The sequence below is a fragment of the Thioclava sp. NS-SX20 genome, from assembly GCF_057380695.1.
Genome location: NZ_JBXXRY010000002.1, coordinates 162,501 through 217,833, shown reverse-complemented (window position 1 = coordinate 217,833; position 55,333 = coordinate 162,501). Strand labels below are relative to the sequence as shown.

General features: G+C 62.3%; 55 protein-coding genes (2 of these 55 only partly in view). 30 read left to right on the top strand and 25 right to left on the bottom strand.

What is annotated here, in order from left to right; all coding sequences use genetic code 11:
• The 5 genes from AC2ISB_RS14680 to AC2ISB_RS14660 form a co-directional block, all read left to right on the top strand.
• Window positions 1–60: the end of a hypothetical protein gene (locus AC2ISB_RS14680; RefSeq protein WP_339109953.1), read on the top strand. It extends 288 nt beyond the left edge of the window; only the last 60 of its 348 coding nucleotides appear in the window; its start codon lies off the left edge, out of view; it ends in the stop codon at window positions 58–60.
• Between the two features lie 142 nt (window positions 61–202).
• Window positions 203–2,320, top strand: coding sequence for a TonB-dependent siderophore receptor (locus AC2ISB_RS14675; RefSeq protein ID WP_486577035.1), 2,118 nt, complete (start codon window positions 203–205; stop codon window positions 2,318–2,320).
• Window positions 2,321–2,335: 15 nt separating this feature from the next.
• Window positions 2,336–3,724 carry a PepSY-associated TM helix domain-containing protein gene (locus tag AC2ISB_RS14670; protein WP_339109951.1) on the top strand — a complete coding sequence of 463 codons (1,389 nt, stop codon included), beginning with the start codon at window positions 2,336–2,338 and terminating at the stop codon, window positions 3,722–3,724.
• 63 nt (window positions 3,725–3,787) lie between these two features.
• On the top strand, window positions 3,788–4,333 hold the full coding sequence (locus tag AC2ISB_RS14665; RefSeq protein ID WP_486577034.1) for a copper chaperone PCu(A)C: 546 nt from the start codon (window positions 3,788–3,790) through the stop codon (window positions 4,331–4,333).
• 1 nt (window position 4,334) lies between these two features.
• On the top strand, window positions 4,335–5,012 hold the full coding sequence (locus AC2ISB_RS14660; RefSeq protein ID WP_486577033.1) for an SCO family protein: 678 nt from the start codon (window positions 4,335–4,337) through the stop codon (window positions 5,010–5,012).
• Between the two features lie 164 nt (window positions 5,013–5,176).
• On the opposite strand, the gene AC2ISB_RS14655 is transcribed toward AC2ISB_RS14660, so the two are convergent.
• Window positions 5,177–6,031: an oxidoreductase gene (locus tag AC2ISB_RS14655; protein WP_330629443.1), complete on the bottom strand. Its 855-nt coding sequence runs from the start codon at window positions 6,029–6,031 to the stop codon at window positions 5,177–5,179.
• Window positions 6,032–6,115: 84 nt separating this feature from the next.
• Between AC2ISB_RS14655 and AC2ISB_RS14650 the strand changes: the two genes are divergently transcribed.
• Window positions 6,116–7,024 (top strand): LysR family transcriptional regulator, encoded by a 909-nt coding sequence (locus AC2ISB_RS14650; protein ID WP_486577031.1) that lies wholly within the window; start codon window positions 6,116–6,118, stop codon window positions 7,022–7,024.
• Here AC2ISB_RS14650 and AC2ISB_RS14645 read toward each other — a convergent pair whose 3' ends face one another.
• A complete protein-coding gene (locus tag AC2ISB_RS14645; RefSeq protein WP_330629441.1) occupies window positions 7,025–7,780 on the bottom strand; it encodes an IclR family transcriptional regulator in 756 nt (251 codons plus the stop codon). It lies immediately after the preceding gene.
• 131 nt (window positions 7,781–7,911) lie between these two features.
• Between AC2ISB_RS14645 and AC2ISB_RS14640 the strand changes: the two genes are divergently transcribed.
• The 5 genes from AC2ISB_RS14640 (at window position 7,912) to AC2ISB_RS14620 (ending at window position 13,226) form a co-directional block, all read left to right on the top strand.
• Window positions 7,912–8,049, top strand: a complete 138-nt coding sequence (locus AC2ISB_RS14640; RefSeq protein ID WP_330629440.1) for a hypothetical protein — start codon at window positions 7,912–7,914, stop codon at window positions 8,047–8,049.
• Between the two features lie 119 nt (window positions 8,050–8,168).
• The gene (locus AC2ISB_RS14635) at window positions 8,169–9,329 is read left to right on the top strand and encodes an iron-containing alcohol dehydrogenase (protein ID WP_330629439.1); all 1,161 of its coding nucleotides are present in this window, start codon (window positions 8,169–8,171) and stop codon (window positions 9,327–9,329) included.
• Window positions 9,330–9,423: 94 nt separating this feature from the next.
• Window positions 9,424–10,218 carry an AttM family quorum-quenching N-acyl homoserine lactonase gene (attM, locus tag AC2ISB_RS14630; protein ID WP_330629438.1) on the top strand — a complete coding sequence of 265 codons (795 nt, stop codon included), beginning with the start codon at window positions 9,424–9,426 and terminating at the stop codon, window positions 10,216–10,218.
• Between the two features lie 108 nt (window positions 10,219–10,326).
• Window positions 10,327–12,375, top strand: coding sequence for a 4Fe-4S binding protein (locus tag AC2ISB_RS14625; RefSeq protein ID WP_486577028.1), 2,049 nt, complete (start codon window positions 10,327–10,329; stop codon window positions 12,373–12,375).
• Window positions 12,372–13,226, top strand: coding sequence for an FAD:protein FMN transferase (locus AC2ISB_RS14620; protein ID WP_486577027.1), 855 nt, complete (start codon window positions 12,372–12,374; stop codon window positions 13,224–13,226). The genes AC2ISB_RS14625 and AC2ISB_RS14620 overlap by 4 nt, the downstream gene beginning before the upstream one ends.
• Here the strand turns inward: AC2ISB_RS14620 and AC2ISB_RS14615 are convergent.
• From AC2ISB_RS14615 to AC2ISB_RS14585, 7 genes are all read right to left on the bottom strand, one after another.
• Entirely contained in the window at window positions 13,223–14,095 is an 873-nt protein-coding gene (locus AC2ISB_RS14615) for a substrate-binding periplasmic protein (RefSeq protein WP_339109943.1), read from the bottom strand. The two genes, AC2ISB_RS14620 and AC2ISB_RS14615, sit on opposite strands and share 4 nt — an antisense overlap.
• 20 nt (window positions 14,096–14,115) lie before the next feature.
• Window positions 14,116–14,805, bottom strand: a complete 690-nt coding sequence (gene pedF, locus AC2ISB_RS14610) for a cytochrome c-550 PedF (protein WP_330629435.1) — start codon at window positions 14,803–14,805, stop codon at window positions 14,116–14,118.
• Window positions 14,806–14,998: 193 nt separating this feature from the next.
• The gene (locus AC2ISB_RS14605; protein ID WP_339109942.1) at window positions 14,999–15,787 is read right to left on the bottom strand and encodes an ABC transporter permease; all 789 of its coding nucleotides are present in this window, start codon (window positions 15,785–15,787) and stop codon (window positions 14,999–15,001) included.
• Entirely contained in the window at window positions 15,784–16,518 is a 735-nt protein-coding gene (locus AC2ISB_RS14600) for an ABC transporter ATP-binding protein (RefSeq protein ID WP_486577026.1), read from the bottom strand. Before AC2ISB_RS14600 ends, AC2ISB_RS14605 begins: the two co-directional genes overlap by 4 nt.
• A complete protein-coding gene (locus AC2ISB_RS14595; RefSeq protein ID WP_341486120.1) occupies window positions 16,499–16,945 on the bottom strand; it encodes a cupredoxin domain-containing protein in 447 nt (148 codons plus the stop codon). Before AC2ISB_RS14595 ends, AC2ISB_RS14600 begins: the two co-directional genes overlap by 20 nt.
• Before the next feature lie 24 nt (window positions 16,946–16,969).
• Window positions 16,970–17,950, bottom strand: coding sequence for a YVTN family beta-propeller repeat protein (locus tag AC2ISB_RS14590; RefSeq protein WP_486577025.1), 981 nt, complete (start codon window positions 17,948–17,950; stop codon window positions 16,970–16,972).
• On the bottom strand, window positions 17,951–19,114 hold the full coding sequence (locus AC2ISB_RS14585; protein ID WP_486577024.1) for an ABC transporter substrate-binding protein: 1,164 nt from the start codon (window positions 19,112–19,114) through the stop codon (window positions 17,951–17,953).
• A gap of 115 nt (window positions 19,115–19,229) precedes the next feature.
• Here AC2ISB_RS14585 and AC2ISB_RS14580 point away from each other — a divergent pair, with 115 nt between their 5' ends.
• The 5 genes from AC2ISB_RS14580 (at window position 19,230) to katG (ending at window position 25,405) form a co-directional block, all read left to right on the top strand.
• Entirely contained in the window at window positions 19,230–19,793 is a 564-nt protein-coding gene (locus AC2ISB_RS14580) for a tetratricopeptide repeat protein (protein WP_330629429.1), read from the top strand.
• 105 nt (window positions 19,794–19,898) lie between these two features.
• Window positions 19,899–20,279 (top strand): c-type cytochrome, encoded by a 381-nt coding sequence (locus AC2ISB_RS14575; protein ID WP_339109939.1) that lies wholly within the window; start codon window positions 19,899–19,901, stop codon window positions 20,277–20,279.
• A 139-nt stretch (window positions 20,280–20,418) separates the two neighbouring features.
• On the top strand, window positions 20,419–22,194 hold the full coding sequence (locus AC2ISB_RS14570) for a PQQ-dependent methanol/ethanol family dehydrogenase (RefSeq protein WP_486577022.1): 1,776 nt from the start codon (window positions 20,419–20,421) through the stop codon (window positions 22,192–22,194).
• 235 nt (window positions 22,195–22,429) lie between these two features.
• Complete coding sequence (locus tag AC2ISB_RS14565; protein WP_330629424.1) at window positions 22,430–22,855, top strand: hypothetical protein; 426 nt, start codon at window positions 22,430–22,432, stop codon at window positions 22,853–22,855.
• A 243-nt stretch (window positions 22,856–23,098) separates the two neighbouring features.
• The gene (katG, locus tag AC2ISB_RS14560) at window positions 23,099–25,405 is read left to right on the top strand and encodes a catalase/peroxidase HPI (protein ID WP_486577021.1); all 2,307 of its coding nucleotides are present in this window, start codon (window positions 23,099–23,101) and stop codon (window positions 25,403–25,405) included.
• 79 nt (window positions 25,406–25,484) lie between these two features.
• On the opposite strand, the gene AC2ISB_RS14555 is transcribed toward katG, so the two are convergent.
• The 5 genes from AC2ISB_RS14555 to AC2ISB_RS14535 all read right to left on the bottom strand — a co-directional run bounded on the left by AC2ISB_RS14555 (window position 25,485) and on the right by AC2ISB_RS14535 (window position 33,100).
• A complete protein-coding gene (locus tag AC2ISB_RS14555; RefSeq protein ID WP_486577020.1) occupies window positions 25,485–26,417 on the bottom strand; it encodes a 2-hydroxyacid dehydrogenase in 933 nt (310 codons plus the stop codon).
• A 75-nt stretch (window positions 26,418–26,492) separates the two neighbouring features.
• Complete coding sequence (locus tag AC2ISB_RS14550; protein WP_486577019.1) at window positions 26,493–27,512, bottom strand: LLM class flavin-dependent oxidoreductase; 1,020 nt, start codon at window positions 27,510–27,512, stop codon at window positions 26,493–26,495.
• Between the two features lie 117 nt (window positions 27,513–27,629).
• Window positions 27,630–30,011, bottom strand: coding sequence for a methyl-accepting chemotaxis protein (locus AC2ISB_RS14545; RefSeq protein WP_486577018.1), 2,382 nt, complete (start codon window positions 30,009–30,011; stop codon window positions 27,630–27,632).
• Between the two features lie 328 nt (window positions 30,012–30,339).
• Window positions 30,340–31,815: an NAD-dependent succinate-semialdehyde dehydrogenase gene (locus tag AC2ISB_RS14540; RefSeq protein WP_330629417.1), complete on the bottom strand. Its 1,476-nt coding sequence runs from the start codon at window positions 31,813–31,815 to the stop codon at window positions 30,340–30,342.
• Entirely contained in the window at window positions 31,808–33,100 is a 1,293-nt protein-coding gene (locus tag AC2ISB_RS14535; protein ID WP_330629416.1) for a 4-aminobutyrate--2-oxoglutarate transaminase, read from the bottom strand. The genes AC2ISB_RS14540 and AC2ISB_RS14535 overlap by 8 nt, the downstream gene beginning before the upstream one ends.
• A gap of 125 nt (window positions 33,101–33,225) precedes the next feature.
• Here AC2ISB_RS14535 and AC2ISB_RS14530 point away from each other — a divergent pair, with 125 nt between their 5' ends.
• On the top strand, window positions 33,226–33,801 hold the full coding sequence (locus AC2ISB_RS14530; RefSeq protein WP_330629415.1) for a cupin domain-containing protein: 576 nt from the start codon (window positions 33,226–33,228) through the stop codon (window positions 33,799–33,801).
• Window positions 33,802–34,075: 274 nt separating this feature from the next.
• Here AC2ISB_RS14530 and AC2ISB_RS14525 read toward each other — a convergent pair whose 3' ends face one another.
• The 5 genes from AC2ISB_RS14525 to AC2ISB_RS14505 are packed head-to-tail and all read right to left on the bottom strand — an operon-like array spanning window position 34,076 to window position 39,096.
• The gene (locus tag AC2ISB_RS14525) at window positions 34,076–34,933 is read right to left on the bottom strand and encodes a phosphodiesterase (protein WP_486577016.1); all 858 of its coding nucleotides are present in this window, start codon (window positions 34,931–34,933) and stop codon (window positions 34,076–34,078) included.
• Complete coding sequence (locus AC2ISB_RS14520) at window positions 34,930–36,219, bottom strand: ABC transporter substrate-binding protein (protein ID WP_486577015.1); 1,290 nt, start codon at window positions 36,217–36,219, stop codon at window positions 34,930–34,932. Before AC2ISB_RS14520 ends, AC2ISB_RS14525 begins: the two co-directional genes overlap by 4 nt.
• A 38-nt stretch (window positions 36,220–36,257) precedes the next feature.
• Window positions 36,258–37,076 (bottom strand): carbohydrate ABC transporter permease, encoded by an 819-nt coding sequence (locus tag AC2ISB_RS14515; protein WP_486577014.1) that lies wholly within the window; start codon window positions 37,074–37,076, stop codon window positions 36,258–36,260.
• Window positions 37,076–37,969 (bottom strand): carbohydrate ABC transporter permease, encoded by an 894-nt coding sequence (locus AC2ISB_RS14510; protein WP_486577013.1) that lies wholly within the window; start codon window positions 37,967–37,969, stop codon window positions 37,076–37,078. The genes AC2ISB_RS14515 and AC2ISB_RS14510 overlap by 1 nt, the downstream gene beginning before the upstream one ends.
• Window positions 37,966–39,096 (bottom strand): ABC transporter ATP-binding protein, encoded by a 1,131-nt coding sequence (locus AC2ISB_RS14505; protein WP_486577012.1) that lies wholly within the window; start codon window positions 39,094–39,096, stop codon window positions 37,966–37,968. Before AC2ISB_RS14505 ends, AC2ISB_RS14510 begins: the two co-directional genes overlap by 4 nt.
• Window positions 39,097–39,369: 273 nt before the next feature.
• Here AC2ISB_RS14505 and AC2ISB_RS14500 point away from each other — a divergent pair, with 273 nt between their 5' ends.
• The 5 genes from AC2ISB_RS14500 to trpB all read left to right on the top strand — a co-directional run bounded on the left by AC2ISB_RS14500 (window position 39,370) and on the right by trpB (window position 45,531).
• Entirely contained in the window at window positions 39,370–40,761 is a 1,392-nt protein-coding gene (locus AC2ISB_RS14500) for an ethanolamine ammonia-lyase subunit EutB (protein ID WP_486577011.1), read from the top strand.
• 9 nt (window positions 40,762–40,770) lie between these two features.
• Window positions 40,771–41,541 (top strand): ethanolamine ammonia-lyase subunit EutC, encoded by a 771-nt coding sequence (gene eutC, locus AC2ISB_RS14495; protein WP_486577010.1) that lies wholly within the window; start codon window positions 40,771–40,773, stop codon window positions 41,539–41,541.
• A gap of 40 nt (window positions 41,542–41,581) precedes the next feature.
• Window positions 41,582–42,946, top strand: a complete 1,365-nt coding sequence (gene eat, locus AC2ISB_RS14490; RefSeq protein WP_330629405.1) for an ethanolamine permease — start codon at window positions 41,582–41,584, stop codon at window positions 42,944–42,946.
• A gap of 175 nt (window positions 42,947–43,121) precedes the next feature.
• Complete coding sequence (qhpR, locus tag AC2ISB_RS14485) at window positions 43,122–44,144, top strand: AraC-like transcriptional regulator QhpR (RefSeq protein ID WP_486577009.1); 1,023 nt, start codon at window positions 43,122–43,124, stop codon at window positions 44,142–44,144.
• Window positions 44,145–44,292: 148 nt separating this feature from the next.
• Window positions 44,293–45,531, top strand: coding sequence for a tryptophan synthase subunit beta (gene trpB, locus AC2ISB_RS14480; RefSeq protein WP_330629403.1), 1,239 nt, complete (start codon window positions 44,293–44,295; stop codon window positions 45,529–45,531).
• 116 nt (window positions 45,532–45,647) lie between these two features.
• Here the strand turns inward: trpB and AC2ISB_RS14475 are convergent, their stop codons facing one another.
• Genes AC2ISB_RS14475 through AC2ISB_RS14465 form a run of 3 tightly spaced genes read right to left on the bottom strand, consistent with a single transcriptional unit; the run spans window position 45,648 to window position 47,952 of the window.
• Window positions 45,648–46,139, bottom strand: coding sequence for a GbsR/MarR family transcriptional regulator (locus AC2ISB_RS14475; RefSeq protein ID WP_341486134.1), 492 nt, complete (start codon window positions 46,137–46,139; stop codon window positions 45,648–45,650).
• Window positions 46,140–46,151: 12 nt separating this feature from the next.
• Window positions 46,152–46,892, bottom strand: a complete 741-nt coding sequence (locus AC2ISB_RS14470) for a 2-dehydro-3-deoxygalactonokinase (RefSeq protein ID WP_406721710.1) — start codon at window positions 46,890–46,892, stop codon at window positions 46,152–46,154.
• 55 nt (window positions 46,893–46,947) lie between these two features.
• Window positions 46,948–47,952 carry a zinc ABC transporter substrate-binding protein gene (locus AC2ISB_RS14465; RefSeq protein ID WP_339109924.1) on the bottom strand — a complete coding sequence of 335 codons (1,005 nt, stop codon included), beginning with the start codon at window positions 47,950–47,952 and terminating at the stop codon, window positions 46,948–46,950.
• 89 nt (window positions 47,953–48,041) lie between these two features.
• On the opposite strand from AC2ISB_RS14465, the gene AC2ISB_RS14460 reads away from it, so the two are divergent.
• From AC2ISB_RS14460 to parA, 5 genes are all read left to right on the top strand, one after another.
• Window positions 48,042–48,560 (top strand): Fur family transcriptional regulator, encoded by a 519-nt coding sequence (locus AC2ISB_RS14460; protein ID WP_330629398.1) that lies wholly within the window; start codon window positions 48,042–48,044, stop codon window positions 48,558–48,560.
• Entirely contained in the window at window positions 48,553–49,335 is a 783-nt protein-coding gene (locus tag AC2ISB_RS14455; RefSeq protein WP_341486136.1) for an ATP-binding cassette domain-containing protein, read from the top strand. The genes AC2ISB_RS14460 and AC2ISB_RS14455 overlap by 8 nt, the downstream gene beginning before the upstream one ends.
• Complete coding sequence (locus tag AC2ISB_RS14450; RefSeq protein WP_330629394.1) at window positions 49,332–50,126, top strand: metal ABC transporter permease; 795 nt, start codon at window positions 49,332–49,334, stop codon at window positions 50,124–50,126. The genes AC2ISB_RS14455 and AC2ISB_RS14450 overlap by 4 nt, the downstream gene beginning before the upstream one ends.
• A gap of 369 nt (window positions 50,127–50,495) precedes the next feature.
• Entirely contained in the window at window positions 50,496–50,681 is a 186-nt protein-coding gene (locus AC2ISB_RS14445) for a hypothetical protein (protein ID WP_330629393.1), read from the top strand.
• A 191-nt stretch (window positions 50,682–50,872) separates the two neighbouring features.
• Entirely contained in the window at window positions 50,873–51,496 is a 624-nt protein-coding gene (gene parA, locus AC2ISB_RS14440; protein ID WP_339109923.1) for a ParA family partition ATPase, read from the top strand.
• On the opposite strand, the gene AC2ISB_RS14435 is transcribed toward parA, so the two are convergent.
• The 3 genes from AC2ISB_RS14435 to AC2ISB_RS14425 all read right to left on the bottom strand — a co-directional run bounded on the left by AC2ISB_RS14435 (window position 51,480) and on the right by AC2ISB_RS14425 (window position 53,578).
• Window positions 51,480–51,980, bottom strand: a complete 501-nt coding sequence (locus AC2ISB_RS14435; protein ID WP_486577007.1) for a YdcF family protein — start codon at window positions 51,978–51,980, stop codon at window positions 51,480–51,482. The two genes, parA and AC2ISB_RS14435, sit on opposite strands and share 17 nt — an antisense overlap.
• Window positions 51,981–52,018: 38 nt before the next feature.
• A complete protein-coding gene (locus tag AC2ISB_RS14430; RefSeq protein ID WP_330629390.1) occupies window positions 52,019–52,738 on the bottom strand; it encodes a hypothetical protein in 720 nt (239 codons plus the stop codon).
• A gap of 81 nt (window positions 52,739–52,819) precedes the next feature.
• Entirely contained in the window at window positions 52,820–53,578 is a 759-nt protein-coding gene (locus tag AC2ISB_RS14425) for an IclR family transcriptional regulator domain-containing protein (protein ID WP_330629389.1), read from the bottom strand.
• A 105-nt stretch (window positions 53,579–53,683) separates the two neighbouring features.
• On the opposite strand from AC2ISB_RS14425, the gene AC2ISB_RS14420 reads away from it, so the two are divergent.
• The 3 genes in view from AC2ISB_RS14420 to pcaF are tightly spaced (each overlapping or abutting the next) and all read left to right on the top strand, a layout consistent with a single transcriptional unit that may run on beyond the window.
• Complete coding sequence (locus AC2ISB_RS14420; RefSeq protein ID WP_330629388.1) at window positions 53,684–54,403, top strand: 3-oxoacid CoA-transferase subunit A; 720 nt, start codon at window positions 53,684–53,686, stop codon at window positions 54,401–54,403.
• Entirely contained in the window at window positions 54,403–55,080 is a 678-nt protein-coding gene (locus AC2ISB_RS14415) for a 3-oxoacid CoA-transferase subunit B (RefSeq protein ID WP_339109920.1), read from the top strand. Before AC2ISB_RS14420 ends, AC2ISB_RS14415 begins: the two co-directional genes overlap by 1 nt.
• On the top strand, window positions 55,080–55,333 hold the start of the coding sequence (pcaF, locus tag AC2ISB_RS14410; protein WP_486577006.1) for a 3-oxoadipyl-CoA thiolase. It continues 946 nt past the right edge of the window; only the first 254 of its 1,200 coding nucleotides appear in the window; the start codon lies at window positions 55,080–55,082; its stop codon lies off the right edge, out of view. Before AC2ISB_RS14415 ends, pcaF begins: the two co-directional genes overlap by 1 nt.

The window sequence follows — 55,333 nt, the reverse complement described above, 5'->3', positions numbered from 1 at the left end:
ACGGCCCCGCATAGCCGCGACCATGCCCGCATCCCCCGTGCCCCACCCGTGGCGCTGTAATCAGGGCCGCGGCCAGACCTCCGTCTGATCTTCCACCGGAACGCGGCTTTTTCATGCGCCATGCGTAGCCTTTCGCTGCGCGGTTTTTGGGATGTCCCGCATCTGTCGGGCGCGGGTGCGCCGCATGCGGATCTGAGACCGGATGACCATGTTCCATCATTCGACTGCCAAAGCGCTGCTGGCAGGCACGGCCTTATGGGCCTGTCCGCTATGGGCGCAGGAAGACCCGCCGATCCCGTTGGACGGGATATCCGTCTATGCCGCCGACGAGGGGGCAGAGATCGACGGATATCATAGTCTTGCGATCTCCAGCGCGACGCGCACATCCACGCCGTTACGGGCCACGCCACAATCGGTTCAGGTGATCCCGTCCCAGATGCTGGCCGACCAGTTGCCCGCGCGTCTGGCCGAGGTGCTTTATAATGCCAGCGGCGCACAGGGCAGCGTGGCGCTGCAGACGCCCGCTTTCGAATCCACTCTGCTGCGGGGCTTTCCCGCCGAGATCTATAGCGACGGGATCACCAATTATATCAATGCAGGCGATGCCAATGCGCTTGCAGGGATCGAGAGGGTCGATGTGCTCAAAGGGCCCAATGCCATCCTCTACGGTGGAGGGACAGGCACGCCTCTGGGCGGTATCGTCAATCTGGTCATGAAGAAACCCCAGCCGGACAGGTTCGCCACGGCGGCCCTGACGCTGGGCAGCGAGGCCCTCATCGCACCGTCTTTCGATGTGAATGCCCGTCTGGGCCAGACGGCGCTTTTCCGGATGACCGGTAGTGCCGCACGTTCGGGGGCGCAGACCGATGTGCTCGAGACCCGACGCTATGCGTTCAGCCCCGCGCTGACGCTGGGATATGGCGGCGCGACGCAGCTGACGGTTCAGGGCTATCTTTCGCGCTGGCAGCAGCAGGAATATCAGGGGCTACCGGCCACGGGCACAGTGACCGGCGGGTTTGCGCTGGATCGGGACCTGTTCATTGGCGATCCCGATATTCCCGAAAGCACGACCAGCACCCGCAAGCTGACCTTCACGCTGGACCATAGTTTCAACGAGACATGGAGCGCGCGGGGCCAGTTCCGGATCGGCAGGACCAAGGTGGAACAGATCACCCAGATCATCCTGTCGAATGTGCCGGATGCAGGGGATAGCCGCTGGTCGCTATATAATTCCTATGTGCCGGGCGAGCAGACCGAATATAATTTCAACGCATCGGTCGAGGGGCATCTGAGCACTGGCGCCGTCGATCATACGCTGCTGCTGGGCGTCGATTATGCGCGGATCAAAGACTATTCGCTGATGTATATGGATTATGCGGGCAGCGTGGATCTGACCGATCCTGTTGCCTGGCCCGCATGGACCATGCCTGCCAGTCTTGCGATGGGGGAAGGTCATGGCCGTTACAGCACCGCCGGAGCCTATGCGCAGCTGCAATCGGATGTCGGAGCATGGCATCTGCTGGGCGGTGTCCGCTTTGGCTATCTCCAGACCGTCTACGAGTCCGAAGGCTATGGCCGCCGCGATAGCCTGCAGCAAGCCCGCTTGCTGCCACGGGTCGGCGCGGTGTGGGATCTGGCGCCGCAGGTGTCGGCCTTTGCCAGCTATAGCGAGGGCATGAAAGCCAATGCCTTCTATTTCTATTCCGACATGCCCGAACCCGAATATTCGCGTCAGGCAGAGCTGGGGGTGAAGTTTGACCAAGGGGCATGGTCGGGCAGCGTGGCGGCATTCCAGATCCAGCGCCGCAATGTTCCGGTGACCGATCCCGACGACCCCCTGATGCTGAGTTCGATCACCGAGGGGCAGCAACGCTCGCGTGGGGTCGAGGCCGATCTGGTGTGGCAGTCAGAGGGGCCTTGGCGTCTGGTGGCCAATTATGCCTATACCGCCGCTGTCCTGACAGCCGACATCCCCAATGGTGCCCGCGCAGGGTCTTCGCTGGCAGGGGTGCCACGACATTCGGGCGGGCTTTGGCTGACCTATGATCCGCGTGATCCGGCGGGCGAGGGCTGGCAGGCGGGGGTTGGCCTCCATGCGGCGTCTTCCGCCTATATCGACCTTGAAAACCTATATAAAACAGGCGGCTACGCTACGGTCAATGCCTCGGGAAGCTATACCCGAAACGGCATGACCTATGCCTTGGCCATCAAAAACCTGCTGAACCGCGATTACGACCTTCCGTTCTGGAAATATCTCGACGGGCGCGTCGCGCCGGGGCCGGAACGGCAGGTTCTTCTGACGATCAGCAAGACCTTTTAACGAAGCGAGATCCCTATGACGAAACATTCCTCCAAGGCCGGAGCGCGCGCCGCGATCAGCCCGTTCTATTTCGCCGCATGGCGCTGGCATTTCTATGCCGGTCTGTTTGTGGTGCCCTTCCTGTTGATCCTTGCGGTCACGGGGATGGTGATGATGCTGGCCACCGCCTCGTCCAACCAGTTGGGCGATGTGCGCGATGTGGTGATTGCGGGTCCGGCTATGCCGGTCAGCCAGCAGGCGCAGGCGGCGCTGGACGCAATTCCGGGCGGGGTGCTGGACCAGTATGTGGCGCCCGAGGCCGCAGACCGCCCCGCGTTCTTTGCGATCCGCGACGGGGCGGCCATGATGTCGGTGGCGATCGACCCCTATACCGGCGATGTGCTGAACGCACAGGACAAGACCACCACCCTCTATGCCATCGCCAACCGCATTCACGGCACGCTTTTGCTGGGCGATACCGGAGACCGGATCGTGGAAATGGCCGTGTCGCTGATGATCTTGCTGATCGTGACCGGATTGTGGATGTGGCTGCCCAAAGCGGGGTGGCGCGCGATGGTGCCGAACATGCGCGCGCGCGGGCGCAATTTCTACAAGTCGCTTCATGCCAGCCTTGGCACTCTGGTCGCGGTGTTTCTGGTGCTCTTCGCGCTGTCGGGCCTGTCTTGGGCAGGGATCTGGGGCGGCAAGTTCATCCAGCCGTGGTCGTCGTTTCCGGCAGAGAAAACATGGAAGGGCACGCCGCTTTCGGGGCATAACCATGCCTCGATGAACCATTCGGGCTATCAGGACGTGCCTTGGGGGGTGGAGCTGGTGCCGATGCCCGCATCGGGCAGCGCGGCCGGAACCGAGGCGGTGCAGGGGCCGGTGACGCTTGATAGCGTCAGCGCATGGGCGCAGGCCAATGGCTTCCACGGCCAGTACAAGATCACCCTGCCCAAAGGGGAGACCGGTGTCTATACGCTGATGGCCGAGGTCCGTAACGAGGATGGCGTGATGCCGTGGCAGGACCGGACCACCCATATCGACCAGTTCACCGGACATATTCTGGGCGATATCCGCTATGCCGATTACACGCCGATGGCGAAGGCGATGGCTTGGGGGATCGGGCTGCATAAAGGGCTTGTCGGTCCGTGGAATTTCGCCCTGAATTTCGTCGTTCTTCTGCTGGTCATCGCGATCTGTGCCAGTGGCATCGTGATGTGGTGGATGCGCCGTCCGGCAGGGGCTGGCCGTCTGGCCGCCCCGCCCGTGCCGCGCGACATGCCGCTTTGGAAAAGCGGCATTCTGGTGGCTGTGCTGATTGCGATCGCCTTCCCGATGGCGGGGGTCGCGCTGGCCTCGGTGATCGTGCTGGACGTCGTGCTGATTGCGCGCGTGTCCTTTCTCAAGCGCGCGTTCTCCTGAAATCTGTGGCGTCGCATCCTGCGGGGCCAAAGACTGTTTTCCCAACTGATAAAGGATCTTCCTATGAAACTTGTTCTTGCAACTCTTGCTCTGATGGCTTCGGTCGGTCTGGCTTCGGCCCATGAGACCGCGATGGCGAAAGACGCGCAGGGCGCGGCATCGGGGGTAAGCGCCCAGATCGGGGCCATCACGCTGAGCGGCGGCTTTGCCCGTGCAACCCTGCCCAACCAGCCGGTGGGCGGCGGCTATGTGGCGCTGACCAATACCGGCACCAGCGATGACCGTCTGATCGCGGCCCAAAGCCCCGTCGCAGGGGAAGTGCAGTTGCATGAGATGGCCATGAAAGACGGGGTCATGGTGATGCGCCAGCTGGAAAACGGGATTGCGCTGCCTGCAGGCAAGACCGTCACCTTGCAGCCGGGCGGCTATCACCTGATGTTCATGCAGCTCAAAGAGGCGCTGGTGCAGGACAGCACCGTGCAGGTGACGCTCACCTTCGAACAGGCCGGAACCGTGACAGTGGATCTGCCGGTGATGGCGCCCAATGCGACAGGCGGGGCGGCACCGATGCATGGCATGACCCACGCGATGCCGAAAGAGGTGCAGTAGGATGTTCCGCAGCGGCGAACGTTTTGCACTGTTCATGACGGGCCTCGCGCTCGTCATGACCTTGGGGATGGTGGTCTATGACAAGGTGGTTCTGCCCAAATATCGCGCCGCGCAGGCGGCAGTGATGGGGCAGGGGGAATATGTCCTGCAAGCCACCGACGGGCAGGATTTCACCTATGACAGCCTCAAGGGCAGCCCCTCTGCGGTGTTCTTCGGCTTTACCCATTGTCCTGAGGTCTGCCCGACCACGATGGGCGATCTGGCGACATGGAAAGAGGATATTCCGGGGGCGACGGATCTGCGGGTCTATTTCGTGACGGTCGATCCCGCGCGGGACCGGCTGGACCAGCTGCGCGACTATGTCTCTTGGATCCCTGGTGTGATCGGTGTCACCGGCACGCAGGCCGAGATCGACAAGGCGATCAAGGCCTATAACGTCTATGCCAAGAAGGTCGTGTTTGACGATGGCAGCTACACGATGGACCATTCGGCCTTCGTGATGCTGTTCGACGAAGACGGGCGTTATGTCGATTCCGTGGTATATGGCGAGCCGCTGGAGGTAGCCGAGGCCCGTATCAAGAACCTCGTCGATGGCAATCCGCTGGGGCGGGGGTCGGTGCTGCCCAATGATCTTCTGGGTATCCTGTGCCTTGAGGCGGTCAAGATCTTCGGGGCCTGAACCGTTGGCGATGCCTGAACCGCTGGCGATGCCTGTGCCTGCTGCGTGGCGCAGGCCTTGGGATGTGGCGCGCCCGCTCCGCGCCCCCTATGTCGCGAAAGCGGATCTTTAGGGGCGCGGCACAGCCGGACGGGTCAGGGTGTGGCGGGCAAAGGCGCCACCACTCAGAGCGCGTCGAGGGCGGCTTTCTGTTCGGGGCTGAACCGCAATCCGGCGGCGGCGATATTGTCGCGCAGATGCGCCCTGCGCGATGTGCCGGGGATCACCAGAATATTCGGGCTGCGCGCCAGCAGCCAAGCCAGTGCCGCCTGTTGCGGGCTGACCCCCATGTCGGCGGCGATGCTGTCAAGCTTGGCCGATTGCAGCGGGGTAAAGCCGCCCAAGGGGAAATAGGGCACATAGGCAATGCCCTCTTCGGCCAGCGCATCGATCATGGCGTCATCCTCGCGATGGGCCAGATTATACTGGTTCTGCACACAGATAACGGGGGCGATGTCGCGGGCGATGCGCAACTGCTCTGCGCTGACGGTGCTGACCCCGATATGGCCGATCAGCCCCTCGTCTTGCAGCGCGCGCATGGTTTTCATCGGGGTGGCGATGTCGTCTTCGGGGCCACCCATCCGCAGATTGACGATCTCCATCCGCTCCAGCCCGAGGCGCGTCAGATTGTCGAGCACCGACTGGCGCAGAAACTCGGCGTCGCGCCGCAGGTTCCAGCCGCCCTGTGCATCGCGCCATGCGCCGATCTTGCTGACCAGCACGAGGTTGCGGGGATAGGGAGCCAGCGCTTCGTGCAGCAGCGCGTTGGTGACATGGGGGCCGTAGAAGTCGCTTGTGTCGATATGGTCGATGCCAAGGGCCAGCGCCTCGCGCAGGACGGCAAGGGCTTCGGGGCGGTCCTTGGGCGGGCCCATCACATGCGGACCGGCCAGCTGCATCGCGCCATATCCCATGCGGTTCACGCTGAGCTGCGTTCCGGGAAAGGTAAAGCGGCCAGCGGCGGTGGCGAGAGTGGTCATGGAAGATCTCCTTTGTTGTGGCTCAAAACATGGCGCGCATTTGTCTGTTTGAAAATACAGGTCAGTCCGAATAGGCTGATCGGTATGGCGAACAATCTTGATGACCTCGGTGTATTTGTGGCGGTGGTGAAGGCCAAAGGATTCCGGCGGGCCGCGCGCCAGCTTGGTCTGTCCCCCGCCACTGTCAGCGAGACGATCTCGCGGCTGGAGGCGCGTCTGGAGCTGCGTCTGCTGACCCGCACCACCCGCGCGGTCACGCCCACCGAAGCGGGCGAGGCGCTGGCCCGCCGTGTCGCACCGCTTCTGGCCGAGATGGAAGACAGCCTGCATGCGGCCCGCAGCCAGAGCGGTGCGCAGCATGGCCGTTTGGTGCTGAATGTGCCGGGGGCGGTGATGGTGGATATCCTGCCGCCCTTGGTCGAGGCGTTCTGTGCCCTGTATCCGCAGGTCGAGATCGAGATCATGGTGGATGACCGCATGGTTGATGCGGTGGCCGCAGGATGTGATGCCGGTATCCGCTATGGCGAGGCCTTGGCGCAGGACATGATCGCGGTGCCCATCGGGCCGCGTCGGCAGCAAGCGGCGCTGGCGGCGGCACCGGCCTATCTGGCGCGGGAGGGGTGTCCGGCCCATCCGCGTGACCTTCTGCACCATGCCTGCCTGCGGGCGCGGTTCAGCAGTGGCGCGCTGGTGCCCTGGACCTTCGAGAAGGAGGGCGAAGAGATCCGCCTTGACCCGAAGGCGCGGCTGATCATCGGCACGGGCGGGTCGGCGGCCCTGATCGGCCATGCGGTTGCAGGGTTGGGAGTATGCCTGACCTTCCGCAACTGGCTGGAGCCGCATTTCAAGGCGGGGCATCTGGTGCCGGTCCTGCCCGATTGGTGGGAAGAATTCGAAGGCCCGTATCTGTATTTCTACGGGCGCCGCCCGCCTGCCGCGCTGCGCGCCTTTGTGGATTTCCTGCGGGCGCAGCCGCCGGTGGCCGGCCCCTGATCAGGGTGCTCCCAGCAGATGCGAGATCTGGTCGGCGGCCCCCTTGAGCGCCATGCCCAGCGTGGAAATCTGCGCCGCCTTCGCCTCGGGGCGCGTGACCGAAAGCGCCAGTGCCGCCTTCACGTGCCGGCTATGATCGCAGATCGCCGCGCCAAGGCAGATCATCCCCTCGCGCACCTCACCATCATCCACGGAATAGCCACGGGCCTCCTGCGCCGGAAACACCGCCCTGAGGGCCGCCAGATCACGGACGCTGAGACGGGTCAGAGGCGGGGGAAAGGTTCCGGCGAAGGTTGTGGCAAGCTCGGCTTCGGGCAGCGCGGCCAGCAGGATCTTTCCGGTTGCGGTGAAGGGGGCAGGCAGGCGCATCCCCACCTGAAAGGTCACCCCGAGGGGCTGATGGGCCTGCGAGCAGGCGATATAGACGACATTGGCACCATCGAGAATGGTCATGGTCATCGTATAGCCCGCCAGGATCCCCTGCTGGGCCTGAGGACTGTTGAAATAGCGGTGGAATGCCGAAGCCAGATCGGATTTGGCCACGAAGTCGCGGCTCCATGCCAGCGGGCGCGCACCGGTCTGGATGCGCCCCAGCCGGTCGCGATAGATCAGGCCAAGCTCTTCCATTGCGCTCAACAAACCGTGAAGTGTGCTTTTGGGGATCTTTAGGTCCTGCGCCAGACGTGCTGCGGAAACTTCTCCGCAAGCCTCTGATATATAGTCCAGAACGGCGACTGCGCGGCGTAGGGCGGGCACGCTTGCTCCGCCTCTGGTTGTGAATGTTAGCGGTAAGGATGGCGGATTTTCTGTTGACGACACGCCAGACTCCTTCGCACAGTTAATATATGGAATTTGGTTCAATATATTGAACTACAGGAGGCGGCGCAATGATCAAACTGAACGATCCGCAGCTTCTTCGTCAGGACTGCCGAACTGGCGGGGCTTCGGGTGATCACCGGCCGTGGTCCATCCGCCCGTGGTCCATCCGCGTGGCCACCCGTTCAAGCGAGGTCGTGCGGGGCTGAGGGGGCAGGCCATCCAAGCGGGGACGGGCAGGGGCCTGTGAGGGCATCGAAGGATATCTTGGGTTGACATATGTGTGCTTGGCCACCGGCCGGGCAGGTTTAATGGGGAGGATAGCATTATGACACTTACACCCTTCAGTTTCTCGACGGTGGGCGACATCCATCTGGAATGGGGCGGTGCGACGAAACTGGGCGAGCTGCTTGGCAGCCGGTTTCCGGCGCGCAATCTCCTGCTGATCACGGATCGCGGGCTGGTCAATGCAGGGCTGATCAGCCCGATCCGTGAGGCGCTCGAGGCCGCAGGCTTCCGTGTGACGCTGTTTGACGAGGTGGTGGCCGACCCGCCCGAGGCGATCGTGCGCGGCTGCACCGAGGCCGCACGGGCCGAAGGGGTGGATATCGTGCTGGGGCTGGGCGGTGGCTCGTCGCTGGATATCGCGAAGCTGGTGGCGGTGATGATCGGCTCGGATCAGGATCTGTCGCAGATGTATGGTATCGGCAATGTCACAGGCAGCCGCCTGCCGCTGGCGCTTGTGCCCACCACCGCAGGCACCGGATCCGAGGTCACCAATATCTCGATCATCACCACCGGCGAGACCACCAAGATGGGCGTTGTCTCGCGCCAGCTTTATGCCGATTTCGTGCTGCTGGATGCCGAGCTGACCGTGGGTCTGCCGCAGATCCATACCGCGGCCACGGGGATCGACGCGATGGTCCATGCGATCGAGGCCTATACCTCGAAGTTCAAGAAGAACCCGCTGTCGGATGCGCTGGCGCGCGAGGCGCTGCGTCTTCTGGGCGGCAATCTGATTGCGGCCTGTCAGGACGGCACCAACCGCGAGGCGCGCGAGAACATGCTGCTGGGCGCGATGCTGGCAGGGCAGGCCTTCGCCAATTCGCCGGTGGCGGCGGTCCATGCGCTGGCCTATCCGCTGGGCGGGCATTACCACCTGCCGCACGGGCTGACCAATGCGCTGATGCTGGGGCCGGTCCTGCGCTATAACGCCAAGGTCGCCGCGCCGCTTTATGCCGAACTGGCCGATGTGCTGGGCGTCGAGGGCACGGGCGATGCCGCCACCCGCTCGCAGGCCTTCGTGGACCATATGCTGAAGCTCATGGACGACAGCGGGGCGCCGCGCCGCCTGCGCGATGTGAAGGTCACCGATAACAGCCTTGCCATGCTGGCAAGTGACGCAATGAAACAGCAGCGCCTTCTGGTGAACAACCCTGTCGAAGTGACAGAGGAAGTCGCTCTCGAACTCTATCGCGAAGCGTACTGAGTGCTTGTTGCAGGCGGGACCTTTCCCACCTGCCGCAGGAAAGCCCCCGCTTGCGGGGGAGGGTAACGGCCATTTCTATCAAGGGGGTCTTAGAATGACCGATGATATTCGTCTTTACATGTTCCAGAGCGGGTCTCTGAAATGCAAGGTCCATAACATCAAGATGAACGAGGGCGCGGGGGCGGATTATGCCATTCCGGTGCCGTTCTTCCTGATCACCCATCCCAAGGGGCATACGATCATTGATGGCGGGAATGCGGTGGAATGTGCCACCGATCCGCGCGGTCACTGGGGCGGGATCTGTGATGTCTACTGGCCCGAGATGACAGCGCAAGAGGGCTGCGTTGCCCAGCTGGAAAAGATCGGTGTAAAGCCCGAGGATGTGAAATACGTCCTGCAGTCGCATCTGCATCTCGACCATACCGGTGCCATTGGTCGCTTCCCCAATGCCACCCATATCGTGCAGCGGTCCGAGTATGAATATGCCTATACGCCGGACTGGTTCGCGGCGGGCGGCTATATCCGCAAGGACTTCGACAAGCCCGGGCTTGATTGGCAGTTCCTCGAAGGCACGGCGGATGACCATTACGACATCTATGGCGATGGCGTTCTGAAGACCGTCTTCACGCCGGGCCATGCACCGGGGCACATGTCCTTCCTTGTGACCCTGCCGCATTCGGGGCCGATGCTGCTGACCGTCGATGCCGCCTATACGACCGACCACTGGGAAGAGCGCTCGTTGCCGGGTTTCCTTGCCTCGACGGTGGATGCCGTGCGTTCGGTCAAGAAGCTGCGGGTGCTGGCCGAGAAGACCGGCGCGACCGTGGTTACGGGGCATGACCCCGATGCATGGGCTAACTTCAAACAGGCCCCCGAGTTCTACGGCTAAAGCTCGCCCCGCCCCTGCGGCCTATGTCTCGGGGGCGGGGGGGATTTAGGGCGCTAACACCACCAAAGTCCTATATCCAATGGCTCTGAGCAGGGTCACAGTTTGCCTATGTGGCGTGCTCTGATCTTTCTCTTCTTTCTGGCGGGGCCGCTTTATGCGGCACCGTTGACCCGTGCGGATCTGGCCCCGATGGTCCTTGCGCCCTACGAACTGGGCGAGGCGGTCAATGATCGCGGCGTCTGGTCCTTGCGGAATTCCGGCGGCGGCGAGGCCGGATATGTTTTCGAGACCGCACCGCTTGCGCCTTTGCCGGGATTCTCCGGCGCACCGATCAATATGCTGGTGATGCTCGACCTTGAAGGGCGGTTTCTGAATGTCCGGCTGATCGCGCAGAACGAGCCGATCTTTGTCTCGGGCCTTGGCGAGGCCCCGTTTCGTGCCTTTCTGGAACAGTATCGCGGTCACTCGATCAACGAGCCGCTGGTTGTCGGCACGCCCTATGGCGCGGGGGGCGCGGCCTCCGATAATGTCTATCTGGACGGGGTGACCAAAGCCACGGCCTCGGTCCGGATCGCGCATGAATCCATCCTTGCCGCCACGTTGGCGGTGGCACGTGAAAAGATGCAAGGCGTGGGGGCAGGGCCTGCGCCCGAACCCGATCTGGCGCATGACGAGCCGCTGGAGTGGCGCAGCCTGATGGAGCAGGGGCTCGTCGGGCGGCTGCGCGTGGCGGAACCGGCGCTGGATGCAGCCTTCAAGGGGACGAAATGGGCCGATGATGGCGGCGATCTGGACCCAGCGCGCCCCTATATCGACCTCTATGTTATCGACCTTGGTCCGCCCGCGCTGGCGCGTGCGGTGCTGGCACAGGACAGTCTGGACGAGATCGCCGACGTGCGCGCCCGCGCCCCCGACGACGAGTTGTATCTGCTGATCGAGGCCGGACAGCACGGGCTGGTCTCGCCCGATTTCGTGCGCAATACCGCGCCCGACCGGATGACGGCCATGCAGGACGGGCTGCCCTTGGCGTTACGTGATGCCGATATCCTGCCCGAACTGGCCGAGGATCTGCCGGCCTCTTTGCAGGACGCGACAAAAATGGTGCTGCGTCTGGACCGCCGTCTGGGCTTTGACCCGACCCGCCCGTGGGAGCTGAGCCTGCAGGCCATCCGTCTGCACGGGATGCTGATGCCCGAGGCGGGGTCGGTGCATTTTCCGCTGGGCCTGCAGACGCCCGAGCGGTTCTTCCTGCGTCCCTCCCCGCCCGAACGGCTGAGCCCCTTTGCCGAGGCCCTGCGCAACCGCGCCCCCGATCTGTGGCTGCTGGCCGGATTTCTGGCGCTGCTGATGGCGGCGCTTCTGGCACAGTCGCGCCTTGCGGGGCTGCGGGCCTATACGCCCGTGCGTCTGGCGATACTGGCATTTGTGGTCGGGTTCGTGGGGTTCTGGGGGCAGGGGCAGCTTTCGATCGTGACGGTCATGGCGGTGGCGCGCGGGCTGGTGGCGGGCGGGCTTGAGGTGCTGCTCTATGATCCGTTCGGGCTGCTGGTCTGGGCGGCAGCAGGGGCGGGCTTCGTGCTCTGGGGGCGGGGGTTTTTCTGTGGCTGGCTTTGCCCCTTTGGTGCCTTGCAGGAATTTGCGCACCATCTGGGCCGCCTGTTGCATCTGCCCCGCATAGAGCCGCCCCCCAGCCTTGCCCGCGCCCTTCTCTGGAGCGGTCCTGTCGCCCTTGCGGGGCTGCTTGCCACGGCTTTCGTGGCCCCCCAGCATGCCGAGACCATAGCCGAGATCGAACCGTTCAAGACGGCGATCACCATGCATTTCGCGCGTCCTTGGCCCTATGCGCTTTGGGCTGCGGGGTGGCTTCTGGTGTCGATGGTCTGGTTCAAAGGCTTCTGCCGTTCGCTTTGCCCTCTGGGGGCCATGATGCGGATCGGCGGGCTTTTGCGCCTGCGGCAATGGATCCCGCGCAGGCCCGAATGCGGCAGCCCCTGTCAGCTTTGCCGCGTGCGCTGTGCCTATGGTGCGATCAGCCCGCAAGGCAAGATCCGCTATTCGGAATGTTTCCAATGTCTTGACTGCGTCAAAATCCATGACGACCCGACGCTCTGTGTGCCACTGGTGCTAGAGGCGAAACGCGCAAGGAGGCCTTCATGAAGCGGCGGCGGTTTCTTCGGATCGTGGCGGGCATGGCGCTTTGCGGCGGGGCCGTGCAGGCGCAGACATGGCAGGGGCGGGCCTTCGGGGCGGATCTGCAGATCACGGCGGCAGGCGCTCTGCCTCTGGCCCGCATCCGCGAGGAGATTGCGCAGATCGAGGCGGTGTTTTCGCTTTTTCGACCGAGCGAGCTGCAAGAGCTGAACCAGCGCGGCAGGGTCGCGGGATCGGCGCGGCTGCGCACCGTCCTTCATGCCGCCCGACAGGTGCATGCACAGACGCAGGGCGCCTTTGACCCCAGTATCCAGCCGCTCTGGCGCGCATTGGCCGAGGGGGGCGACCCTGTGGTGGCCCGCGCGCTGATCGGCTTTGACCAGCTGCGGATGGGCGCGCATGTGCGCCTTGGCCCTGCACAGGCGCTGACATTGAACGGCATCGTGCAGGGCTATGCCGCCGACCGCGTGGCCGAGCTGTGCGCGCAGGCCGGTCTGGGCCGGTGTCTGGTGGATATGGGGGAATTCCGCGCCTTGGGCGGGCCGTTCCATATCGGGCTGGAAGATCCGCAGGCCGGACGTCTCGGACAGCGCAGCCTGAGCCTTGGCGCAATCGCGACCTCGTCGCCTGCGGCGCTCTGGCTGGCGGGGGGCAGTCATATCCTTGGTCCGGCGGGGCAGAAACCACATTGGTCGACGGTCAGTGTGGAAGGCCCGAGCGCGATGATCTGCGATGCGGCCTCGACGGCCTTCGTGCTGATGGACCGTCACGCGATATCGCGCGCGGCCAAGGGGCTTGGCCTGCGCGCGGTCTCTCTGGTGGATATGGACGGGAACCTTGAGACGTTTAGGGTCTAGCGTTCTGGCGGGCGGAAATCGGCCCCGTAAGATTTGAAGATGGTCGCGATCCGCCCATCCTCCAGCCCCGCCGCAATCGCATCATCCACCGCATAGGCCAGCGGGCGGTGCTGCATCGACAGCGCGGCCCCCAAGGTCCAGCTATTGCGCGCAAGGCCCAGAAGCGGCGGTTCGTGCACGGCTTCGTCGGGTTGCAAAGCGGCGTCTATCTCGGCGCGCGGTCCCATGACGGCCATCACCTCGCCCGCCTCGAGCCCCCTCATCGCGGCTTGGGTCGAGGGGTAGCGGTGCACCTTATCCGCTGTGGCCCCATGCGCCACCGAGGTCAGGAAAAAGTCGGAGATCGAGTCATTTTCCACCCCCACCGGATCATAGCGGAAGACCGGCGGCGTCGGGCCTTTGTCGGGGTAATCGGCGGGCTTATAGGCGATCGCCAGACGGTCCACGGCATATTGACCCGTGAAGACCACCTGATCGAAGCGGCAGGCATAAGCGACATCATAGGGCGCATGCAGCATCAGGTCCGAGACATGGCCACCCACAACCGCCCCGCGATAGACATAGTTCAGCAGATCCGCATCCAGCGTCTCGCCGGGGGTCACCATGCGGATGCGCGCTGTCACGCCCAGTTCCTGCGCGATCAGCTGCGCGATCTCCACATCGATTCCCTGCGGCTTGCCGCCGTCTTCCCAAGACCACGGCGCGAAATCCTCGTACATCGCGACCTCGATCCAGCCATCCTCCCGAATCCGGTCCAGATCGCGCCCGATATCGCGGGCGAAGGTGTTTTGCAGCTTCTGTTCGGGGGCGACGCCCTCGCAGGCCGCATATGACGCCAGCGGCCATGCCGCCAGCGCCAAGGCGATCATCAGGCTCCGCCCCCGCATCGTCATTGCGCCGCCGAAAGGCCGATGGTCAGCAGTTCGGCCGCGTGTTTCTGGCTGGCCGGATCGTCGGTCAGGGCTTCTGCCGCACGGCTGACAGCACTATCGGCCACCGGTGCGCCCGAGAAGGTCTGCACCTTGCTGGCGATCTCGACCAGTTCCTCGTGCACGGGGCCTGCATCGGCCTTGCCGGCCATCAGGTCATCGCGGATCTTGTGCAGCCGGTCGGAATAGGGTTCCAGCGCGTCATCCTCGGGGCGGGTCTCGATATAGGTGCGGATCGCCCATCCGGCTTTCTGGCCCAGCACTTCGCCGAACGCGGGCATCTTGGTGGTGCCGTCTTGCGTATAGCCGTGCTGGAACCGCTCGACGAACCATTCATCGCCATATTCCTCGGCCTCAAGGAAACGCAGATCCGGGGCAAGACCGCCCGACACCGCCCCAAGCCCGTGGCAACGTGCGCAGTTCTGGTTGAAACCGGAATCCCCGATCCGCACAGCGGCGCGCCAGACCTCTTCGCCCGCGGCGTCGGCGCGATAGGGGTTCTCGGTCAGCCATTCTTCTCCCACATCGGGCAGGGCGTCGGTATTGATCGGTTGCGGTGCCACATCGCCATGCGCAAACAGCTGCACAGGCGTCAGAATTCCGGCAAAGACGATTGCCGCAAGGCTGCGGCGGGTCCGGCTATCAAGCATTTCTCTCTCCCTCTTGATGGCTGCTCGTCAGCAGATAACGAGACAAGGGACGGCTCCTCCATCCGACCTTCGTCGCGTTTCACCTTATCCTGCCCGAGAGCGGCATCGGCGCGTATTGTCCAATGGTCTAATATGTAAACCGGCCCTTAAAAACGGCGCGTCCCAAAGGGCTTGACCCGACGGGACGCAGGGCCTAGCGCGCTTTGGGCGGGCGGGTTCTGGCCGGTTCGAATCCCCAGAGTGCCAATGCGAAAAACACGGCGGCGGCCCCTGCCACGACCCCGAAGGACATGGCCGCGAACTGGCCGTAAAGCGCGAAGCGGATCAGCTCGACGGCATGGGTGAAGGGGTTCAGCCGGCAGATGGTGGCCAGAACCGGCGAGGCCTCCTGCATCTTCCACACCGGATAGAGGGCGGAGGACAGGAAGAACATCGGGAAGATCACGAAATTCATCACCCCTGCGAAATTTTCCAGCTGGCGGATGCGGGCGGACAAAAACAGCCCGAGCGCCCCCAGCATCAATCCTGCAAGCACCAGCGCAGGCAGCGCGGCCAGATATCCGAGCGGTGGCAGGTGGATACCATAGAGATAGGCAATGGCCAGAAAGGCCGCAACCTGGACCAGACCCACCAGGGCCCCCGCTACCAGCTTCGCGCCCAGCAGGAACCAGCGCGGCCAAGGGGCGGTCAGCATCAGCCGCATGGTGCCGCTTTCGCGGTCATTGACAAGGCTGAGCGAGCTTTGCATGGCCGAAAACAGCAAGATCATCCCGCAGAGGCCCGGCGCGATATAGGTCTCGTAGGTGATATAGGTGCGGTAGGGCGGAATGATCGACATGCCCAGAGCCGCGCGAAAGCCTGCCGCGAAGACGACCAGCCAGACCAGAGGCCGGACCAGAGCGGCAAAGAACCTCTCGCGCTGGGTCAGAAAGCGGGCAAGCTCGCGCGTCATGATCGCCGCCGCGGCGCGCAGCGCGCTCATTGGAGGGCTCCGGTGCGGCTCAGGAACCAGTCGGCCAGCGGCACCCCACCCCTGAGGCGGCCCACCTGCCCCTCTGCCGCAACCTGCCCGCGATGCAGGAGCACCATCGTATCCGTATCGCGCAATTCGTCCACCAGATGGGTGGCCCAGAGCACCGTAATGCCGCTGGAGGTCAGGTCATGCACATAGGCGGTGATTGCGGCGCGGGCGGTGGCGTCAAGCCCGACGGTCGGCTCATCCAGCAGCAGCAGTCCCGGACGGTGGATCAGCGCGCGGGCAATCTCCATGCGCCGCCTATGGCCCCCGTTCAGCTTGCCGACTTTCTCGCCTGCCCGCTCCGCCATGCCAAGGCGGGTGAGCGCCTCTTCGATACGGGTCTCGCTTTCGCTACGGCTGAGGCCCTGAAGCGCCGCGAAATAGCGCAGATTTGCCGCCACGCTCCGGTCCAGATCATGGGTGGGTTGCTGGAAAACGACGCCGATCCCCGCCAAGGCCCTGCGCGGCGCGCGCCCCATATCCGTGCCCGCCACCTCGACCACGCCCGGACGGGGCCGGATCAGCCCTGTCAGCACCGACATCAGGGTGGATTTCCCCGCTCCGTTCGGCCCCAGAAGGGCGCAGAAACATCCTGCGGGCAGGGTAAAGCCGACCCCGTCAAGGGCCAGCTTCGTTCCCCAGCGGTGGCTGAGTCCGCTGACCTTCAGCGCGGGGTTAGTCGATGGTGATGTCAAGCCGCTGATCCTCGCCCGACGAGCCGGGAATGGACAAAGCATAGCTTCCCGGCTTGACCGCCACAAAGGTGATTTTCATTGTGCCGGGTTCATCGAATTCTACCGAGTTGAGGCCGGTGGGGCGGACTTCCAGCCCTTCGACCACGACCTCGTCGATCCAGACGGCATGAAAGAAATCGGCCCCCGACAGGCCGATCTCGCCCGACCCGTCCGAGGTGATCTCGACGGTGTAATAGCGGCCCGATTTCAGATGCCACGGCCCGCCCAGAGGCTCGCCAACCGAGAGCATCACCTCGGGCAGTTTGTCGCGATTGCCTGCCGCCATCAGACCCGCGGGCGGACCGGCCTCGTTGTCATCATCGGCATCGGCAAAGGCGGTGGTGGCCGAAAGGGCGGCAATCACCAGGGCAGAAAGGAAATAACGCATGGAAAACTCCTGTATAGGCTTGGGTCAGTCTGCAATCGGCTGGGGAGGGGTGGGGCGGGCTGCGGCCCCCCAAGGGAAACGGCCCACCTTGATCGTGGCTTTCGGTTCCAATGTGGCGACATCGATCACCGTTACATCGCCCGAAACGCCATTGGTGGTGAACAGCAGGGTTTCATCGGGGGAATAGGCCAGATGCCAGACCCGCCGCCCGACCATCAGATATTGCTCGACCTCGAAGGTTTTCGCATCCACGACAGCCACATGGTTGGCGGGGCCCAAGGCGATGAACACCTTGGTCTTATCGGGCGAGAACAGCATCCCCACGGGTTGCAGTTTTTCCGAGCGCACACCCGCAATGGCAAAGCGGATCTTGCCCTTCTCGGTCTTGGTTGCGGTATCGAAGATGCTGACCGTGCCGCCGATTTCCGAGCTGACCCACAGCTCGGACCCGTCGGGCGAGAATTCGGCGTGGCGCGGGCGTGCATCCACTAGCGAGTTGGCGACGATCTGATGGGTCGCGGTATCGATCCAATGCGCCATATTGGTGGTTTCCGATGTGGTCACCTGCACCTTACCATCGGGCGAGATGCCCATGCCCTCGGGTTCGATTCCGACATCGATCTGGGCCACCACACGGCGGGTCTGGGTATCGACGACGGTGGTCACGGCGTCGTTTTCATTGGCGATGTAAAGCAGCCGGTTATCGGGGGCGAGCACGAATTGCTCGGGGTCTTCCCCCGAGGGCAGGTCATGCAGGATCTTGCCCGTTTCGGGGTCCATCACCTGTACGGCGTCGCTATCGGAGGCGCAGATGTAAAGCCGCTTGAAATCGCGCGAGAAGGTGATGCCGCGCGGGCGTTCGCCCGTAGGATAGCTGCGCACCACCTCGAGGGTCTGGACATTGATCACGCTGACCGTGTCATCGGCCTCGTTAGTCACCCAGATTTCGTCGGCAAGGGCGGGGCTGGCCGCAAGGGCGGTCGTCAGGAACAGGATGCGCAGCATTCAGCCTCCAAAAGCTTTGCAGAGGGTTTCGGGACGGTCGGTGCCAAGGGTGTCCATCTCGTTGGCGTGATGGAGAAACCCCTCGAAGGGGGCGGTCGCGATGACCGCGCGCTCTGTGACCAGTGGCAGGGGCTGGCGCATCTGGCCATCCCACGGGCGGAAGGAAAGCGGCTGGCCCAGAAAGCCCGCGATCCGTGCCCTATCGGAGATCAGATAGTCGCGTAGGCTGCGCGGGTCACCGGCACCGGAGCGGGTGCGGGCATCCGACACAGCGGCCACCGCCACCCATGCCGCGTAATCGGCGGCGCGCATGTCGCGACCGCTGGCCATGCGGAACCGGTCCTGTAGCTGTGCGGCCCCGTTTTGCTCGACCACACCGGCCCAGCCAAGCGGCTGCAACCCCTCGGAGCCCGCAATCGGACGCGGCAGCCATGTGTTATAGGGCAGATAGCGCCCGAAATCGCCGCGTTCATCGGCCACCAGCAGGATGTCATGCTCGGGCAGATCCTGCATGAACAGCGGCACCTCGGCGGCGGCAGAACGGCGCATATCAGCGGTCAGGGGCCAGTCCTTCTCGCCAGCCAGGGCCAGCCCGAACTTGCCCAAGCTGGTCTTGAGCGCTTCGGCAAAGGCTTTGTCTTCGGGATGCGGGCCGGTGACAAGCGCCAGCTTCGTCCAGCGTTTGACCACCAGTGCCTGCGCCAGCGCATCGGTACGCATTGCGACGGAAGGGGTGCTGTGCAGGATATTGGCGCGGCATTGCGTGCCACGAAGCGGCATGTCCTCGGCGCTGGTATTGAAGATCAGCACATCCTTCGCCTCGGGCAGATCCGCCAGCGCCAAGAGGTCTTCCGCCGGAGCGCGCGTCACCAATATCTGTGCCCCCTCGGCCAGAATCTTTTTCGCGGCGGTCAGAAACGGTGCGTCCGGCGGCACACGAGTTTCGTGAAGCTGCCAGTCGATTCCCAGAAATTTGCCTGTCTTTGTAATGTCTTCAAGGCTCAAACGGGCACCTGCGATGCCCAGATCATCGGGGTCACCGGCAAGATTGGATAAAACGGGGGGTGGCGTGACCTGACGTTCAAGCCAGTCAAGGCGCAGCACCTCGGCCTGCGCCGAAGCACATGCCAACCATGCAACCGCCACGGTTGTTAAAAATTTCATGTCTCTCTCCCTGGGGACACTGCATCTGCTCGGATGGGCGGATGCAATAGGACTAAGGTCTAGGGCCGGGGGGCGGTGCGCCGTGTTAGCCTGTTTTTTGTCAAGGGAGGAAACCATGATGGCAGGTTTGCACAGGGGCTGTCTGGCCCTGCTTCTTGGGTCGTTTCTGGCCTGCCCCGCGCTGGCGGATGCCTTGGCCGAGGAGCCGGGCGGCGATCTCAATCCGCCCGAGATGAGCCTGGACCGTGTGCTGCGTGATACCGCGCGGGGCGAGGTCACGATGATGAATTGCGCCTCGGGCTATTTCATGACGAAATCCGGCGATCATGCTGCGGCGCGCGAGGTCTTCGGCCTATGTGCCGAGCGTGGTTGGACAGGGGCTATGACGTGGATGAGTGCGCTGGAGGATAATGGTCTGGGCGCCGTGGAAGATCCGGCGGCTGCGGCCGAATGGGACCGGCGCGCGGCTGAGGCGGGCGATCCGGTCGGGCAGTTCAACCGTGGTCTGGATCTGCTGCGCGGTCGGGGAGGTGTGCGCGACATCGCTCAGGGACAGGCGATGATCGACCGTGCGGCGCGGGCGGGCCTGCCACAGGCCCAAGAGCTGCAGGGCGCGCACTATGATTGGCGCGCGGTGACCCCGGATGCCGACGAAGCGCGCTATCTGCCACAGGGATAACAGCCAGAATCGCGACCAAAGTCGTATGCGGCCATTGATATGGATCAACCGTGCCGACCTGCAGCGGACCTACTTTCGAGACGGGTAGAAAGTAGGAGAATGGTCATGAAAACAAGCCTTGTTCTGAGTGCAATACTGGCAGCCGCTTGCGTGCAGGTCGCGCAGGCCGACACTACGGAGCGGATCAAGATCGACGCGGGGCATCAGTTCTTCGAGGCGAATTGCCAGCGGTGCCATTCGGTCGATGCGGATCGGGCAAGCTATGGGCCGCTGCTGGAGAAGGTCGTGGGGCGCAAGGCGGGAAGCTATGGCGATTACCCCTATTCCGACGCTTTGAAACAGGCGAATTTCGTCTGGACGCCAGGGGCGCTGCGGGCTTGGATGGAAGATAATGACGCCTTCATTCCGGGCACGAAAATGCGTCATGTCGGCATTGTCGATCCGACGGTTCAGGACTTTATCGTAACCTATCTGAACAGTCAGTAACCCTCATCAGGGGCATGCGTGACGTCTAAGTAAGACCAATGGACAATATCCGCCCGTGTGCCCCTGTCCAATACTTCAGGAATGTCTGATCCGCCCTCTTTTTCCGAGGTGCGGACAGGACGACAGGGAGGACTACGCAATGAACCGTTTCGTTTTGGCCGCAGTGCTGGCCATTTCCTGCGGCTGGGCTTTGGGAGACGCTCAAGCAGGGGTTACCGAGGAGGATCTTCGCGCGGATCAGCAGACGGTGGGCGATGTGCTCACCAACGGGATGGGGCGCAATTTGCAGCGTTTCAGCCCGCTGGAAACGCTGAACCGTGACAACGTGAAAAACCTCGTTCCGGCTTGGGCGTTCAGCCTTGGCGGAGAAAAGCAGCGCGGGCAGGAGAGCCAGCCGATCGTCTATGACGGGGTGATGTATATCACCGGCTCCTATTCGCGCCTTTATGCGATTGATATCCATACCGGAAAAGAGCTGTGGCAATATGATGCCCGCCTTCCCGAGGGCATTCTGCCCTGCTGTGACGTGATCAATCGCGGTGCGGCCATCTATGGCGATAATATCTATTTCGGCACATTGGATGCGCGGATCGTGGCGCTTGACCGGAAAACCGGCGATGTCGTCTGGAACAAGAAAATCGCCAATTACAAAGAGGGTTACAGCTATACCGCCGCGCCGCTGATCGTAAACGGGCTTGTCATCACCGGCAATTCGGGCGGTGAATTCGGGATCGTGGGCGAGGTGCAGGCGCGCGATGCGGAAACCGGCGAGCTGGTCTGGACCCGTCCGGTGATCGAAGGCCATATGGGCACGCTCCATGGCGAACCCTCGACCATGACCGGCGAGCTGAACGCGACCTGGCCGGGCGATATGTGGAAAACCGGTGGCGGGGCAACATGGCTGGGTGGCTCTTATGATGCCGATACCGATACGCTGATCTTCGGCACCGGTAACCCCGCGCCGTGGAACAGCCACCTGCGCAATGCGGGCACCCCGGTTGAGGGCAATAAGGGCGACAACCTCTACGCGGCGTCCCGCCTCGGCATCGACCCCAAGACCGGCGAGATCAAGTGGCACTTCCAGTCCACCCCGCGTGAAGGCTGGGATTTCGACGGTGTGAACGAGGTCGTGGGCTTTGTCGATAAGGATGGCAACAAGCGCTATGCGACCGCCGACCGGAACGGCTTCTTCTACATCCTCAACCGCGAAGACGGCAAATTCGTCGCGGCCTATCCTTTCGTGAAGGATATCTCTTGGGCCAGCGGGATCGATGAGACCGGTCGCCCGATCTATAACGAGCAGAATCGCCCTGGTGCGCCGGATACGGCCTCCGAGGATGGCAAGGGCCAGCAGGTCTTCTCGGTGCCCAGTTTCCTTGGGGGCAAGAACTGGATGCCGATGGCGTATAGCCAGCAGACAGGCCTGTTCTATGTGCCCTCCAACGAATGGGGCATGGATATCTGGAACGAGCCGATTTCCTACAAGAAAGGCGCGGCCTATCTTGGGGCAGGCTTCACCATCAAGCCGCTTTTCGAAAGCTATATCGGTTCGCTGAAAGCGATGGACCCGAATACTGGCGAGGTGAAATGGGAATATAAGAACTCTGCACCGCTCTGGGGCGGGGTGATGTCCACGGCGGGTGGCCTTGTCTTTACTGGCAACCCCGAAGGCGAATTCATGGCCTTCGACGCCGAGACCGGTGACAAGCTGTGGTCCTTCCAGACCGGCTCGGGCATTGTTGGCCAGCCGATCACCTGGGAGCAGGATGGCGAGCAATATGTCTCGGTGATTTCCGGCTGGGGGGGCGCCGTGCCGCTTTGGGGTGGTGAGGTTGCCAAGCGTGTGAACTACCTCAATCAAGGTGGCACCGTCTGGACCTTCCGTCTGCCCAAGCAAATGGCCGACGCCAAATAATCCACGCCTATGCGATGGCTTTCGCCGCGCCCGGGGGCAACCTCGGGCGCGTTTTCATGCGCGACAGGGGAAAAAGCCCGAAAACCGTTATGTGCATATATAAACGCTTAGCGTGCTAATTTTGTATATTTAACATTTGGAGGAACACTCCTAGATAAGTCTTCAGAAAGAAACACAGCAGATCGCCCGCTTCATTCAGGGTGCTGACGATTTGCGGATCACTTGGAGATTGATCATGAAAAATATCGTTATTGCCGCAGTTGTCGCCCTTACCGCCAGTGCAGGGATCGCGTCCGCCGAGGGGGCAGGCCATGCCCAACTGGCGCAACAGCTTGGTCTGAACGGGGCCGACTTCACCACCGCCGAGTTGACCTCGATCGACGAGGCCCGCCGCGACGGCGACAACAGCACCGTGAACTACTTCCTCAACCACGATAATCGTGTCGCGGCTCCTGCGCAGGAAGTGTCTGCCGGTAAAGCACAGCTGGCTGCGCAGCTTGGCGTTGACCCGAGCAAATACACGCTGGCCGAGCTGGTGACGGTGGATAGCGATCTGCGTGACCACAACGCACAAGACGCGGCCTTCATCCTGTCGGGCGATGCCCGTCACGAAGTTACGCCGCTGCCGGTTCCCTATTTGGGCCAAGGCCGGGACCAATAAGGCCTTAGGTCCACACGCTGCACATCAGGAGATGTGCATCTCCAGTGAAGAAGGGCGGTCTGCTTGCAGGCCGTCCTTTTTCAGTTTTGCCGTAGCGTCATTTGCGTGGATCGCGGGGCGAGGGTGAATTTCCTCGGCCCTCTATGAAACTGATCGGGCTTTCGGGTGTTGGAACAGTAGCAAAGGCTCTGGCGCAGTTTCGGGTGCGGTTCGGGGCCAAGTCACTGTGCAAGGAGACCCCCCATGAAAGACCATGATGGCGCAACCCAAGGCGCTTGCCCGTTTCGCGGAACCCGTATCGGGGGGGCAATCGGCTCCGAGCCGCAACTGGATCACTGGTGGCCCAACCGGCTGAAAGTGGAGCTTCTGCATCAGAATCCGGTGCAGGCCAACCCGCTTGGACCGGACTATGATTACGCCGAAGCGATCAAGGATCTGGATATTGCCGCGCTCAAGGCCGACCTGCGCGCGCTTTTGCATAGTTCGAAAGACTGGTGGCCTTCGGATTACGGGCATTACGGGCCGCAAATGGTGCGTATGGCGTGGCACTCGGCGGGCACCTATCGCATCGCCGACGGGCGTGGCGGTTCGGCCGAAGGGATGCAGCGTTTCGCGCCGATCAACTCGTGGTGGGACAATGGCAATACCGATAAATCCCGCCGTCTTCTATTGCCGATCAAGCAGAAATATGGGGCAAAACTGAGCTGGGCCGACCTGATGATGCTGGCCGGCACGCTTGCGTTGGAGGATATGGGCCTGCCGATCCAAGGCTTTGCCTTTGGTCGCGTGGATGCGTGGGAAGCAGATCGCGCCACATATTGGGGCCCCGAGGGGTGGAACGGCAAGCGTCCTTCGGAGGTCGGGCAAGGTCCGCTGGAAGGCCATCCGAACCAGATGGTCACCCGTGACCTGCGTTGGGAAGGGGATGTCCGGTCTGATCATTATGATCTCGAAGCGCCGTTGGCCAACGCCAATCAGGCCCTGATCTATGTCGATCCCGAAGGCCCCAATGGCAACGGGAATGCGCAAGACAGCGCCCGCGATATCCGCGAGACCTTTGCCCGCATGGCGATGAATGACGAAGAGACCGTTGCCCTGATTGCGGGCGGGCATGCTTTCGGGAAATCGCACGGGATGGTTAGCGCCGATGAAATCGGTCCTGCGCCGGAAGGGGCGCCGATTCAGGCGCAGGGTCTGGGCTGGCAAAACCCCGAAGGCCTCGGGTTTGCGCAATATACCATGACCAACGGGATCGAGGGCAGCTGGACCCCCGACCCCACGATGTGGGACAATTCCTATCTGGAAAACCTGTTCAAATATGAATGGAAGCAGGAGACATCTCCGGCGGGGGCCGTGCAATGGACCCCCGAAGACCCCGACGCGCCGAAAACGCCCGATGCGCATGTCGAGGGCCAGATGAATCCGCTGATGATGATGACATCGGATCTGGCGTTGAAGGTCGATCCCGAATACCGCAAGATCTGCGAGCGCTTTCTGGCGGATTTCGACTATTTCACCGATTGCTTCTCGAAGGCGTGGCACAAGCTGATCCACCGCGATCTGGGGCCGACCTCGCGCTGGCTCGGGCCGGAGATCGGCGGCACGTTCATCTGGCAGGACCCGACGCCCGAGGCAGAGTATCCGCCGATCAGCGAGGCCGATATTGCAGAGCTGAAAAAGACCTGCCTGACGACCGGCCTTCCGCTGCGCGAGCTGATTGCTACGGCATGGGCTTCGGCCTCGACCTATCGCGATACCGACAAACGCGGAGGTGCCAACGGCGCGCGCATCCGCCTTGCGCCACAAAAGGATTGGGCGGTGAACAATCCCGCCCAACTCTCGCGGGTGCTGTCCGCATTGGAACAGGTAAAGTCCGACTTTGACGCCAAGGGGGCGGCCAAGGTTTCGATGGCCGATCTGATTGTTCTGGCAGGTTGTGCGGCCGTTGAAGCTGCGGCCAAGGCGGCGGGGCATGACATTTGCGTGCCCTTCGTGGCGGGACGCACGGATGCCAGCGACGAATGGACCGATGCCGAGACCTTCGACTGGTTGCTGCCCGTGGTGGACGGGTTCCGCAATTACCGGCATCCGGGCATCCGCTATCAGGTTCCGGCAGAGCAGCTCTTCCTTGATCAGGCCGCAAAACTTGCGCTGACCGCGCCGGAATGGACGGCACTGGCCGGTGGGCTACGGGCGCTTGACCAGAATTATGATGGGTCGGAAACGGGGATCTTTACCCAGCGGAAGGGTCAGTTGACCAATGATTATTTCCGTGTGCTGGTATCGATGGACTATGCATGGCACCCGCAGGACGGTGAAGAGATGTTCGATATCCGACCGCGTGCGGGAGAGGGGGCATCCTATACCGCCTCGCGTTGCGATCTGGTTTTCGGCTCCAATAGCGAGCTGCGCCAACTGGCCGAATACTATGCCGCAGATGATGGCGAGGCCTATCTGGTGCGCGATTTCGTGAAAGCCTGGCACAAAGTGATGATGCTTGACCGTTTTGACGTTGCAAAAGAGCGCCGTCGGGCGATGGCGCTATGCTAAGCTTCTGAAGCTTCCGCCATGTTGAAAATGCAGAGGAAACGGGCGCGAGGGTTTCGCGCCCGTTTTCCCTCAGCGGGAGTTAATAACCGCGCTGCATATCGGCCATATCGCCGCAGCGCCCGTCTTTGGCAAACTGGCGGATATTTTCGGCAATGATCCGGCTGCCTGTATCGGGATCGACCTGCGAGGCGATATGCGGCGTGACCGTCACATTGGGATGCGTCCAGAAAGGATGCTCTTCGGGCAGCGGCTCGATAGGGAAGGCATCAAGGATCGCATGGGCAATCTGCCCGTTGTCCAATGCGGCCAGCAGATCGGCCTCGTGCAAGTGATCGCCGCGCCCGCAATTCACCAGACAGGCCCCCTTTGGCAGGGCCTGAAACAGCGAAGCGTCCAGAATATGGCGGGTTTCGGGGGTGAGTGGCAGAAGATTTACCACGATTTCACAATCTTGCAGGAATCTCTTCAGGCCTTCGGGGCCGTGATGGCACGTCACTTGGGCGATATCCTTGGGGCTGCGGGCCCAACCTCTGGTCTCGAAGCCGATCTGCGCCAGCAGCGCTGCCGCCGCTGCACCCAGATTGCCAAGGCCGAGAATGCCGACTTTGCGCTGACCTGCGACCGGCGCCACAATCGGTGTCCATTTTGCCTGCTGCGCGCTGGCAAGCATTTCGGGCATGCCGCGATGCAGATTGAGCACCTGCATCGCCACATATTCGCGCATACGCTGGGTGAGATCCGACCCGATCGTGCGAATGACAGGGATCTGGCGCGGCAGTTCGGGATCTGCGGCAAGATGATCGACCCCCGCGGCCAGCGACACAATCGCCCTCAGGTTTGGCAGGCCAGCCAGAAAGCCGTGGGCAGGTTGCCATACCGCGGCATATTCCACCTGCGCCGCGTCGAACGGCTCATGGCCTGAAACCACCTCGGCCTCGGGCAGAACGGTTTGCAGCCGCGCCACCCATTTGGCACTGGTTTTCGGGCTTGGAAGATAGACGACGATGCTCATAGTGATCCCTGCTGTGGTATTTTCGCCGGATCAGAGCAAGAAAACCGCGCCAAGGCAAGGCGCGGTTTAAGGTGGTTAACGCCAACCCAATGCGGGCGCGACATGGGTCAGAAGGCTTTCAAGCACATGGGTGTTGTAATCAACCCCCAGCATATTGGGCACGGTGAGCAGCAGCGTATCGGCTTCGGCAATCGCCTCGTCCTGCCGCAGCTGGTCAATCAAGCGGTCCGGCTCATCCGCATAGCCCCTACCGAATACCGAACGGGTCTGGTCGATAATGCCGATCTGGTCCTGATCTTTCGAGCCGTTCCCGAAATACATCCGGTCCTGATCGTTCATCAGCGCAAAGATCGAGCGCGAGACAGAGACCCGTGGCGCATGACTATGGCCGGCCTCTTTCCACGCGGCCCGATAGGCGCGGATCTGCTTGGCTTGCTGGATGTGGAAGGCCTCGCCCGTCTCGTCATCCTTGAGCGTCGAGCTTTGCAGGTTCATCCCCAGTTTCGCAGCCCATTCGGCGGTGGCATTGGAACCCGCGCCCCACCAGATACGCTTGCGCAAGCCCGGACTTTGCGGTTCCAGCCGTAGAAGGCCCGGCGGATTGGGGAACATCGGGCGGGGATTGGGCTGGGCGAAGCCGTCCCCTTCGATCATCTGCAAGAAAACCTGCGTATGACGGCGCGCCATATCGGCAGGGGTCTCGCCTTCGGCGGGCTGATAGCCGAAATGCCGCCAGCCATCAATGACCTGCTCGGGCGAGCCGCGCGAGATGCCCAGTTGCAACCTGCCGCCCGCGATCAGGTCGGCACTTCCGGCATCTTCGACCATATAGAGCGGGTTTTCATAGCGCATGTCGATGACGCCGGTGCCGATCTCGATGCTGGTGGTGCGGGCACCGACCGCCGCCAGAAGCGGAAAGGGAGAGGCCAGTTGACGGGCATAGTGGTGCACGCGGAAATAGGCACCATCCAGCCCCATCTGCTCTGCCGCGACAGCCAGATCGATGGATTGCAACAGGACATCCGACGCCGAGCGGACTTGCGAGCCGCGGTCGTTCGCCCAGTGTCCGAAAGAGAGAAAGCCGATCTTTTTCATACGAGTGATCCTTCCGTTTCCCCTGCATGTAGGCGCGCGCAGGGCGGTGCCGCAAGGTTGCCGGATGTTCTCTCAGGCGCAGCCGATGTGCAAAGCGGGAACTGCGTTTTTTCGCGCCTAGCTGGCCAGACGTTCGGGCGGGGCGAAAAACTCGACATCTCCGGGATCAATCTGGAAGGTGCCGATTTCCGCAGCAAGAGCCTCCGTTTCCGTCCGCAAGGTCGCGATGGCGGCATTGGTTTCTTCGAACATGGCGGCATTTTTCTGTGTGGTCTGATCCAGTTCCAGGGTCGCGCCGGAGATTTCATTGATGCCGATCGTCGTCTCCCGCGTGGCCGTCACGATGCTCTCGATCCGGCTACGGATGTCATGTACACCGCTGACGATATCCGCCAAGGCCGATCCGGTGGAGTTCACCATGGAGACGCCGCGCTGGACATCCGTGCCCGAGGTCGAAATCATGTTGCTGATCTCTTGCGAGGCATCAGCCGAGCGCTGCGCCAACGCCCGCACCTCCGAGGCGACAACCGCAAAACCGCGTCCCGCCTCCCCCGCGCGTGCGGCTTCTACCCCCGCATTGAGCGCCAGCAGATTGGTCTGGAAAGCAATATCGTCGATGACCTGCAAGACGCGTTCGATCTGTGCAGACGAGCTTTCGATACTGTCCATTGCCGCGATTGCATTGACCACGATCTGGTGTCCGCGCTCGGCACGTTCGCTGATATCGCCAATGGTCTTCTGGGCCTCGTCAAGCGCTCGCGACGAGCTGGTGACCGAGGCGGACATCTCTGTCAGGGCCGAAGTCGTCTCTTCCAGAACGGCGGCATTCTTCTCCGACCGGCGCGCCAGATCTGCAGAGGCATCCGCGATTTCCTGCGTCGAGCTTTCGATGCGCTGCGAGGACGCGGAGATGGTCTGCATGGTCATCGAAAGGGCATTGGCGGCCTGATTGCTGGATTGCGCGACACGATGGAAGCTGCCGCGCAACGTATCGGGCATGCGATAGGTGAAATTGCCCTGTGCGAAGCTCCGCATCGAGGTTTCGACCTCGGTCATGCCCTGTTCGACGCAGCTGCCGATCTCGTTCAGGCCCTTGCAGAGTTCGGCCATCAGGCCCGTTTTGCCTTGGAGCGGAATGCGCTTGGTGAAGTCGCCTCTGGCGCAGGCCGTGACAACCTCGTTGATTTCTTCGGCAATCGCTTCATCTTCGGCCTGTTTCGCTGCGGCATGGGCAAGCTGTTGCTCTGCCGCAAGCTTTTCCTGCTCCAGAAGATGCTCGGCATGCTCCCGCTCCGAGAGTTCGCGCATCTGGGTCTCTTTGGCATGGGCCTCTTCCTGTCGCCGCGCGCGCAGGATGCTTTGACGGAAGGCTTCGATGGCGTCGTTGATCCGACCGAATTCGAGAATGGTCGTCTTCGGCATCTCGCTATCCATCTGACCGGTTGCCATCTGGGTCGCCCGTTGCGAGATATGGCCGACTTCCTGCGCCATTTTTGTGGAAATGCGGCGTGCGAGAAGCAGGATCATGCCACAGGCTCCAAACATCGCCACGATATTCAGCGCCAAGAGAACCGTTTGATGCCGGACAAACTCTTTTGCAGAGGCCATGATATCCGCAGAAATCCCGTCCTCGAAGGTCTTCAGCATGCCGATACGTTTTGTCGTGGCATCAAAGAACTCCTGCGCGGTCACGCCTTGCGTGCTTTGGGTTTCGGGATAGGCAAAGGCGATGTCGCGCAGACGCGCGACATCTGTGAATTCGGGGCTGTGTTCCAGCGTGTCCAGCTCGGCGGCTTGTGCCTGAGAAGAAAAATCGCGGAAAAACTCCAGGCCCATATCCTGCTGTGACACCAGTTTGTAAAGCGAGGCCAGTCGGGCCATGTCGAAGCTGCCCAAGGCAAAGCCGCCCGCACCAATGGCCCGTTCGATGCCGGCGCGTTCTTTTGTGGCCATGAAAGAGGTCAATGCCCCGAGCTTTTTGGCCAGCTCTGCGCTGATCGCCAGTTTGGAAAGCTGGCCGATGATGTTGATCGCATCCGCATTGATCGTTGTATAATGGCCAAGCGCTTCGGGTATGGGGAGTGTCAGGCTATCGACCTGCGCGCGGATCTTCGCACGTTGCGCGATTTGCGCCTGAAGATTGGCATAGCTTGCCGCCAGACGCGGGGTGAAGGTGCCGGCGAGGCGGTCGCCCATCTGTGTGAACGCTTTAAGGCGTTGATCCGTCTGGCCGCGCTGCGCTGCCAGCTCGTCTTTGAACAGGCTGCCCTCGCTGCTGAGAAAGACGCTCGTCGCGCCCCGTTCCTTTTGCTGCTCGTGCACGAGATTGGACAGGGAGGACGCGAATTCCATGAGGGTGCTCAGGTTTCTGGCTTTCTGGCTGCTGGAAATCCGCTCGAAAATCATGAGTCCGGAAAGCAGGATCACGGCGAGAAGCGGGAGAACAAGCAGGCGCGAGATCTTCTGTTTCAAAGAGACATGGCGTTTCGGAGCTGACATCTGCGGATCACCTTTATTGGAGTGCTGTCAGCATTAGGCGCGATATATTAAAGTCCTCTTTCCCGCGCCGCGTGTATCAAAATGCCTCCGATTGCAGCATATTCCCCCTAAGCATTTGGAATAGAATGCAGCTTTGGGGGGCTATTTTTGCTGCATCCGCGAGAGAAGCTAAAATGCAATTTATTATGTGATGCCGGCTTTGGTTGCCATATCCGGCCTGTCTTCCGGCAGGGGGGCGCGTGCGACGAGCCAGCAAAGACGGGCCAAGAAGACGGGCCAAGAAGACGGGCCAAGAAAAAAGCCCCCGTATGACCGGGGGCTTTTGAGATTATTTGATCCCGCCGAAGCAGAGATTCTTGATTTCGAGATAGTCATCGCAGCCGTATTTGGAGCCTTCGCGCCCCTGACCGGATTGCTTGATCCCGCCGAAGGGAGCGATTTCCGAGGAGATGGCACCGGTATTGATGCCCACCATCCCTGTTTCCAGCGCCTCGCCCACGCGCCATGCACGTTTGAGATCGCCGGTGTAGAAATAGCTCGCCAGACCGAATTCGGTGTCATTGGCAAAGGCGACCGCATCGGCTTCGGTGTCAAATTTGACCAGCGGTGCCAAAGGACCGAAGGTCTCTTCCGAGGCCACTTTCATCTCTTGCGTCACCCCTGCCAGCAGCGTCGGCTCGTGGAAGGTGCCGCCCAGATTGGAGCGTTTGCCGCCCGTCAGAACGGTCGCGCCCTTGGACACGGCATCGGCAATGTGATCCTCGACCTTGGCCAGAGCCGCGGTGTTGATCAGCGGGCCGGTGGTGGTGCCTTCGGTGAAGCCATCGCCCAGCGTCAGCGCGCCCATCGCCTTGGCCAGCTTTTCGGCGAAAGCATCATAGACGCCTGCCTGCACATAGATGCGGTTCGCGCAGACGCAGGTCTGACCGTTATTGCGGAACTTGGCGATCATCGCGCCTTGCACCGCCGCATCCAGATCGGCATCGTCGAACACGATGAACGGCGCATTGCCGCCCAGTTCCAGCGAGATCTTCTTGACCGTGTCGGCCCCCTGACGCATCAGGATCTTGCCCACGCGGGTGGAGCCGGTGAAGGTCATTTTGGCGACCTTCGGGCTGTCGCACAGGGCTTTGCCGATGCCCGACGCATCCAGACCGGTGACGATGTTGAACACACCTGCGGGCACGCCTGCGCGCTCGATCAGCACCGTCAGAGCCAGCGCCGAAAGCGGCGTGAACTCGGAGGGACGGGCCACCATCGTGCAGCCTGCGGCCAAGGCGGGAGCCAGCTTGCGGGCCAGCATCGCATTGGGGAAGTTCCACGGCGTGATCGCCCCCACAACGCCCACCGGCTGCTTGATCACAACCATGCGGATATCGGTCGCATGGCCCGGAATGAAGTCGCCATAAAGACGTTTGGCTTCTTCCGAGAACCATTCGACATAGGAGGCCCCGTACAGGACTTCGCCGCGGGCTTCGGCCCAGGGCTTGCCCATCTCGGCGGTCAGGATCGTGGCCAGATCATCGGCATTGGCCACCATCAGGTCATACAGCTTGCGCAGAATCGCGCCACGCTCTTTGCCGGTTTTCGCCGCCCAGGCCGCTTTCGCTGCGAAGGCCGCGTCAATCGCGCGTTGGGTGTCCTCGACGGTAAGATCCGGTACTTCGGCCAGTTTCTCGCCGGTCGAGGGGTTGTCGACCGTGAAGGTCTTGGCCGCAGCCACCCATTCGCCATTGATATAGGCGCGCGTCTCCAGCAGAGACGCGTCCTTCAGTTTTGCTGCGAGATCTGCGCGATCAAGCATTGGCCAGTTCCTTGGCGCCTTTCACGGCTTTCACCGCGTCGGTCAGGATGGTCATGGCTTCGTCGAATTGCGCATCCGGAATGGTGATCGGCGCGAGGAAGCGGATGACGTTGCCATAGACGCCACAGGTCAGCAGCAGCAGGCCGCGTTCCAGGGCTGCCAGACGGATCTTGTTGGTCAGCTCGGTTGCGGGGGTGCCGTCATCATTCATGAATTCTGCGGCAACCATGAAGCCCGGGCCACGCACTTCGGTCAGTTCCGGCACGATGGTCTTGAGCTCTTCCAGCTTGGTTTTCAGCTTGTCGCCCAGCAGGTTTGCACGGTCGCAGAGTTTTTCTTCCGCGATCACATCCAGCACGGCATTGGCTGCCGCGATGGCCAGCGGGTTGCCGCCATAGGTGCCACCCAGACCGCCGGGGCCTGCGGCATCCATGATTTCGGCGCGGCCAACGACGCCTGCGATCGGGAAGCCGCCACCCAGCGATTTCGCCATCGTGATCAGGTCCGCGGCCGATTCATGCTGTTCCATCGCGAAGACGGTGCCGGTGCGGGCGAAGCCGGTTTGGACTTCGTCTGCGATCATCACGATGCCATGCTTGTCGCAAAGGGCACGGATGCGGTTGACGAATTCTTTCGGTGCGGGCACGAAACCGCCTTCACCTTGCACGGGCTCCAGCACGATGGCGGCCACGCGGGCCGGATCGACATCGGCTTTGAACAGTTTCTCGATGGCATTCATGCTGTCATCGATCGACACGCCATGTGCTTCATAGGGGTAGGGCGCGTGGAAGACATCGCCCATCAGCGGACCGAAGCCGATTTTGTAGGGCGCGACCTTGCCGGTCATGGCCATGGTCATGAAGGTCCGGCCGTGGAAGCCGCCTTGGAAGGTGATCACAGCCGAGCGGTTGGTGTGAGCGCGTGCAATTTTCACGGCGTTTTCAAGCGCTTCTGCGCCGGTCGTCACGAAGACGGTTTTTTTGGCGAAATCGCCCGGTGCCAGGGCGTTGATGCGCTCTGCCAGACGCACATAGTTCTCGTAGGGGATGACTTGGTGGCAGGTATGGGTGAAGGCATCCAGCTGCGCCTTGACGGCCTCGATGACTTTCGGGTGACGGTGGCCGGTGTTCAGCACGGCGATACCGGAGGCGAAATCCAGCAGACGGTTGCCATCGGCATCCCAGATTTCGGTGTTTTCTGCGCGAACTGCATAGTGGTCGGTCAGAACGCCGACGCCACGGGCGAGGGCGGCTTTGCGGCGGGATTCGATGTCTGCGTTTGCCATGAGGGTGATCCTGTTGAGAAGCAATGATTGGAACCCAGCCTATCGGGATTTGAAAACTTAAAAAGTCTGTTTCTTGTTGCGGGTAAGGTGTTGTATACTCGTCATGAATTTGTAAGGTTTGATCAATGGTGAACACTCACAACACGACTTCTCAGGATAAGGAGCTTGGCCACAGGCTGCGCGTGATTCGAGAGCGTGCGGGGTTGTCGCAGCGCGCCCTAGCCAAAAAGGTGGCGGTGCCCAATTCGACTATCTCCTTGATTGAATCGGGAAAGATGAACCCCTCGGTCGGGGCTTTGCGTAAGATCCTTGACGGGATACCGATCAGCCTTTCGGCTTTTTTCGAATTCCAGCCCGATGCGGAACGGCAGATTTTCTATGAATCCGCCGAGCTGACAGAGATCGGCAAGGGGAAATTGTCGCTGCGCCAGATCGGCGGCACGCTGTTTGGCCGCGCGATGATGATCCTGCAAGAGACCTATGAACCGGGGGCTGATACGGGCCGTGTGATGTATGGCCACGAGGGCGAGGAGGGCGGGATCGTCATTTCGGGCCGTGTCGAGATCACCGTGGGCGAGGAACGCAAGGTGCTCGGGCCGGGGGATGCCTATTACTTCGACAGCCGTCTGCCGCACCGTTTCCGGCAGGTCGGGGCCGAACCCTGCGTCGTAATCAGCGCCTGTACACCGCCAACATTCTGACAGGAGAGGCGTTTTCTCGCCTTGTCGGGCCGCCTCCGCCTTCCATCCGCCGCCGTGGTCGTGCTGGAACCGGCCCATTCCCGGCTGCGGTCGCGCCAGTCGCGAACCTCCCGCCAGTCGCAAGGCGCCTGTTGCGAACCTCCCGCCAGTCGCAAGGCGCCTGTTGCTATATACCCGTCCGCGCGCCCTCTGTCGTCAAGGTCCCCTGTCGTCACGGCCCCCTGACCGGAAGATGCGTTGCCTTCGGACACAGAGCGGCACGGGCGGCGGCGGCTCAGGGGCCGTCGCAGATGGGGGCCTGCACCGTGGGCAGCTGTCCGGCCTCGGCCATGAAGGCCCGAAAGCCCAGCCCGTCGAGGAAGATCACGCGGTAATGGGCGTGGCCATTGGTCCACCACGGGTCGGGGCGGTCGATCTCGGTGATGAAGCGATGCGCGCAGGCCTGACCTGCACTATAGGCGATGCCCTCGGGCGAGGTGCCTGAGAGCTGCATATGGATATGGCCGAAGACGATATGGCGGATGCCCTGCGGGTGGGCGGCCAGCCGCGCCATCACGCGGCCCTCGTCATGCAGGCTGATTTTGGCGAAATGGCCGATGCCGTCGTCCATCGGCGGGTGGTGGATGAAAATGGTGGGCGGCAATGGCCCCGCGCCTTGCAGCGCCTCATCCAGAAATGCCATCCGGTCGGCCCCGAAGATGCCGCCGATCACGCCCGCCTCATGGGTATCCAGAAAGATCAGCCGCCCGAAATCCGTGTCCTGCCAGCCCTGCACATAGCCATTTCCGTCCAGCGGATGCTCGGGGAAGGCCGCGATGAAATTCGGCCTATCATCATGATTGCCCAGCATCAGCCGCACGGGGAAGGGCACAGGCCCAAGGATCTCGCGCAGAAGGTCGTAAGCTTGCGCGTCGCCGTGATTGCACAGATCGCCGGTGATCACCATCAGGTCGGCATCCGCGTGGCGGGTCAGGATATCGTCGATGGCTGCGCGCATCTGCGCCTCGGGGTCCATCTGGTTGGCCAATTGGCCCGCGGGCATCAGATGGGTGTCGGTCAGCTGGATGATCTTCATGGCTCTGCTTTCAAAGGTCATGCGGGAGGCCAGAGCCCCCCACATAATGTGGGTCATTCCATCAGCGCGTTGGTCTGCTCGACGATCTGCTTGAGGCCATCTTCGGGCGAGACCTCGCCGCGCATCACGGTGCCGATGATGTCACGCTGGGTGCGCCAGATACGGACCGAGTCCCCACCCGGATAGCCCGCCCAAGGCAGCGACTTATCGGCCTGAAGCGAGGCGGTTTTTACATTGGGATGCTCGGCGTAATAGGGCGCCAGATAGGCCTCGCCGGTGGCGTTCTTATTGGTCGGCAGATAGCCCGTGATACGCACGATCACATTCTGCGCCTCGGGGCCGGTGATCCACTTGAGGTAGTTCCATGCGGCGTCCTGCTTGGCTTTGTCCTGCGTCAGGATCACCGCGGAATTGCCCCCCGTCGGCACGCCGCCCTTTTCCTTGTCATCAAGCGGGAAGGTCGAGGTGGCCAAATCGAAACGGTCACCCACAAGGCCCTCGATGGTCTGCACATGGGCAGGGGTCGAGACCATGAAGCCCGTCTTGCCCGCACCAAACTGTTGGCGTGCCTGATCCCAGTCGAAGGTGGGCGCATTGGCCTCCACCGCCATCTGGCGGATCATCTTCAGCGCGTTCAGGCCGATCTCATTGTCAAAAGCCACTTTGCCGGTTTCCTCATCGACCAGCTTGCCGCCCTGTTCAAAGATCAGCGCCTGCCACAGCCAGTCATCCGGCCAGCCCGCGATATCATAGGCCATGCCTGCCATATCGGGGTGCATCTGGTGGATCTTGGCGCCAAGCGCGATCAGCTCGGGCATGGTGTCGGGCATATGCGCCGGATCGGCGCCCGCCTCTTTCACCAGTTCGGAGTTGATATAGAGGATCGGCGAGGACGCATTGACCGGCAGGCCATATTGCTTGCCATCGATCTGGCCAAGGGCTGCCATATTGGGCGAGTAGTTCTTGTCGAGGAAAGCCTGACCGCCTTCGGCTTCGATGAACGGTCCCAGATCGGTGATCTGGCCGCGCGGCTCCAGCGTATGGACCAGCTCGGCGGTCAGGTTATAGCCCGAGAAATAGACATCCGGCAGATCGCCGGTCACCGCCGAGCGCAGCACCTGCGCCTGACCATCGGTGTAATTGGCGGCGGGCGCGAGGAAGTTGATCTTCACATCGGGGTTGTTCTTCTCGAATTCCTCGGCCAGCGGCTGATGGAATTTCGTAAAGCCCGGCATGTTATACAGCACATTCAGCGTGACCTCCTGCGCCATGGCGGGCAGCGCCATCAGCAAAGCGGCAGAGGTGGTCAGCCCCGTCAGAACGGTGCGGCGGGTGGGATACATGGGAAAACTCCGGTTCGGTTGGGAGGAAACAGGCTGGGTCATTTGACGCCCGCCATAGTGATGCCCGCAATGAATTGACGGCGGGCAAGGAGGAAACAGGCGACCATGGGCGCGGTGATCAGGCAGGCACCGGCCATGAGCGCACCGTAATTGGTGCCGGTCTCGGCATCGGCAAAGAACAGCATGCCAAGCGGCGGCGGCGCGAGTTCGGTGCGGTTGACCACGATCATCGGCCAGTAGAGGTCGTTCCAATGGGCGACCACGGAAAACACCGCGAAGGCCGCAAGCGAGGGCAGCGAGGCGCGCAGCACCAACCGCCAGCAGATTTCCATTTCGGAGAAGCCATCCAAACGCGCGGCCTCGATGATCTCGTCAGGATAGGAACGGAAGGACTGGTGAAAGAGGAAGATCGCAAAGACCGACAGGAAGAACGGCGCCATCATCGCGAAATAGGTGTTAAGCATCTGCGCTTTGGCCAGCCCCACGAACAAAGGCAGCGCCAGCGCCTGCATCGGCACACAAAGGGCCGCCACAATGACCGACAGCAATATCTTACGGCCCGGAAAGCGCAGCTTCGCCAGCGCATAGGCACAGGGCACAGCCGTCAACACCTGCATGATCAGGATGCCCGCGCAGACGATCACCCCGTTGAGCATGAAGCGCGCCATGGGCACCGAGGTTGCCGCTTGGTGAAAGTTCTCACCGCCCGAGAACTCCTTGGGGATCGGCCAGAGCGAGATATCGAAGATCTCGGAAGGCGAGCGGATTGCGGTCAGCACCATCCAGTAGAAGGGCAGAAGCATCACCATAGCGCCAAGGCCCAGCACCAGATGGGGAAGGTATTTCGAGGCGCGCATCAGTAATGGACCTTCTTTTCAAGGTGGAGGGTCTGGCCAATGGAAAGCACCAGCACGACACAGAGAAAGATCAGCGTCAGCGCCGCCGCATAGCCCGTGTTGGAATAATCGAACCCTTCGAGGTAGAGCGCATATAGCAGCGTCTCGGACCCCGCGCGGCCCTTGGTCAGCACGGCCACGGTTTCAAACACCTTGAAGGCCGAAATCGAGGTGGTCACGGTGACAAACATCGTCGTCGGCCCCAGCATCGGCCAAGTCACGGTGAAAAACCGGTCGATGGGGGATTTCGCGCCATCCAGACGCGCGGCCTCATGCAGGTCTTGCGGGATGGCGGTCAGCCCTGCCAGAAACAGCACCATATTAAAGCCCACCACCTGCCAGACGCCGATCAGCGCCATGGTCGGGATCAAAAGCCATGGGGTGCCAAGGAATTGCACCGCGTCAAAGCCCAGCCATGTAATCACGGCATTCACGGGGCCAAGGGTCGGATGCAGCAGGAACTGCCAGACGGTGGCCATGGCAACCAGCGTGGCGGTCACGGGTAGGAAATAGGCAACCTCCCACAGCCCCCGCGTGCGTTTGCGCCCATGCACCAAAAGCGCCACGTCAAGCGCCAGAAAGATGCCGCAGGGAATAACAATCGCTGCATAAAGCACGGTATTCCAGAAGGCGCGCAGGAAGACCGGATCATGGAAGGCTTTGGTGAAATTCGACAGCCCCACAAACTTCCAGCGGATCGCGCCCAGCTGATAGTCGGTCAGCGAAAACCCCGCCAAGGTGATCAGCGGCAGGATATAGATCGCCAGTAGGAGCACAACGGCAGGCGCGGCAAAAAGCACCCCCTTGTTGAGTTTACGGCGCGGGCGGGCGTAGGCGAGGTCTAGGACGCTCATGCCACCACCTGCTGACGGAGGCGAGGGGTCAGGCGCTGGCCATCCGCGCCGAAGACATGCAGCGCCTCGGGCGCAAAGCCCAGATGCACATGCCCCGAGGGCCGCTGTAGGGAAGCGCTTTGGCGCAGGGTCACCGAGAGCGTCTCATCGGCCAGCAGACAGCAGGTCACATAGCGGTCGGCACCATGGGTCTCGATCCGCGAGACGCGCGCAGACAGCCCCGTGGCCGCCAGATGGATATCCTCGGCGCGCAGCCCCAAGGTCACCGGCCCCGCCTGACGGATACGCATGTCCAGAACCTCGCCCAGCAGGCGCAAGCGGCCATCGGCCAGGCTTTCGGCGGGCAGCAGGTTGATGGTGGGCGCACCGATAAACCGCGCCACCGTCAGATTGGCGGGGCGGCGGTAAAGTTCATCGGGCGTGCCTAATTGCTCGATCCGGCCCTCGGACATCAGCGCGATGCGGTCGGACATGGTCATCGCCTCGACCTGATCATGGGTGACATAGATGAAGGTCGCGCCAAGACGTTTGTGCAGGGCGGCGAGTTCGTCACGCATATGGGCGCGCAGTTTGGCATCAAGGTTCGACAGCGGCTCGTCCATCAGGAAGGCGGCAGGCTGGCGCACCAAGGCCCGCGCAAGTGCCACTCGCTGGCGTTGCCCGCCCGAAAGCTGCGCCGGTTTACGGTCCAAAAGCGCCGAGATTTGCAGCACCTCGGCGGCCTGTTCCACGGCATGGTCGATCTCGCGCAGCACAGCGCGATTGGCGGTCAAGCGCCCGATCAGCGGCAGGCGGTCGATCAGCTTCAGACGACGCATCCGCAGGGGCGTGGCGATATTCTGGCGCACCGACATATGCGGATAAAGCGCATAGGACTGGAAGACCATCGCCAGATTGCGGTCGGTCGGATCGGTGCCGGTGATATCGGCGCCATTGATCGCGACGCGCCCCTGATCGGCGGTTTCCAGCCCCGCGATGATCCGCAAAAGCGTCGATTTCCCACAGCCCGACATCCCTACCAGTGACAGGAACTCGCCCGCCTGAATGTCGAGGTCGATCCCCTTCAGCACCTTCGTTGTGCCAAATCCCTTGCCGATATTCGTCAGCGTGACGGATTGGGAGGTCATGTCATGTTCCTTTAACTCTGCTTGGGCCAGCAGATGGCGAGGCAAAGTGACACTCATGCTGAGGTTTTGTGAAAGATTTCCAACAAGCGGTCGGGGTTCGCGCGGCGGGGGATGGTTTGCGCGATGCTCGCAATTCTGGCGCGAGCGGTGCTTTTGCTACAGGCGCGCAAACTTGACCGAAGGCGGCAGGGGCGGGCCGACGATTGTCATATGCGGTCAAGTCTTGGCGGGGCAGGATGGGGTAATCTGTAACGGACGCTTACCGGAGGCCCTATGCCCAGCTACCGCCATATGATCGGATCCGAAACCTTCCGCTTCGACAGCCTGACCGCGCTTCTGGCCGCGGCCAGTCCGCAGCGCTCGGGGGACGAGTTGGCAGGGGTGGCTGCCGAAAGCGAGATCGCGCGGGTGGCGGCGCAGATGGCGCTGGCCGATCTGCCGCTGACCGAGTTTCTGGCCGAACAGCTTGTGCCCTATGAGGAAGACGAGGTCACCCGCCTGATCTGCGACACTCATGACCGCGCAGCCTTCGCGCCGGTGGCGCATATGACGGTGGGCCAGTTCCGCGACTGGCTACTGTCGAATGAGGCTGATGGCGCGGCGCTGAAGGCTCTGGCGCCGGGGCTGACGCCCGAGATGGTGGCCGCTGTCTCTAAATTGATGCGCAACCGTGACCTTATCTCTGTGGCCCGCAAGATCGAGGTGATTACCGCTTTCCGCACCACAATGGGGCTGGCGGGGACGGTCTCAAGCCGCCTGCAACCCAACCACCCGACCGATGATCCGGCGGGTGTTGCGGCCAGTATCATCGACGGGCTGCTTTACGGCATTGGCGATGCGATGATTGGCATCAACCCCGCCACCGATAACGTGCCGCAGGCGATGGCGCTGATCCATCTGCTGGATGAGCTGCGCGAGCGTCACGCGATCCCCACGCAAAGCTGCGTGCTGACCCATGTGACCAATTCCATCGAGATCATCAATCGCGGCGCGCCTCTGGATCTGGTCTTCCAGTCGATCGCGGGCACGGAAAAGGCCAATCGCGGCTTTGGTGTCGATCTGGCGGTGCTGGCCGAGGCGCAGGATGCGGCGCTCTCGCTGAAGCGCGGAACGATGGGTCAGAATGTGATGTATTTCGAGACGGGGCAGGGGGCGGCGCTGTCAGCCGATGCGCATTTCGGCATGGACCAGCAGACGGTGGAAACCCGCGCCTATGCCGTGGCGCGCGCCTTCGATCCGCTTCTGGTGAATACGGTCGTGGGCTTTATCGGGCCGGAATATCTGTTTGATGGCAAGCAGATCACCCGCGCGGGGCTTGAGGACCATTTCTGCGCCAAGCTGATGGGCGTGCCGATGGGGTGCGACGTGTGCTACACCAACCACTCGCATGCCGATCAGGATGATATGGACGGGTTGCTGACGCTTCTGTCCGATGCGGGCTGCCGCTATTTCATCGGCGTGCCGGGGGCGGATGATATCATGCTGAATTACCAGTCGCTGTCCTATCACGATATCCTCTACCTACGCGAAAGCTTTGGGCTCAGGGCTGCGCCCGAATTCGAAAGCTGGCTTGAGGCGCAGGGCATCATCGACAGGGCGGGCCGGATTGCATCCACCCCCAACCGGCTGCTGGCGGAGATGACCCGTCCGGCCCTGAGCGCGTGAGGTAGACCCATGAGCGATGATCTGACCCGCGACCCCTTTGCCCGCCTTCGCCAAGCCACCCGCGCCCGTATCGGGCTGGGGCGGTCAGGTGCGGGGCTGCCGACCTCTGCGCTGGCGTCTTTCCGGCTGGATGCGGCGCGTGCCCGCGATGCGGTCCATGCGCCTTTGGATGTGGCGGCTCTGCAGGACGAGCTGTCCGGTTTTGACACGCTGGCGCTGGCCTCGGCGGCGGCAGACCGGTCGGTCTATCTGCGTCGCCCCGATCTGGGGCGCAAACTGTCCGACGAAAGCCGCAGCGCCTTGCGGAGGGGCGGCTATGATCTGGCCTTTGTGATCTGCGACGGGTTGTCATCGGCGGCCGTTCAGGCCCATGCGGGCGCGACCTTGCGGGCCGCGCATAAGGCGCTTTCGGATCTGTCCATCGCGCCTGTGGCGATTGTCACCCAAGGCCGCGTGGCCGTGGGCGACGAGATCGGGCAGGGCTTGGGCGCCCGCATGGTGGCCGTGCTGATTGGCGAGCGTCCGGGACTGACCGTGGCCGACAGCCTTGGCATCTACCTTACCCATAACCCGCAGCCCGGTTGCCCCGATAGCGACCGGAACTGCCTGTCGAATATCCATCTCAGTGGGGGACAAACGCCGGTTCAGGCGGCCTCCAAACTGGCATGGCTGGTGCGCGAGGCGCGCCGACGGGGCCTGACCGGCACCAAGCTGAAGGAAGAAGCCCCCAGTCTGGCGGCTTCCGAGATCATGCCACTACCAGAACGACCAAAGGACTAAGGCCCGAACGGGTCCATAATAACCAAACAGGGAAAACATCATGTCAACTGGCAAAGCAGGGCTGTCAAAAAGCCTCAACGCCTTCCATCTCTGGGGCCTCGCTGTAGGCCTCGTGATCTCGGGCGAATATTTCGGCTGGAGCTATGGCTGGGAAAGCGCGGGCACGCTGGGCTTTCTGATCACCACGATCATCGTGGCGGCCATGTATACCGCCTTCATCTTCAGCTTTACCGAGCTGACCACCGCGATCCCGCGCGCAGGCGGGCCGTTTGCCTATGCCAACCGCGCCTTCGGTCCCACGGGTGGGGCCATCGCGGGCTTTGCCACGCTGATCGAGTTTCTCTTTGCCCCGCCCGCTATCGCGCTGGCGATCGGCTCCTATCTCAATGTGCAGTTTCCGGGGCTGGACCCGAAACTGGCCGCCGTTTGCGCCTATGTCATCTTTATCGCGCTGAACATCGCGGGGGTGAAGATCGCGGCGACCTTCGAGTTGCTGGTGACGCTGCTGGCGGTCTTCGAGCTGCTGGTCTTCATGGGGGTCGTCGCGCCCGCGTTCTCGGTGACCAATTTCGCAGCCAACGGCTGGGCTGGCGCTAGCGCGTTCTCGCCCGTGGCGATTGGTGGGATCTTTGCCGCGATCCCCTTTGCGATCTGGTTCTTCCTTGCCATTGAAGGCGTCGCTATGGCCGCCGAAGAGGCCAAAGACCCGCGCCGCACCGTACCGAAAGCCTATATCGCAGGCATCCTGACGCTGGTCTTCCTTGCCTTCGGCGTAATGATCATGGCGGGTGGCTCGGGCGACTGGTCGCAGTTGTCCAACCTCAACGACCCGCTGCCGCAAGCGATGATCCGCGTGGTGGGTGAAGGCAGCGGCTGGACCCATATGCTGGTCTGGCTGGGGCTTTTCGGTCTGATCGCGTCCTTCCACGGCATCATCATGGGCTATGCCCGCCAGATGTTCGCCCTGTCGCGCGCCGGTCTGCTGCCCGAGGTCTTCTCGAAGGTCCATCCGCGCTTCCATACGCCGCATGTGGCCACCATTGCAGGCGGGATCGTGGGCATCGTCGCGATCTATTCCGACAGCCTGATCTCGGTTGCGGGCATGTCGCTGACCGCCACCATCGTGACGATGGCCGTCTTTGGCGCGCTGGTGATGTATATCATGTCGATGGCCTCGCTGTTCCGTCTGCGCAAGACCGAACCCGATCTGGACCGCCCGTGGAAAGCCCCCCTGTTCCCGATCCTGCCGGCCATCGCGCTGGGTCTGGCCTGCCTCGCGATGCTGGCGATGATCATCTATAACTTCGAGATCTTCGTGATCTTCGCGGTTCTGATGATCCTCGGCACGACCACGGCCGCCCTGCTGCGCCGCAAGGAAACGGCCACGGCTACGGCGGGCGAATAAGCCGCCCTTGCAAAGTCCGGACCGGAAAGATTGCCGCTTGCCCAAGATTTGGGCGAGCGGTTTAACTTTTGGACTTTAGTCGTATTTCGGCCTTGTAGATAAGGTGTGGGCGCATGGCCGTGATTGCGCTAGCCTGAGCCAAGGTTCATTCCGTCCGCGATATGGAGGGATTCAGATGCAGGCTCCGACACCTCAGGTTTTGGCCGCAGCGGCCACCGGAATCGACGGGTTTATCCGCCGTTACAAGCTTTGCCCCGACAGTTTTTTCGGCACATTGGGCTTTGCGCCGGAAACGGCGAGCCAGCCCATGAGCCGGATGGATCTGGACCTTTACTGCCGCATGATGGAACTGGGGGCCGAACGTTCGGGGGATGTGAATTTCGGACTGGCCTATGGGCAGGCGTTCACGCCGGAAATGCTGGGGCTGATCGGCTATATCGCCATAAATTCGCCGGATCTGGGCACGGCGGCGCAAAATCTTGCGACCTATTTCCCGTGGCACCAGCAAGGCACCGTGACCGGCTGTCGCCAGCAGGGCGGGCTGACATGGATGAGCTATCGCATCGCGCCGGAGCGTGTGCATCTGCGCGATCAGGATGCGCTGGTCACGCTGGGCATGTTCTCTAACGTTCTGCGTCATGCGGCGGGGGCGGACTGGACGCCCGAACTGATCGAACTGGAACAACCCGAAACCGGCTCGCGTCAGGAAATAGAGGCTGCATTCGGCGCGCCGGTGCGCTTTGGCCGCCCCGCCAATGCGCTGGTTTTCCGCAGCGAAGACGGTGTGCGTGCCATGCCGGGGGCCGATGCCACCCTGCAGCAGCTTTTGCTGTGCAATCTGCGCGCCCTCAGCCTGCGCGAGAATGGCCCCAGCCTGACCGAGGAGGTGGCCGAGGTGATCCGCCTGCATCTGCGTGATGCGGAACTGGATCTTGACCGCCTGTCGGACCGGATGGGCCTGCCGCGCTGGACCTTGCAGCGCCGTCTGCAAGAATGTGGCACCAGTTTCGCGCGTCTGGTCGAAGAGACCCGCCGCGAACAGGCCTGCCGCTATCTGGAAGGGTCGCGCCTGTCGATCTCGCATATCGCGGCAGAGCTGGGCTATTCCGAACCCAGCGCCTTTGTCCGTGCGTTCCGCCGCTGGGAGAACACGTCGCCGTCGCACTATCGCAAGGCCTTCAACGCGTTGCGCCACTGATCTTCCCCGCCCCGCGCGCAAGAACGGATCGCTTTACCGGCGCGCTGTTTTTTGGGGCAGATCGTCTGTTATCACGCAAAAGCGCAATCGCCCGCTTTATCTTCGCCCCCAGCAGGGTTACATGGGGGCAAACATAAGGGAGAAGGTCATGGCCGACGATCTGATCAACAGCTTCATGAATGTGCCGGACGATAATGGCCGGTTCGGGATCTATGGCGGGCGTTTCGTCTCGGAAACGCTGATGCCGCTGATCCTCGATCTGGAGGCGGAATACGAGCGCGCCAAAGTCGACCCGACCTTCTGGGCCGAGATGGACGATCTGTGGAAGCATTATGTCGGCCGCCCCTCGCCGTTATATTACGCGCCCCGCATGACCGAAGAGCTGGGCGGTGCCAAGATCTACCTCAAGCGCGACGAGCTCAACCATACCGGCGCGCATAAGATCAATAACGTGATCGGCCAGATCCTGCTGGCCAAGCGCATGGGCAAGACCCGTATCATCGCGGAAACCGGCGCGGGGCAGCATGGTGTGGCAACGGCCACGGTTTGTGCCAAATTCGGTCTGAAATGCGTGGTCTATATGGGCGCGACCGATGTCGAGCGTCAGGCGCCCAACGTCTTCCGCATGCGTCTTCTGGGGGCCGAAGTGGTGCCCGCGACCTCCGGTCGTGCCACGCTGAAAGATGCCATGAACGAAGCGCTGCGCGATTGGGTGACCAATGTGCGCGACACGTTCTACTGCATCGGCACGGCGGCTGGCCCGCATCCCTACCCGATGATCGTGCGCGATTTCCAGTCGATCATCGGCAAGGAGGTGCGCTGGCAGCTGGCCGAGCAGGAAGGCGAGGGCCGTCTGCCCGATACGCTGGTGGCGGCCCTTGGCGGCGGGTCGAATGCGATGGGGCTGTTCTATCCGTTCCTGAACGACAAATCGGTGAATATCATCGGCGTCGAGGCGGGCGGGCACGGCGTGAACGAGAAGATGGAGCATTGCGCCTCGCTGACCGGCGGGCGTCCGGGGGTGCTGCATGGCAACCGCACCTATCTTCTGCAAGATGCCGATGGCCAGATCCTTGAGGGCCATTCGATCTCGGCGGGTCTGGACTATCCCGGTATCGGGCCGGAACATGCCTGGTTGCATGATACGGGCCGTGCGAACTATGTCTCGATCACCGATAAAGAGGCGCTGGAGGCGTTCCAGTTCTCCTGCCGTACCGAAGGCATCATTCCTGCGCTCGAGCCCAGCCATGCGCTGGCGCATGTCATGAAGATCGCGCCGACCCTGCCCAAAGACCATATCATCGTGATGAATATGTGCGGGCGCGGCGACAAGGATATCTTCGCGGTCGCCAAGCATCTGGGGTTCGATATCCAGACCGAACGCTAAGTCCGGACAGAGCATGCCCGAAGCCATGAGACCGGCTTCGGGCTTTTTCCTGCGGTGGCATGGCGCGCCCCTGCAGGGCGGGGCCTTGGCGCATGGCGCGACGGTATGGCCGCGCGTCAGTCTTTCTTTTTCTTCTTTTTCAGTAGCTTCGTCGGATCGGCTGCGGTGGCTTTCGCAAGGCTGTCAGGGTCGAGCGCCGTCAGTTGCCGCAGCCAGATGTTGAGTTGCGACGAGATCTCGGCCAGCGCGGGCAGTCGCGGGTCTTCGGTGGCATGGGCGGCAAAGGCCTCGGCCAGAGGTTCGAACGTCTTGCGCTGTCGCTCGATCATCAGCTTGCGCAGCAGGGCCCAGGGATCCGCATCCGCCACATAGAAATCCTTCCGGCTGCCGGGGCTGCGGGCCTGCTGGACCAAGCCGATTTCCCGCAGCTCCTTCAGGGCGGTCGAGACATTCGAGCGCGAAATGCCCAGAAGGGTGACCAGATCATCTGCCGAGGGATTCTGTGCCGCGCGCCAGATTGCCCCCAGACACATCGCGGCAGGTCGGCTCAGGCCAAGCTGTGCGGCATTGTCTGACAGGATGCGCGAAAGCGGGGGAAGGGAGGTCATGCGGGGTTCCAGTTAGTCGAAGGCCGAAAGGAGCCCTGCGCGCAGGGCATGGTCTGCCGCGCCCTCGGTCGCGGCGGCCCCCTGTTGTGCCAGAGCATGGGTGAGTGCCTGCGCGAAAGGCCCGAAGGTCAATACGCGTTGGCCCAGCCACCACGGGCGGGTGTCCGAAAGCTCGGCCCCGATCAGGCTGCCCAGAAGGGCCTGACGGGACAGGGCGGGGGTGGCCAGAGCGCGCATCAGCCGTTCGGGACGGGCGCGGGTTTCGGACAGGGCGGCGTCGAATTCGGCGTCAGGGGGCAGCGGCGCGCCGCCACCGAATGCCGCAAACAGCCGCCCCGTGGCGCTGCGGGTGACCGAGACCACCTCTTCGGCAGAAATCTGTGCCCATAACGTGGTCTCGCCGGTCATGGCGATGACCCCGTCGAATTGCGGCTGTGCCTTTAGAAGCCCTGCGATCAGGGCCACTTCGCGCGGGTGGGCGGTGACGGGGGGATGGTTTTGTACCAGCTTCGGCAGAAGCCGGATCTGCTGGGCCGGACCCTCCGTGGTGGCGGTGGCCTTGCAGGGAATGTGGCGTGCAGGCCCATCTGCTGCCGCCAGCACAGCCCGTTCGGCGCCGGTGGTGGCAAGTTCGCGCGCCATGAGGGTCTGCGCATCCGCGCCTTCCAGCGCGATGTGACGCGGGGAATCGGCCTGCTCGTCCCAGAGAAAAAGTCGGGCGCCATCCACGGCGCCCGCCAGCCATGTTGTCATCCTGTCCTCCATTATCCAGCCCTAGAAATCATGTGCCGGACGCGGGGGCAAGGGATTAGTCCTGTGTCAGACAGTCGCTGAGGGTCTTGGTCAGCCCCGACAGCAGCGTCGCGTAAAGATCGGGGCCGTAGTCGAGCGTGCTCCCCGACGGGTCCAGCGCGCCGCCAAGTTTGACCTCCGTGCCCTCCAGCAGGATCTTGATCTGTTTGGGGTCGTGCTGGGCCTCGGGGAAGGCGCAGATGACGTGATCGGCCCCGAGCGCCTGATGCAAGTCTTCCAGATGTGCCGCACCGGGCGCTGCGGCATCGCCCGCGCTGACGCTGCCGGCGATCTCCAGCCCGTAATGGTCGGCCAGATAGCCATAGGCGGCGTGGAAGACGACGAAGGGTTTGCCTTGCGCCGGGGCAAGCTGTTTTGCCAGACCGGCATCAAGATCCTTGATCCTGGCAATCGCGGCATCGGCATTGGCGGCATAGGTGTCCGCATGTTCAGGGTCTTTTTCGGCCAGTGCCTTGGCAATCACCTGCAGCCAGATTTCGGCGTTTTGCGGATTGAGCCATGCATGGGGATCAAGGCCGTCATGGTGGTGATGTTCGTCATGATCCTCGTGGTCATGCCCGTCATCATGGTCCTCGTGATCATGATCGCTATCGGCGTGCGCCTCGTGGTCATGATCATGCCCGTCCTCATCCTCCACCAGTTCCGGCGTGTGGAAATCCTGCCGGATCGTGCCGTCGGCATGCAGCAGCGAAATCGCGGTCGAGTTGTTGAGCGTGTCGATCGCGCGATCAAGCCACGGCGTCAGCTCCGGTCCGATCCAGAACACAAGATCGGCATCTTGCAGGCTGCGGGCCTGACTGGGGCGCAGCTGGAAGCTATGCGGGTCGGCCCCTTTATCCAGAAGCACCTTCGCATCCCCGAGGTTGCCCATCACCTGTTGGACCAAGGATTGCACGACCGGCGTGCCGGTGACGACGCTGGGAATGTCGGCTTGTGCCAAGGCGGGCAGGGCGGCAAATGCACCGATGGTCGCGGCCAGACGAAGCGGCAGACGGGACATGTGGTTTCCTTTCGGGACGAACTTGTTTTCAAATGTGCTTTTGTTTATGTAATAGAATAACAAGTCAAGCAGAGTTGTGATGCTATAACATGCCGCAGGTTTCAAAAGAGAGCGTCAGTGCCTTCGAGGCGCATGATCACACCCATTGCGCGGGCCATGCTATGTCGCGCGCCGAAGGCGTGATCGCGGCGCAAAAGCTGCGGCTGACGCCGGTGCGCCGCCGCGTTCTGGAGATCCTGCTTGAGGAACATCGCGCGATGGGGGCCTATGAGGTGCTCGAACGGCTGGCGGAGGAGGGCTTTGGCAAACAGCCCCCCGTGGCCTATCGCGCGCTGGATTTTCTGGTCGATTGCGGGCTGGTGCACCGGATCCGCAGGCTGAACGCCTTTATCGCCTGTCTACATGCGGGCGAGGACCATGCGCCGGTTTTCCTGATCTGCGAGACGTGCGATGCCGTGGCCGAAGCGCCCGGAGCCGCCGTGCGCGCCGAACTGGACAAATCCGCGCTGGGGGTGGGTTTCAGGGTGGATCGCGCCAGCATCGAAGCCGTGGGCCTTTGCCCGCGCTGTGCGCAAAAGCCCGAGAAAGAGACCACGAAAGATGTCTGACAGCCTGCTTTCGGCGCAGAATCTCGGTGTGAAACACGGCGATGATTTCGTTCTGCATTCGGTTCATTTCGACATCCGGCCCAAAGAGATCGTGACGGTTGTCGGGCCGAACGGGTCGGGGAAGTCGACGCTGATCAAGGCCCTGATCGGGCTGGAAACATTGGCGACGGGGCGCGTTCAGAAAGCGGCCGGTCTGGTGATCGGCTACGTGCCGCAAAAGCTGCATATCGATGCGACGCTACCGCTGAGTGTGCGGCGCTTCCTGTCCCTGCCCAAGCGGGTCAGCGATGCGGCGGCGCGGGCCGTTCTGGCGCGTGTCGGGGTTGAGGGAATCGAGTCCCGCCCGCTGTCGGGGCTATCCGGCGGGCAGTTGCAGCGCGTGCTTCTGGCGCGCGCGCTTCTGGCCAAGCCGGATGTGCTGATTCTGGACGAGCCGACACAGGGGCTGGACCAGCCGGGTACGGCGGCCTTCTATCTGCTGATCGAGGAGGTGCGTGCCGAAACCGGCTGTGCGGTTCTTATGGTCAGCCACGATCTGCATGTGGTGATGTCCTCGTCGGATCGGGTGATCTGCCTGAACGGTCATATCTGCTGCGAGGGCACCCCCGCGATTGTGTCCGAGGCACCGGAATACCGGGCGTTGTTCGGTATCGGGACGGGCGGTGCCTTTGCGCTTTACCAGCACCATCACGACCATAGCCACGATCCGCAAAGCGGAGCCTGCCTTGCCCATGATCACGGCGCAAGCTCAACCAAGGATACTGCACCGTTATGATGGCGCTTTTCGATGATTTCCTTCTGCGCTCGTTGCTGGCGGGGGTGGGGCTGTGTCTGGCCACCGGTCCTTTGGGGGCTTTCGTGGTCTGGCGGCGTATGGCCTATTTCGGGGATGCGACCTCGCATGCGGCCATTCTGGGCGTTGCGATCAGTCTGGGCTTCGGGGTTTCGGTCTATGCCGGAACGCTGGGGGTGGCGCTGCTGATGGCGCTGACCGTGGCGCATCTGTCCGGTCGCGGATATGCGGCGGATACCGTGCTGGGCGTGCTGGCCCATGCGGCGCTGGCCATCGGTCTGGTGGCGGCCTCGTTTATCGGCGGGCTGCGGGTGGATCTTTCCGCATGGCTTTTCGGGGATATTCTGGCCGTGTCGCGCATGGATCTTGCGATCATCTGGCTTGGTGGGCTGGTTGTGCTGGCGCTTCTGGTCTGGCGCTGGCAGAATCTGCTGACCGCGACCGTCAGCGAGGCGCTGGCGAAATCTGCCGGAATCGACGGGCGGCGCGAACAGCTTGTGCTGACGGTGGCGCTGGCGCTGACGGTGGCCGTGGCAATCAAGATCGTCGGAGCCTTGCTGATTGCGGCGCTGTTGATCGTCCCTGCGGCGGCGGCGCGTCAGGTGGCGCGCAGTCCCGAGGCGATGGCGGTTAGTGCCACGCTGATCGGAATGGCTTCGGTGGCGGCGGGTATTTTCGGCTCGCTACGCTGGGACACGCCTGCGGGGCCGTCGATCGTGGTGGGGAGTGCTCTTATTTTCGTGATGCTCCTGCTTTTCCGCAGGCGTCACTGAGTCGTTTTGCAGGCATGCCATGCCGGATCGGGGCCCGCTCCCGCTCTCGCTCCCGCACTGGCTTCCGGCCCGTAAGACAGGCGCCGGGCGCAGGGCAAATCTGATTACGCAGACCCCGGGCATAAGGTTCCGTGATTCGCGGAAAATTTCTGATTTTCATGGACCTATGCAATTTACTGAAGCTGTTTGCCCCCATGTATAAAGGGCGCTGTTGCCATAAAGCTTAAAAAACCGTGCCAAAGTGCAACACATATCACAGTCACGCGCGCAAAGCTTGAGATTCCCCCTTTGCAATTTCGTGAGCCTGTGTAATCGTCGCGTTCGATGCTGCATGTTTGGCGGCACTCTACGGTAATGACGGAGATTACTATGAAAAAACTCGCTACCCTCGCACTCGTCGCCGGTCTCTCGGCTTCGTCCGCTTTCGCAGGCGGTTACACCGCACCGGTCGTTGAGCCGGAGCCGGTCGTCGTCGAGCAAGGCTCGTCCTCGAACGCAGCGATCCTGATCCCGGTTCTGCTGCTGGTCGGTATCGCAGTTGCTGCGGCTGACTAATCAGTCTGACTGATTTCATGGGAAAAGCCGGAAAGCGATGCTTTCCGGCTTTTTTCATGCGCATAAGACTGTTGTGTCCGCAGTCTGTGCCTTTCCCGATTGCAACTGTTATCCGCCCGGACATAACCTAGAATTGCAAGGCACATCTCGTTGCGGGTCGATCCCCGTCGAGAGCCAGGGGGAGGATTGTTTTGGGAAAAGTCATTACGGTTGCTCAACAAAAAGGTGGTGCGGGTAAGACCACCGTCGCGGTCAATCTGGCCATAGGCTTGGTGCGGGCAGGCTATAGTGTCGCGCTTCTCGACACCGATCCGCAGGGGTCTTTAGGCCGCTGGTTCATGACGCGGCGCGACGCGCTGGACGATCCGGGGGTCGGGTTTGGCACCTCGTCGTCCTGGGGCGTCAGCTATGAATGTGAAAAGCTGAAACGCGATTTCGATGTGGTGATCGTCGATACGCCGCCCAAAGTGGATAGCGATCTGCGTCCGGCCCTGCGTGAAGCCGACGAGATCATCGTTCCGGTGGCAGGCAGCCATGTCGATCTCTGGGCCACCGAAGGGGTCCTTGATCTGGCGCGGCGCTGTAACAAAAGCCCGCGCATCCTTCTCAATCGCGTCAAAAGCAACACGCGTCTGGGACAGGAAGTGGCGCAGGCTGCGGCAGAGCTCGAGGCGCAACTGATGACCTCCACGCTGGCCAATCGCGTGGTCTATGCCGAAACACTCGGGCAGGGGCTGTCTGTCGTGGAAGCCAAGCGCAGTCCCGCATGGGACGAGATTTCCGCCCTGCTGGAAGAGCTCAATATCGCGTCCTGATCTTGTGGCGCATGATCCAGAGGCCGGTTTTCAGAAGCGCCAGACGGTCGCGCATCCAGGCGCGGGCATAGCGATGCCGGCGCATTGTGCGGTGGTCGGGGCTGCTGATGCTGGCCTCCAGCCCCAAGGCCCGTGCAATCAGTCTGGCGCGAAAGCCGTGATAGCGGTCGGTGACAAGGATCACGCCCCCCTGTGCCAGATCGGGGCAGAGGGCTTTGGCATTGGTGATATTCTGGATCGTATCGGTCGAGCGGTCCTCCAGCACCAGACGGTCTGGCGCAACGCCGTGCCGGATCAGGATCCGTGCCATGACTTCGGCCTCGCTCGGGGCGTGGCGGCCAAGCCCGCCACAGCAGATGATCCGCTGGGCCTGCCCCGCCTGCCAAAGCGTCAGCGCCTGCATGACCCGCCGGTGCAGGGCGGGAGAGGCTTGCCCGTCGGGCCAGACGGCAGCGCCGAGAATCAGGATCGTTATCGGGCTCATAAGGCGCATCTAGGGGGCGGGCCGGTTGAAATCCAGTCCTAGAATTCGAACCATAGTCCCAGTTTCACGCGCGGCTGCCGTTCCGCTTCTAGCGGGGCGGAGACGCCCAGTTGCAGCTGCGCCCACGCGAACTCCTTGACGACAGAGGCGGTGAGGCTGCGGGACAGGCCGTCATTATCGGGTTTGTAAAGCTGTAACTGGGTAAAGACCATCAGGTCCTCGCGCAGATGCAGGCCCGCCGTCAGGTCCAGTTTGGTGAAGCTTTTGCTGGGCAGGTGGCTCGGGTCCGGCAGGGTCATCGGGTCGATGCCCTCTGCTGCCGGATCATAGCGCACGCTTTGCGGTGCCTGCAGGTGGCGCAGTTCGGCGCTCAGCCAGCCCGGCCTGTGCCAGAGCGGGTCTTGCACGGACATGCCCCAATTCGCGCCCAGCCCGTACATGGCGACACTCTCGCCATCCAGTTTGCGGGTTCCGACCCAGCCGGTCATGGTCAGCTTCTGCGACCATGTGTCGGGAAAAACCGGCGTCTGCCAGCCGATCCAGTAGTCTTCGGACCGGTCGCCCCGCCCGAGATCGACAATCAGGGTGCTCCGTGCCGAAAGCCCGTATTCGGCATAGAGGCTGGTCCATGTCTCGGTCTCCTGTCCGGTCTCCTGACCGAAAGACAGGAAAGCGGTGCCTTTCTCACGCATCCACGGTCCGGCCCCGACAGGGGTGGCCAGACACAGGCAGAGCATGACCAGAGCGAAAGGGCGCATCGCGGCCTCCTTGAGCGGAGGCCCAGTGTCTCACAGCCCCTCCTGCCGACCAAGGAATTTCTTCTTAGGGTTGTGGTCCGGTCAGATCATCCGGCGCAGCCCTGCCTGCACCTTCAACAGGGCAGGCAGATATTCGGCGCGCGCCTCGTCGATATCGTGGTGCAGGGCGGCAAAGCCGGTGTTCAGCGCGGCAACGGTTCTGCCGCGCGCATCAAGGATCGGCACGGCCAAAGAGCGCAAGCCAGGCTCGACCTCCTGATCGATGGTGGCATAGCCCTGCGCGCGGACCTGCGCGATCACGCCCATGATCTCGTCGGGATCGGTCAGGCTTTGCGGGCTGCGCGGGCTGAGATCGGAGGCCTCAATCCGTGCGCGGGCATCGGGCTCGGGCAACGCCGCCAGCAGCACCCGCCCCATCGAGGTGCAATGCGCCGGCAGCCGCGATCCGGGCATCAGTCCGATGGACATCACCCGCCGCTGCGCCGCTCGCGCCAGATAGACGATTTCGGTCTCGTCAAGGATCGCCACCGAACAGGATTGCCCGATCTGCTCTGACAGCTGGTCGAGCCAGGGCTGCACCACCTGCGCCAGCGGCATCGAGGCCAGCGCCCCCATCCCCAGCCGTAAAACGCGGGGCGTCAGGCTGAAGAACTTGCCGTCATATTCGGCATAGCCCTCGTGATACAGCGTCAGAAGGCAGCGCCGCGCGGTGGCGCGGTCAAACCCTGTGCGGGCGGCCACATCGGTGATGGCAAGGCGCGGCGTCTCGGCACCAAAGCACTCCATCACCTTCAACGCCTTGGCCAGTGACCCGATATGATCGGTCGGTTTGTTCAACATGCGAACGCCCTTTTCGTCTATATGAACAAAGATCAATATGCGAACAATATGGCTTCTCCGGTCACATCCGCAAGCGTAATGTCGGCCCCAATTAGGAGGACTTACATGGACAAGACTGTTTCGTCTGTGGCCGCAGCCGTCGCGGATATTCCCGACGGTTGCGTGCTGATGATCGGGGGCTTTGGCGGGTCGGGGGCACCGATCGAGCTGATCCACGCATTGATCGACCGGTTCCGCGCGACCGGCAGCCCAAAAAACCTGACTGTGGTCAATAACAACGCCGGTAACGGGTCCATCGGGATCGCGGCGATGATCAAGGCGGGCATGGTGGGCAAGATGATCTGCTCTTTCCCGCGCTCGTCGAATGCCGAAGCCTTCAACGAGAAATATCTCGCGGGCGAGATCGCGCTGGAACTGGTGCCGCAGGGCACGCTGGCCGAGCGTATCCGTGCCGCAGGTGCGGGCATCCCCGCCTTCTACACGCCGACCTCTTTCGGGACCGAGCTGGCCGAGGGCAAGCCCGTCGAGGAATTCGAGGGTAAATCCTATGTGCAGGAACGCTGGCTGAAGGCCGATTTCGCGCTGATCAAGGGCCATATCGGCGATAAGATGGGCAATATGACCTATCGGATGGCAGGGCGGAACTTCAACCCGCTGATGGCGATGGCCGCCAACCGCACCATCGCGCAGGTCTCGAGCCTGATCGAGCCGGGCGGGATCGACCCGCAGGAAGTCATCACCCCCGGCATTTTCGTCGATGCCTTGGTCGAGGTGAAAGACCCGCAACAGGAAGAAGTCCTTGTCCGGACGGGAGTGGTCTACTGATGCTTGATATGAAACTTTCCAACGCGCAAATCGCATGGCGCGCGGCGCAGGACATCGAGGACGGTTCCTATGTGAACCTCGGCATCGGCTTCCCCGAGATGATCGCCAAGTTCCAACCCGAAGGCCGCGATGTGATCTATCACACCGAGAACGGCGTTCTGGGCTTTGGCGAGGCCCCGCCCGCCGGTGAGGAGGATTGGGATCTGATCAATGCCGGCAAGAAGGCGATCACCCTGAACCCCGGTGCCGCGTTTTTCCACCATGCGGACAGCTTCTCGATGGTCCGTGGCGGCCATCTGGATCTGGCGGTGCTGGGCGCTTATCAGGTCGCCCAAAACGGCGATCTGGCGAATTGGCGGGTGGGGTCCAAGGGCGTGCCTGCGGTAGGCGGCGCGATGGATCTGGTGCATGGCGCCAAACGTGTGGCGGTGGTGACCGATCACGTCACCAAGGATGGCAAGCCGAAGCTCGTTGAGGCCTGCACCTTCCCGCTGACGGGCTTGGGCTGTGTGACCCGCGTCTATACCTCGCTTTGCGTGGTGGACATTGTCGACGGCAAGTTTGTCCTGCGCGAGAAACTGGCCGCCATGTCGATGGAAGAGCTGCAATCCTATACGGGGGCGACGCTGCATGTCGACGGCTCGGTAGGCGAGATGACCGTGCCGGAGGGCCTGTGATGACCGAAGTCTATATCTGCGACTATATCCGCACGCCGATTGGCCGTTTTGGTGGGGCCTTGTCGAGCGTCCGTGCCGATGATCTGGGGGCGATCCCGCTGAAGGCGTTGGCGGAGCGCAACCCGTCGCTTGATCTCGCGCAGATCGACGAGGTGATCTTTGGCTGCGCCAATCAGGCGGGCGAGGATAACCGCAATGTCGCGCGTATGTCGCTTCTGCTGGCGGGCTATCCCGAAACGGTGCCGGGCACCAC

What these genes read in the sequence shown, in the direction of transcription:
- AC2ISB_RS14675 (WP_486577035.1), top strand. Translation starts at nt 203, where the DNA reads ATGACCATGTTCCATCATTCGACTGCCAAAGCGCTGCTGGCAGGCACG.
- AC2ISB_RS14670 (WP_339109951.1), top strand. Translation starts at nt 2,336, where the DNA reads ATGACGAAACATTCCTCCAAGGCCGGAGCGCGCGCCGCGATCAGCCCG.
- AC2ISB_RS14665 (WP_486577034.1), top strand. Translation starts at nt 3,788, where the DNA reads ATGAAACTTGTTCTTGCAACTCTTGCTCTGATGGCTTCGGTCGGTCTG.
- AC2ISB_RS14660 (WP_486577033.1), top strand. Translation starts at nt 4,335, where the DNA reads ATGTTCCGCAGCGGCGAACGTTTTGCACTGTTCATGACGGGCCTCGCG.
- AC2ISB_RS14655 (WP_330629443.1), bottom strand. Translation starts at nt 6,031, where the DNA reads ATGACCACTCTCGCCACCGCCGCTGGCCGCTTTACCTTTCCCGGAACG.
- AC2ISB_RS14650 (WP_486577031.1), top strand. Translation starts at nt 6,116, where the DNA reads ATGGCGAACAATCTTGATGACCTCGGTGTATTTGTGGCGGTGGTGAAG.
- AC2ISB_RS14640 (WP_330629440.1), top strand. Translation starts at nt 7,912, where the DNA reads ATGATCAAACTGAACGATCCGCAGCTTCTTCGTCAGGACTGCCGAACT.
- AC2ISB_RS14635 (WP_330629439.1), top strand. Translation starts at nt 8,169, where the DNA reads ATGACACTTACACCCTTCAGTTTCTCGACGGTGGGCGACATCCATCTG.
- attM (WP_330629438.1), top strand. Translation starts at nt 9,424, where the DNA reads ATGACCGATGATATTCGTCTTTACATGTTCCAGAGCGGGTCTCTGAAA.
- AC2ISB_RS14625 (WP_486577028.1), top strand. Translation starts at nt 10,327, where the DNA reads ATGTGGCGTGCTCTGATCTTTCTCTTCTTTCTGGCGGGGCCGCTTTAT.
- AC2ISB_RS14620 (WP_486577027.1), top strand. Translation starts at nt 12,372, where the DNA reads ATGAAGCGGCGGCGGTTTCTTCGGATCGTGGCGGGCATGGCGCTTTGC.
- AC2ISB_RS14615 (WP_339109943.1), bottom strand. Translation starts at nt 14,095, where the DNA reads ATGATCGCCTTGGCGCTGGCGGCATGGCCGCTGGCGTCATATGCGGCC.
- pedF (WP_330629435.1), bottom strand. Translation starts at nt 14,805, where the DNA reads ATGCTTGATAGCCGGACCCGCCGCAGCCTTGCGGCAATCGTCTTTGCC.
- AC2ISB_RS14605 (WP_339109942.1), bottom strand. Translation starts at nt 15,787, where the DNA reads ATGAGCGCGCTGCGCGCCGCGGCGGCGATCATGACGCGCGAGCTTGCC.
- AC2ISB_RS14595 (WP_341486120.1), bottom strand. Translation starts at nt 16,945, where the DNA reads ATGCGTTATTTCCTTTCTGCCCTGGTGATTGCCGCCCTTTCGGCCACC.
- AC2ISB_RS14590 (WP_486577025.1), bottom strand. Translation starts at nt 17,950, where the DNA reads ATGCTGCGCATCCTGTTCCTGACGACCGCCCTTGCGGCCAGCCCCGCC.
- AC2ISB_RS14585 (WP_486577024.1), bottom strand. Translation starts at nt 19,114, where the DNA reads ATGAAATTTTTAACAACCGTGGCGGTTGCATGGTTGGCATGTGCTTCG.
- AC2ISB_RS14580 (WP_330629429.1), top strand. Translation starts at nt 19,230, where the DNA reads ATGATGGCAGGTTTGCACAGGGGCTGTCTGGCCCTGCTTCTTGGGTCG.
- AC2ISB_RS14575 (WP_339109939.1), top strand. Translation starts at nt 19,899, where the DNA reads ATGAAAACAAGCCTTGTTCTGAGTGCAATACTGGCAGCCGCTTGCGTG.
- AC2ISB_RS14570 (WP_486577022.1), top strand. Translation starts at nt 20,419, where the DNA reads ATGAACCGTTTCGTTTTGGCCGCAGTGCTGGCCATTTCCTGCGGCTGG.
- AC2ISB_RS14565 (WP_330629424.1), top strand. Translation starts at nt 22,430, where the DNA reads ATGAAAAATATCGTTATTGCCGCAGTTGTCGCCCTTACCGCCAGTGCA.
- katG (WP_486577021.1), top strand. Translation starts at nt 23,099, where the DNA reads ATGAAAGACCATGATGGCGCAACCCAAGGCGCTTGCCCGTTTCGCGGA.
- AC2ISB_RS14555 (WP_486577020.1), bottom strand. Translation starts at nt 26,417, where the DNA reads ATGAGCATCGTCGTCTATCTTCCAAGCCCGAAAACCAGTGCCAAATGG.
- AC2ISB_RS14550 (WP_486577019.1), bottom strand. Translation starts at nt 27,512, where the DNA reads ATGAAAAAGATCGGCTTTCTCTCTTTCGGACACTGGGCGAACGACCGC.
- AC2ISB_RS14545 (WP_486577018.1), bottom strand. Translation starts at nt 30,011, where the DNA reads ATGTCAGCTCCGAAACGCCATGTCTCTTTGAAACAGAAGATCTCGCGC.
- AC2ISB_RS14540 (WP_330629417.1), bottom strand. Translation starts at nt 31,815, where the DNA reads ATGCTTGATCGCGCAGATCTCGCAGCAAAACTGAAGGACGCGTCTCTG.
- AC2ISB_RS14535 (WP_330629416.1), bottom strand. Translation starts at nt 33,100, where the DNA reads ATGGCAAACGCAGACATCGAATCCCGCCGCAAAGCCGCCCTCGCCCGT.
- AC2ISB_RS14530 (WP_330629415.1), top strand. Translation starts at nt 33,226, where the DNA reads ATGGTGAACACTCACAACACGACTTCTCAGGATAAGGAGCTTGGCCAC.
- AC2ISB_RS14525 (WP_486577016.1), bottom strand. Translation starts at nt 34,933, where the DNA reads ATGACCCACATTATGTGGGGGGCTCTGGCCTCCCGCATGACCTTTGAA.
- AC2ISB_RS14520 (WP_486577015.1), bottom strand. Translation starts at nt 36,219, where the DNA reads ATGTATCCCACCCGCCGCACCGTTCTGACGGGGCTGACCACCTCTGCC.
- AC2ISB_RS14515 (WP_486577014.1), bottom strand. Translation starts at nt 37,076, where the DNA reads ATGCGCGCCTCGAAATACCTTCCCCATCTGGTGCTGGGCCTTGGCGCT.
- AC2ISB_RS14510 (WP_486577013.1), bottom strand. Translation starts at nt 37,969, where the DNA reads ATGAGCGTCCTAGACCTCGCCTACGCCCGCCCGCGCCGTAAACTCAAC.
- AC2ISB_RS14505 (WP_486577012.1), bottom strand. Translation starts at nt 39,096, where the DNA reads ATGACCTCCCAATCCGTCACGCTGACGAATATCGGCAAGGGATTTGGC.
- AC2ISB_RS14500 (WP_486577011.1), top strand. Translation starts at nt 39,370, where the DNA reads ATGCCCAGCTACCGCCATATGATCGGATCCGAAACCTTCCGCTTCGAC.
- eutC (WP_486577010.1), top strand. Translation starts at nt 40,771, where the DNA reads ATGAGCGATGATCTGACCCGCGACCCCTTTGCCCGCCTTCGCCAAGCC.
- eat (WP_330629405.1), top strand. Translation starts at nt 41,582, where the DNA reads ATGTCAACTGGCAAAGCAGGGCTGTCAAAAAGCCTCAACGCCTTCCAT.
- qhpR (WP_486577009.1), top strand. Translation starts at nt 43,122, where the DNA reads ATGCAGGCTCCGACACCTCAGGTTTTGGCCGCAGCGGCCACCGGAATC.
- trpB (WP_330629403.1), top strand. Translation starts at nt 44,293, where the DNA reads ATGGCCGACGATCTGATCAACAGCTTCATGAATGTGCCGGACGATAAT.
- AC2ISB_RS14475 (WP_341486134.1), bottom strand. Translation starts at nt 46,139, where the DNA reads ATGACCTCCCTTCCCCCGCTTTCGCGCATCCTGTCAGACAATGCCGCA.
- AC2ISB_RS14470 (WP_406721710.1), bottom strand. Translation starts at nt 46,892, where the DNA reads ATGACAACATGGCTGGCGGGCGCCGTGGATGGCGCCCGACTTTTTCTC.
- AC2ISB_RS14465 (WP_339109924.1), bottom strand. Translation starts at nt 47,952, where the DNA reads ATGTCCCGTCTGCCGCTTCGTCTGGCCGCGACCATCGGTGCATTTGCC.
- AC2ISB_RS14460 (WP_330629398.1), top strand. Translation starts at nt 48,042, where the DNA reads ATGCCGCAGGTTTCAAAAGAGAGCGTCAGTGCCTTCGAGGCGCATGAT.
- AC2ISB_RS14455 (WP_341486136.1), top strand. Translation starts at nt 48,553, where the DNA reads ATGTCTGACAGCCTGCTTTCGGCGCAGAATCTCGGTGTGAAACACGGC.
- AC2ISB_RS14450 (WP_330629394.1), top strand. Translation starts at nt 49,332, where the DNA reads ATGATGGCGCTTTTCGATGATTTCCTTCTGCGCTCGTTGCTGGCGGGG.
- AC2ISB_RS14445 (WP_330629393.1), top strand. Translation starts at nt 50,496, where the DNA reads ATGAAAAAACTCGCTACCCTCGCACTCGTCGCCGGTCTCTCGGCTTCG.
- AC2ISB_RS14435 (WP_486577007.1), bottom strand. Translation starts at nt 51,980, where the DNA reads ATGAGCCCGATAACGATCCTGATTCTCGGCGCTGCCGTCTGGCCCGAC.
- AC2ISB_RS14430 (WP_330629390.1), bottom strand. Translation starts at nt 52,738, where the DNA reads ATGCGCCCTTTCGCTCTGGTCATGCTCTGCCTGTGTCTGGCCACCCCT.
- AC2ISB_RS14425 (WP_330629389.1), bottom strand. Translation starts at nt 53,578, where the DNA reads ATGTTGAACAAACCGACCGATCATATCGGGTCACTGGCCAAGGCGTTG.
- AC2ISB_RS14420 (WP_330629388.1), top strand. Translation starts at nt 53,684, where the DNA reads ATGGACAAGACTGTTTCGTCTGTGGCCGCAGCCGTCGCGGATATTCCC.
- AC2ISB_RS14415 (WP_339109920.1), top strand. Translation starts at nt 54,403, where the DNA reads ATGCTTGATATGAAACTTTCCAACGCGCAAATCGCATGGCGCGCGGCG.